Annotated in this window: 46 protein-coding genes and 3 pseudogenes (2 of these 49 only partly in view); 22 read left to right on the top strand and 27 right to left on the bottom strand. The window is 72.5% G+C overall.

Annotated elements, in window-relative coordinates:
* Window positions 1-418: the 3' portion of an nSTAND1 domain-containing NTPase gene (locus QWJ13_RS28120; protein ID WP_316527945.1), read on the top strand. The gene continues 3470 nt to the left of window position 1, outside the view; the window shows 418 of its 3888 coding nt (coding positions 3471-3888); its start codon lies off the left edge, out of view; its stop codon occupies window positions 416-418.
* 61 nt (window positions 419-479) lie between these two features.
* Here the strand turns inward: QWJ13_RS28120 and QWJ13_RS34410 are convergent.
* Window positions 480-725 (bottom strand): annotated as a pseudogene (locus QWJ13_RS34410) (integrase core domain-containing protein); the annotation flags it as partial.
* Window positions 726-969: 244 nt separating this feature from the next.
* Between QWJ13_RS34410 and QWJ13_RS28110 the strand changes: the two are divergent.
* Window positions 970-1509 carry an MFS transporter gene (locus QWJ13_RS28110; protein ID WP_316527944.1) on the top strand — a complete coding sequence of 180 codons (540 nt, stop codon included), beginning with the start codon at window positions 970-972 and terminating at the stop codon, window positions 1507-1509.
* On the opposite strand, the gene QWJ13_RS28105 is transcribed toward QWJ13_RS28110, so the two are convergent.
* Window positions 1439-2134: a restriction endonuclease gene (locus QWJ13_RS28105; RefSeq protein ID WP_316527943.1), complete on the bottom strand. Its 696-nt coding sequence runs from the start codon at window positions 2132-2134 to the stop codon at window positions 1439-1441. The genes QWJ13_RS28110 and QWJ13_RS28105 overlap by 71 nt on opposite strands.
* A gap of 37 nt (window positions 2135-2171) precedes the next feature.
* Complete coding sequence (locus tag QWJ13_RS28100) at window positions 2172-2747, bottom strand: restriction endonuclease (RefSeq protein WP_316527942.1); 576 nt, start codon at window positions 2745-2747, stop codon at window positions 2172-2174.
* A gap of 525 nt (window positions 2748-3272) precedes the next feature.
* Between QWJ13_RS28100 and QWJ13_RS34405 the strand changes: the two genes are divergently transcribed.
* Window positions 3273-3917, top strand: a complete 645-nt coding sequence (locus tag QWJ13_RS34405) for a restriction endonuclease (protein WP_432277617.1) — start codon at window positions 3273-3275, stop codon at window positions 3915-3917.
* 473 nt (window positions 3918-4390) lie between these two features.
* Window positions 4391-5293 carry a ribosome-inactivating family protein gene (locus QWJ13_RS28095; RefSeq protein WP_316527941.1) on the top strand — a complete coding sequence of 301 codons (903 nt, stop codon included), beginning with the start codon at window positions 4391-4393 and terminating at the stop codon, window positions 5291-5293.
* Here the strand turns inward: QWJ13_RS28095 and QWJ13_RS28090 are convergent.
* Window positions 5260-5622: pseudogene (locus QWJ13_RS28090) on the bottom strand (ATP-binding protein); the annotation flags it as partial. The gene QWJ13_RS28095 and the pseudogene QWJ13_RS28090 sit on opposite strands and share 34 nt — an antisense overlap.
* Window positions 5623-5770: 148 nt before the next feature.
* Here QWJ13_RS28090 and QWJ13_RS28085 point away from each other — a divergent pair.
* On the top strand, window positions 5771-6133 hold the full coding sequence (locus tag QWJ13_RS28085; protein WP_316527940.1) for a hypothetical protein: 363 nt from the start codon (window positions 5771-5773) through the stop codon (window positions 6131-6133).
* Between the two features lie 610 nt (window positions 6134-6743).
* Here QWJ13_RS28085 and QWJ13_RS28080 read toward each other — a convergent pair.
* The 8 genes from QWJ13_RS28080 to QWJ13_RS28045 form a co-directional block, all read right to left on the bottom strand.
* A complete protein-coding gene (locus QWJ13_RS28080) occupies window positions 6744-8000 on the bottom strand; it encodes an MFS transporter (protein ID WP_316527939.1) in 1257 nt (418 codons plus the stop codon).
* Window positions 8001-8258: 258 nt separating this feature from the next.
* The gene (locus QWJ13_RS28075; protein WP_316527938.1) at window positions 8259-9020 is read right to left on the bottom strand and encodes an SDR family NAD(P)-dependent oxidoreductase; all 762 of its coding nucleotides are present in this window, start codon (window positions 9018-9020) and stop codon (window positions 8259-8261) included.
* Between the two features lie 12 nt (window positions 9021-9032).
* The gene (locus QWJ13_RS28070) at window positions 9033-9275 is read right to left on the bottom strand and encodes an acyl carrier protein (protein ID WP_316527937.1); all 243 of its coding nucleotides are present in this window, start codon (window positions 9273-9275) and stop codon (window positions 9033-9035) included.
* 91 nt (window positions 9276-9366) lie between these two features.
* The gene (locus QWJ13_RS28065; RefSeq protein ID WP_316527936.1) at window positions 9367-10614 is read right to left on the bottom strand and encodes an aminotransferase class I/II-fold pyridoxal phosphate-dependent enzyme; all 1248 of its coding nucleotides are present in this window, start codon (window positions 10612-10614) and stop codon (window positions 9367-9369) included.
* Window positions 10611-12548, bottom strand: coding sequence for a condensation domain-containing protein (locus QWJ13_RS28060; RefSeq protein ID WP_316527935.1), 1938 nt, complete (start codon window positions 12546-12548; stop codon window positions 10611-10613). Before QWJ13_RS28060 ends, QWJ13_RS28065 begins: the two co-directional genes overlap by 4 nt.
* A 10-nt stretch (window positions 12549-12558) precedes the next feature.
* The gene (gene fabF / locus QWJ13_RS28055; RefSeq protein ID WP_316527934.1) at window positions 12559-13836 is read right to left on the bottom strand and encodes a beta-ketoacyl-ACP synthase II; all 1278 of its coding nucleotides are present in this window, start codon (window positions 13834-13836) and stop codon (window positions 12559-12561) included.
* Window positions 13833-15539 carry a thiamine pyrophosphate-binding protein gene (locus QWJ13_RS28050; RefSeq protein WP_316527933.1) on the bottom strand — a complete coding sequence of 569 codons (1707 nt, stop codon included), beginning with the start codon at window positions 15537-15539 and terminating at the stop codon, window positions 13833-13835. The genes fabF and QWJ13_RS28050 overlap by 4 nt, the downstream gene beginning before the upstream one ends.
* Window positions 15540-15544: 5 nt before the next feature.
* On the bottom strand, window positions 15545-18202 hold the full coding sequence (locus QWJ13_RS28045; protein ID WP_316527931.1) for an aldehyde dehydrogenase family protein: 2658 nt from the start codon (window positions 18200-18202) through the stop codon (window positions 15545-15547).
* 477 nt (window positions 18203-18679) lie between these two features.
* Between QWJ13_RS28045 and QWJ13_RS28040 the strand changes: the two genes are divergently transcribed.
* Window positions 18680-20452 (top strand): RICIN domain-containing protein, encoded by a 1773-nt coding sequence (locus QWJ13_RS28040; RefSeq protein ID WP_316527930.1) that lies wholly within the window; start codon window positions 18680-18682, stop codon window positions 20450-20452.
* 206 nt (window positions 20453-20658) lie between these two features.
* On the opposite strand, the gene QWJ13_RS28035 is transcribed toward QWJ13_RS28040, so the two are convergent.
* Window positions 20659-21516: an alpha/beta fold hydrolase gene (locus tag QWJ13_RS28035; RefSeq protein ID WP_316527928.1), complete on the bottom strand. Its 858-nt coding sequence runs from the start codon at window positions 21514-21516 to the stop codon at window positions 20659-20661.
* Here QWJ13_RS28035 and QWJ13_RS28030 point away from each other — a divergent pair.
* From QWJ13_RS28030 to QWJ13_RS28015, 4 genes and pseudogenes are all read left to right on the top strand, one after another.
* Window positions 21486-21880 (top strand): annotated as a pseudogene (locus QWJ13_RS28030) (CGNR zinc finger domain-containing protein); the annotation flags it as partial. The gene QWJ13_RS28035 and the pseudogene QWJ13_RS28030 sit on opposite strands and share 31 nt — an antisense overlap.
* Window positions 21881-22080: 200 nt before the next feature.
* Window positions 22081-23091, top strand: coding sequence for an aldo/keto reductase (locus QWJ13_RS28025; protein ID WP_316527926.1), 1011 nt, complete (start codon window positions 22081-22083; stop codon window positions 23089-23091).
* Between the two features lie 395 nt (window positions 23092-23486).
* Window positions 23487-23834: a tetratricopeptide repeat protein gene (locus QWJ13_RS28020; RefSeq protein WP_316527925.1), complete on the top strand. Its 348-nt coding sequence runs from the start codon at window positions 23487-23489 to the stop codon at window positions 23832-23834.
* 71 nt (window positions 23835-23905) lie between these two features.
* A complete protein-coding gene (locus tag QWJ13_RS28015; RefSeq protein WP_432277616.1) occupies window positions 23906-24160 on the top strand; it encodes a transposase in 255 nt (84 codons plus the stop codon).
* A gap of 804 nt (window positions 24161-24964) precedes the next feature.
* Here QWJ13_RS28015 and QWJ13_RS28005 read toward each other — a convergent pair.
* Entirely contained in the window at window positions 24965-25774 is an 810-nt protein-coding gene (locus tag QWJ13_RS28005) for an exodeoxyribonuclease III (protein WP_316527924.1), read from the bottom strand.
* 303 nt (window positions 25775-26077) lie between these two features.
* On the opposite strand from QWJ13_RS28005, the gene QWJ13_RS28000 reads away from it, so the two are divergent.
* Window positions 26078-26851: a GntR family transcriptional regulator gene (locus tag QWJ13_RS28000; RefSeq protein WP_316527923.1), complete on the top strand. Its 774-nt coding sequence runs from the start codon at window positions 26078-26080 to the stop codon at window positions 26849-26851.
* 83 nt (window positions 26852-26934) lie between these two features.
* On the opposite strand, the gene QWJ13_RS27995 is transcribed toward QWJ13_RS28000, so the two are convergent.
* Both QWJ13_RS27995 and QWJ13_RS27990 read right to left on the bottom strand, forming a co-directional pair.
* Window positions 26935-28098, bottom strand: a complete 1164-nt coding sequence (locus QWJ13_RS27995) for an ROK family protein (RefSeq protein WP_316527922.1) — start codon at window positions 28096-28098, stop codon at window positions 26935-26937.
* Between the two features lie 374 nt (window positions 28099-28472).
* Window positions 28473-30020, bottom strand: coding sequence for a hypothetical protein (locus tag QWJ13_RS27990; protein WP_316527921.1), 1548 nt, complete (start codon window positions 30018-30020; stop codon window positions 28473-28475).
* A gap of 302 nt (window positions 30021-30322) precedes the next feature.
* Between QWJ13_RS27990 and paaK the strand changes: the two genes are divergently transcribed.
* The 3 genes from paaK to QWJ13_RS27975 all read left to right on the top strand — a co-directional run bounded on the left by paaK (window position 30323) and on the right by QWJ13_RS27975 (window position 32958).
* Complete coding sequence (paaK, locus tag QWJ13_RS27985) at window positions 30323-31660, top strand: phenylacetate--CoA ligase PaaK (RefSeq protein ID WP_316527919.1); 1338 nt, start codon at window positions 30323-30325, stop codon at window positions 31658-31660.
* Window positions 31661-31749: 89 nt separating this feature from the next.
* Window positions 31750-32421: a class I SAM-dependent methyltransferase gene (locus QWJ13_RS27980; protein ID WP_316527918.1), complete on the top strand. Its 672-nt coding sequence runs from the start codon at window positions 31750-31752 to the stop codon at window positions 32419-32421.
* An 81-nt stretch (window positions 32422-32502) separates the two neighbouring features.
* The gene (locus tag QWJ13_RS27975; RefSeq protein ID WP_316527917.1) at window positions 32503-32958 is read left to right on the top strand and encodes a GNAT family N-acetyltransferase; all 456 of its coding nucleotides are present in this window, start codon (window positions 32503-32505) and stop codon (window positions 32956-32958) included.
* Between the two features lie 71 nt (window positions 32959-33029).
* Here QWJ13_RS27975 and QWJ13_RS27970 read toward each other — a convergent pair whose 3' ends face one another.
* A complete protein-coding gene (locus QWJ13_RS27970; protein WP_316527915.1) occupies window positions 33030-34532 on the bottom strand; it encodes an aminopeptidase P family protein in 1503 nt (500 codons plus the stop codon).
* A gap of 235 nt (window positions 34533-34767) precedes the next feature.
* Between QWJ13_RS27970 and QWJ13_RS27965 the strand changes: the two genes are divergently transcribed.
* Window positions 34768-35166, top strand: a complete 399-nt coding sequence (locus tag QWJ13_RS27965; RefSeq protein ID WP_316527912.1) for a hypothetical protein — start codon at window positions 34768-34770, stop codon at window positions 35164-35166.
* Window positions 35167-35187: 21 nt separating this feature from the next.
* Here QWJ13_RS27965 and QWJ13_RS27960 read toward each other — a convergent pair whose 3' ends face one another.
* From QWJ13_RS27960 to bioB, 4 genes are read right to left on the bottom strand one after another with little or no spacing between them, the layout of a single operon-like run.
* Window positions 35188-35634, bottom strand: a complete 447-nt coding sequence (locus QWJ13_RS27960; protein ID WP_316527910.1) for a hypothetical protein — start codon at window positions 35632-35634, stop codon at window positions 35188-35190.
* 53 nt (window positions 35635-35687) lie between these two features.
* Window positions 35688-36446 (bottom strand): dethiobiotin synthase, encoded by a 759-nt coding sequence (bioD, locus tag QWJ13_RS27955; protein ID WP_316527909.1) that lies wholly within the window; start codon window positions 36444-36446, stop codon window positions 35688-35690.
* The gene (locus QWJ13_RS27950) at window positions 36443-37747 is read right to left on the bottom strand and encodes an adenosylmethionine--8-amino-7-oxononanoate transaminase (protein ID WP_316527908.1); all 1305 of its coding nucleotides are present in this window, start codon (window positions 37745-37747) and stop codon (window positions 36443-36445) included. Before QWJ13_RS27950 ends, bioD begins: the two co-directional genes overlap by 4 nt.
* 27 nt (window positions 37748-37774) lie before the next feature.
* A complete protein-coding gene (gene bioB, locus QWJ13_RS27945; RefSeq protein WP_316527907.1) occupies window positions 37775-39028 on the bottom strand; it encodes a biotin synthase BioB in 1254 nt (417 codons plus the stop codon).
* Window positions 39029-39278: 250 nt separating this feature from the next.
* Between bioB and QWJ13_RS27940 the strand changes: the two genes are divergently transcribed.
* The gene (locus QWJ13_RS27940; RefSeq protein WP_316527905.1) at window positions 39279-40124 is read left to right on the top strand and encodes a hypothetical protein; all 846 of its coding nucleotides are present in this window, start codon (window positions 39279-39281) and stop codon (window positions 40122-40124) included.
* A gap of 78 nt (window positions 40125-40202) precedes the next feature.
* Here QWJ13_RS27940 and QWJ13_RS27935 read toward each other — a convergent pair whose 3' ends face one another.
* On the bottom strand, window positions 40203-42695 hold the full coding sequence (locus QWJ13_RS27935; RefSeq protein WP_432277624.1) for a DEAD/DEAH box helicase: 2493 nt from the start codon (window positions 42693-42695) through the stop codon (window positions 40203-40205).
* Between the two features lie 251 nt (window positions 42696-42946).
* Here QWJ13_RS27935 and QWJ13_RS27930 point away from each other — a divergent pair, with 251 nt between their 5' ends.
* The 3 genes from QWJ13_RS27930 to QWJ13_RS27920 all read left to right on the top strand — a co-directional run bounded on the left by QWJ13_RS27930 (window position 42947) and on the right by QWJ13_RS27920 (window position 46835).
* The gene (locus tag QWJ13_RS27930) at window positions 42947-44881 is read left to right on the top strand and encodes a DUF8189 domain-containing protein (protein ID WP_316527902.1); all 1935 of its coding nucleotides are present in this window, start codon (window positions 42947-42949) and stop codon (window positions 44879-44881) included.
* A gap of 320 nt (window positions 44882-45201) precedes the next feature.
* On the top strand, window positions 45202-46317 hold the full coding sequence (locus tag QWJ13_RS27925; RefSeq protein WP_316528065.1) for an 8-amino-7-oxononanoate synthase: 1116 nt from the start codon (window positions 45202-45204) through the stop codon (window positions 46315-46317).
* On the top strand, window positions 46314-46835 hold the full coding sequence (locus QWJ13_RS27920) for a hypothetical protein (RefSeq protein ID WP_316527901.1): 522 nt from the start codon (window positions 46314-46316) through the stop codon (window positions 46833-46835). Before QWJ13_RS27925 ends, QWJ13_RS27920 begins: the two co-directional genes overlap by 4 nt.
* Here QWJ13_RS27920 and ligD read toward each other — a convergent pair whose 3' ends face one another.
* On the bottom strand, window positions 46836-47843 hold the full coding sequence (gene ligD, locus QWJ13_RS27915; protein WP_316527900.1) for a non-homologous end-joining DNA ligase: 1008 nt from the start codon (window positions 47841-47843) through the stop codon (window positions 46836-46838).
* Between the two features lie 67 nt (window positions 47844-47910).
* On the opposite strand from ligD, the gene QWJ13_RS27910 reads away from it, so the two are divergent.
* The gene (locus tag QWJ13_RS27910) at window positions 47911-48972 is read left to right on the top strand and encodes an ATP-dependent DNA ligase (protein ID WP_316527899.1); all 1062 of its coding nucleotides are present in this window, start codon (window positions 47911-47913) and stop codon (window positions 48970-48972) included.
* Window positions 48973-49025: 53 nt separating this feature from the next.
* Here QWJ13_RS27910 and QWJ13_RS27905 read toward each other — a convergent pair whose 3' ends face one another.
* Window positions 49026-50498 carry a serine hydrolase domain-containing protein gene (locus tag QWJ13_RS27905; protein WP_316527898.1) on the bottom strand — a complete coding sequence of 491 codons (1473 nt, stop codon included), beginning with the start codon at window positions 50496-50498 and terminating at the stop codon, window positions 49026-49028.
* Between the two features lie 488 nt (window positions 50499-50986).
* On the opposite strand from QWJ13_RS27905, the gene tdh reads away from it, so the two are divergent.
* Both tdh and QWJ13_RS27895 read left to right on the top strand, forming a co-directional pair.
* Entirely contained in the window at window positions 50987-52015 is a 1029-nt protein-coding gene (gene tdh / locus QWJ13_RS27900) for an L-threonine 3-dehydrogenase (RefSeq protein ID WP_316527896.1), read from the top strand.
* A gap of 33 nt (window positions 52016-52048) precedes the next feature.
* Window positions 52049-53242 carry a glycine C-acetyltransferase gene (locus tag QWJ13_RS27895; protein ID WP_316527895.1) on the top strand — a complete coding sequence of 398 codons (1194 nt, stop codon included), beginning with the start codon at window positions 52049-52051 and terminating at the stop codon, window positions 53240-53242.
* A gap of 128 nt (window positions 53243-53370) precedes the next feature.
* Here the strand turns inward: QWJ13_RS27895 and QWJ13_RS27890 are convergent, their stop codons facing one another.
* From QWJ13_RS27890 to QWJ13_RS27880, 3 genes are all read right to left on the bottom strand, one after another.
* Window positions 53371-54882: a TolB-like translocation protein gene (locus tag QWJ13_RS27890; protein WP_316527893.1), complete on the bottom strand. Its 1512-nt coding sequence runs from the start codon at window positions 54880-54882 to the stop codon at window positions 53371-53373.
* A gap of 152 nt (window positions 54883-55034) precedes the next feature.
* Window positions 55035-56447, bottom strand: a complete 1413-nt coding sequence (locus tag QWJ13_RS27885) for a TolB-like translocation protein (protein ID WP_316527891.1) — start codon at window positions 56445-56447, stop codon at window positions 55035-55037.
* Between the two features lie 150 nt (window positions 56448-56597).
* On the bottom strand, window positions 56598-57541 hold the 3' portion of the coding sequence (locus tag QWJ13_RS27880) for a TolB family protein (protein ID WP_316527890.1). 490 nt of this gene lie beyond the right edge of the window; only the last 944 of its 1434 coding nucleotides appear in the window; its start codon lies off the right edge, out of view; it ends in the stop codon at window positions 56598-56600.

The following is a 57541-nucleotide window of genomic DNA, read 5'->3' as shown; positions in this document are numbered from 1 at the left end:
CGAAGCCGGCCGCGTCACCCTCTGGGACGGCAATGCAGAACGGAACCTGGGTGTCCTGCCCGGCACCTTCCGTCCCAACACCACAGGGACGTTCCACCCGATCTCCGCGCTCGCCTTCTCACATGACGGCCGCACTCTGGCCGCCGCGGGCACCGACGGCACGCTGCGGATGTGGGACCTCTTATCCCACCAACCACTCGGCCCCGCCCTCCCCGTGCCAGGAGGTGCCACCCTCTCCCTGGCCTTCAGCCCCGACGACCGTACCCTGCGCGCAGCGACCGAGCACGTGCCGGCACACGAAGTCGTGGTGGCGCCGAACCAAGAAGCCGCCAACATCTGCGAACGAGCCGGGGGCGGCCTGCCGCCAACCGACTGGGACACATACCTCCCCGAGGTGCCCTACCGGAAGGTTTGCTGACCCCAATGGGTGCGATTCCCTGCGGTGTCCTTGCCGGAAACGTCATCCGCTCTGGTCGGTCAGCATGTTGGTACTCATGGAGGAGGCCGCCGACGCGGTCGCGTCGTCGTATGTCGAGGCGGGCGATTTGCCCTCGATCGGTGATCGGTTGGGGGAGTGGATGGAGTGGGCGGGCGTTGGCGATGCCCTGGTGTGGCCGGTGCCCGTTGTAGAACGTCTCGAACTCGCGCAGGGAGTGCAGGAGATGGCGCTGGTCCCAGATCCATGTCCGGTCCAGTAGTTCTCGCCTGCAGGTTTGTACCCAGCGCCCGGTCGCTCGCTTCGAACCGGACCCGCTGCCCGCCCAGCTGCCGTTCCAGCACCGCGATCTGATGGCGCAGGGCCAGGATCTCCACGTCCTTGTCGCGGTCGCTCATCGGCAGCAGACGCAGCATCGCGAACGCGTTGGTCACGCCCAGGTACGCCAGTCTCAGCAGCACGATCCATCAGCCTGGCACGCTCATGTGGGCACCCGTGGCCGTTCGTGAGAATGCGCAGGTCACAGGCTCCGGATGAGGTTTTCGGCAGGAGCAACGTTCGTCCTCGGCGTCCTGGCCGCGCCGCTGGCCGCGCGCTTCGGCTCCAAGCGCGTCCTGATCGGCGGCAGCGTGGTCACCGTCGCACCGTTCCTCCTGCTCGCCGCCGGCCACGACCACGCCTGGCAGATCTACACGGCCTCCGCCCTGGTCGGCGCCGGCCTCGGCCTTGCCTTCTCCGCCATGTCCGCCATCGCCGTCGAGGCCGTCCCGCCGACCCAGACCGCAGCGGCCGGCGGCATGAACGCCAACATCCGCACCCTCGGCGGCGCGATCGGCAGCGCCGTGGCAGCCAGCATCCTGTCCTCCGGAATCACGGCAACCCACCCGGTCGATCGCGGCGGGGTGATAGTCCCGCGGCTCCTGGCGGACCGGGGCCGGGCCGACTTCACCATCGGCACCGGGCGCGCGATCAGAGTGGTGGCACTGCCGTGCGGGATGGTGCTCAGGCGGCGGCGCGGTCCGCGTCCTCGTCGATGGCGTCGTAGAGGTGGGTGCCGTGGGCCCAGCTGGTGAGGATGCTCCGGTTGACCAGGATGAGGTTCTGGCGGGTGCCGAACGCGGCAGCGTCCCGGGTGAACCCGTTGAGCCCGATCATGACGGGTACGTCGGAGTCGTGCTCAGGCCGGGCGGTGCCGTTGAACGTCTGGACGTCCCGGGAGCCGACCGGCTTGTTGTAGTGCTTGCACTGCACGACGACCTTGCGGCCGAGGTGGTCCCAGACGATGACGTCGGCGCCGAGGTCGCCGGAGCGGCCGGAGTGCCGTACCGAGGTGAAGCCGTCCCGGACGAGCAGCGCGGCGCAGGCCTTCTCGAAGTCGGTCGGGTGCATCACGGCGAGGTGGTGGATCGGGTAGGTCAGGGCGGCCGGTTCTTCGTCCTCGAAGACCTCGTCCGTGTAGTGCCCGTACCCGCGCGGAGCGAAGAGCCAGGCCGCCACCAGGACAGGGGTCAGGACGATCGGGCTGGCGATGAGGGCCGACCACCAGGGACGGTCGGTGATCCAGCCCCACATGTCCACGCTCAGCCAGTGCCAGAACGAGGTGGTCAGCCACTGCCAGAAGACCTTGGCGGCGGCCACGGCCAGCACCGCTCCGGCGATGAACTTCAGCAGCGGATCGAACGTGCCGTCATCGCGCACTCCTGCACTCCATTCGGGTGGCTGGGTTCGGATCGGGTCAGGCTTCCGGGCGGCCGAGTCGGCGCCTGGTGGGCCGGGCGGGCAGGCGCAGCAGGTCGTGCAGGGCGATACCGTGTTCGGCCCACTGGCGGAGCCGGTCGCGGTCGATCCAGTGGATGCCGTGTCTGTCGCCCCAGGCCCTGGCGTCGCGGGTGAGGGAGCCGTTGGTGACGACGACGGCGGTGTCGGCGTTGTGCACGGGGCCGGCGGTTCCCTTCACCTGGTACATCACCTGGGAATCGACTTTGGCGCCGACCTTGGTGTATTTGGCCTGGAGCACGATCCGTCCGAGGCCTGGGTGCTGGCCGATCACGTCGGCTGCTTGGTCGCCCTGTTGCCCGACCTTGCGGGCGGTCCAGCCGTCGCGGACCAGCAGGTCGCGCAGCGCGTACTCGAAGTCCTGGTCGCCCAGGGCGTCGATGCCGGACAGGCTGAGCCGCAGGGTTACGAGGCGCCGCGTCCACCACACCGCCGCACCGACAGCGGCCGCGCTCGTGAGGCTGGCGAGAACGGGCCAGTGCTGTGCGGCGGCTCGGGCACCGGCCTCGGCTGCCTGGACGAGGAGGACGAGCATTGCGAGGGCGACGGTGCCGGCCGCAACGAACTCGGTGGTGCCGCGTGGCCGACGCAGCCTGGCCCTGGCCTCGCGGGATCGGGCAGTTCCGCAACGCGATGCGCGTCAGGGGTGGCGGCCCACGTCGACAGCCCTCGGGGAGGAGACGGCATCCCAACTGGACGGACGCCCTTTCGCAGCGGTGTAGAGCTCCTGGTCACGGATATGGCGAAAAGCGGCGGCGCACGCCGGTGGTACACAAGCGGGGGCGCTGGCACCGGCGCAGTCGGTACCCGACGGCTCCTCCAACAGCAGCCTGGTAGGCCGCGCAGTACCGACCGCCGCCGGATTTCCCCAAACCACCATCCTCTGCGGACGACTGGACATGACCTCTCGTCAGGCAGTGAGAGAGGGAGTGGGAATGTCGCCCGGTGACGGGAGTCCGCAGCACGGCGGTCCGACGGCAGAGACCCCACGTGACGACGGCGGTGGCCTCGCGCTGCTCGGCGGATTGATCGCCCTCGGCACCGTCGTACAGACCACGGCATGGCTATGGGGACACCCCTTGGCCGCAGCAGCCGCCCTGACAGGCGCCGCCGTTGCACTCGTCGGCCTGCGCCTGGCACTTCGGCACACCAGCCTCGGCCCACCACTGCGCCGATTCTCCAACCGCTGTGGACCCTCATCCGCGCCGGCATCTCCGCACGCCTCACCCTCGCCCACACCACGCTCACCGCAGCCGTTACCGACTGCATCGAACAGTGGGCCCACCAGCCGCTGCGCCAATCGGCGCCGGCCGAGCCCACCGCGTCCTATGTGCGGCGCCCTCTCGGCTACACGCTTGAGGCGTTCCAGGCCGCCACACCCCCCAGGTTCGAGGAGATGTGCCACGAACTGCTGGAACGCGACGGCTTCACCAACACGGAACGGGTCGGCAGGGCTGGGGACCTCGGCGCGAATCCGTCATCCCCACGGGATTCTTCGCCGTTGAACCGCCATCCACGTACTGGCAGGGCCGGAACCGCGTGCGGCCGGTGGGCCCGCCGGTCACCTGTCGGCAGCCTGCCGGCGGTGGAGGAGGACGGCCGTGAGTTCGACCGGGGCGGGGCCGGCCTGTTGTCGTGCCGATCTGGGGCCGCCCCTCTGCGTCGCCGGGTTGGAGGCGCCGGATCATGCCTGCCGCGGGCATGAACAGGTTTGTCGCGTCAAGTAATCATTTCTGTCAAAATCTGCACACTTACCCCTAAGAAATAGTGATGAGTGGTCGTTGTTTCGTTCTGATGTCACCCAATCGGGGCGCCGTCCCGGTCGAGCGCGGTCGCGCCGCTGGCAGCGCTCGCCGTGACGCGGGCCCTGCACCTGTGGCGCCGCAACGCACTGCTCAGCATCGTCTCGGCACCGCGGTGAACGTCCTGCTGGCCGGCACGTTCTTCGCGCGCTGACCGCCGGAGGCCGGTCCCGCCCCGGGCCCGGGAGCGTCCGCGAACGGCAACAGTCCCGCATCAGCCCCGGGGCCTGGCCGGAGCCCCCGGTCATGTCGGCGCCGGCCCCCGGGACCGGTGTGCGCCCGTCGGGGCGGGTGTGTGCGTTGGGGGGCAAGTCGGCAGTCCTGTCCGCTGGAAGAGTCGAGCACATCATCGTTCAACCCTCGCAGGAGTCAACTCGTGCACATCCACACCGCAGTGGGCCGACGGCTTGTTGGTCTGCTCCTGGCACTCGGTCTGGCGCTCGGCCTGGTGCAGACCGCCTCGGCGCCGGCCGCGCACGCCGATCCGAGCGGACAGATCACCAAGTTCGACTGGGACACCGGCGACCTCGAATGGGGCGGCCAGGCGGCGCACGACAACTACTGGTACGCCATCGACCAGCTCCACCGGATCAGCGGCCACGACATCCCCAACCACCCCGAGGTCTCCGCTCAGCTCGACGAGACGACGCTGCTGCCGACCCGTCTCATCGAGGCCCGCATCCTCACTTACGGGCAGTACCGCGGATCGCTCTACTGGTGGGCGGACAACCTCTACTTCGCCGGCTTCTACCAGCCGGCGTACGACAACCACCCGGGCACCCACTACGTCTTCCCGGACGTCTGGCCCACCGAGTTCCAGCAGGTCACCCACAGCAACAACGTGGTGCGTCTGCCCTGGGACGGAAACTACTCCCGGCTGCCGGGCGGTGGCACGGGCGAGCGTGCCGGGCGGGCCATCAGCTACGGCAACCTCACCAACGCCCTCACCAGCATCGCGACCGCGGCCACCCGCATCGAGCGCGACTCGAACGGCTTCGCCCGTGAGATGGTGACGATCATCCAGGCGACCTCCGAGGCCGCCCGCTTCGGCCGGGTCTTCGACAACATCCGGGGCAACATCCGGGACTACACGTCGAACACCATGGGCGGCCAGAACGTCGACCTCCAGCAGAACTGGGACGGTGCCTCGACCTTCGTCTACCGCCAGCTGAGCGGCCAGTCGGGTACGTTCACCATCAGTGGTCAGACCTTCCGCACCCTGGCGGCCTTCCTCGCCTACGTCGGCTACATGGAGCTCCACGCCAAGGTGCCCCGCTGACCCCGGTGCCGTAGGCACTCCGTCGGACGCGGGCGGGGCAGTCGCCCCCGTACGACGCGGGCCCCCGACCGGATTCCTCCGGTCGGGGGCCCGCGGCCGTCAGCGGATGATCGACACGATCCGGCACGGTGTCGCAGGCGCCGCGCGGGCTGAACCCTCCTTCGGGGCGAGGCCGTGGGGCAGGACGAGGGTGAACACCGCTCCGCCGGAAGGGGAGTTGGCGGCCTCGATGAGCCCGCCGTGCAGCCGGGCGTTCTCCTGGGCGATGGCGAGGCCGAGGCCGCTGCCCTCGGAGCGGGCGGGGCCTTGTCGGCCTTGTAGAACCGACGGGCTGGGTCCACTCCGAATGAGCGGCGCCGTAGGCGGCCAGGACACGCCAGTCGCGGAAGCCGCCGGTGCCGGACAACTCGCCTGCCAAACGGTCGAGTTCGCGACGTCCTGCTCGACGAGCTCACGGACCATCCGAATCCGAAGCGAGTGCCCGTCTTCGAACGCGCTCTGCAACGCCTCGGGTTCGAGGCCCAGCTCCCGGAACGCGCCACCGGCAACGGACCGGACGTCCTGTGGGTGATCGGTGAGTTGAAGTACCTGGTCCTGGCAGCCAAGTCGGGGGCCACCTCCGACAAGATCTGGCGTAGTGACGTCGCGCAGCCGGCACACTCCATGAGCTGGTTCCAGCAGACGTACGACCAGACCTGTACCGCCACCCCAGTGCTTCTGCGGGTCATGACGTCCTGTCTTCGGTCCTTCCGGCACACCGCCGGGCCGCACGGCATTCTGATGTGTCGGAAGGTGCCGGTGTTCCCGGGAGGATCCGGTGAGCCAACCAGCGCATCCTGAGCGTGTTGCGTCCGTGGACAGCCCGGACGTACGTCGGTCGACCTGAGGACGATCCCGGCCTCGCCGGGGACGGCACTCGACGGACCGCTGGCGACCGCGGCGCACCAGTGCGGCGCCGGTGATGGGCCGGCCGGGCTCGGACGGGGGAAGTAGAGAGCCAGGGGTTCGGGTTGTGTGTTGCCCGGCCCGGGGCCGCGGCCGGGCGGCGAAGTCGGTCAGGAGCCGGCCCAGGAGGTCAGGCAGGCGGATGGGCACGCGGTCCAGGAGAAGGTCGGGCTTGTCGTTCCGTGCGGTCACGGCGTCGGTGGGCAGAGCCGCGATCCGGATGACCTCCTGGCCGTAGAGGTAGAGGTAGGGGACGGCGACGCGGACGTCGGCCGGCAGTTCAGTGTCGGTGAGGCACTGGTGGAGGATCTTCCAGCGGGAGTCGTCGTCCAGGGCGGCGGGGTCGGGCCGGGGCCGGACGGGAACGTCAAGGCCGGTGCTGTGGCCGCGGTGGCTGACCCAGAAGCGGAAGCCGCGGACCTCGTAGTGCTGCGGGCCCGACGGCACTTCTGAGTTCGACGAGTCGGAGCGCGAGGGTGTCATCCACTTCCTGTGTTCGATGCGGTCAACGCAGGGAGCGGATCGTCGGGCTCGTGACGAGCAGGCCGGCGCAGCCCAGGACGGCGGCGCCGCAGAGCAGGAACAGCGTCGTCGTGCCGTACGGGAGCAGGACGCCGGCCACCAGATAGGAGAACGGGTCGAACGCCACTGTGGCCAGCACGACGAGGCTGAGTACGCGGCCCAGGAGTTGCTCGGGTACGCGCTCCTGCAGGGTGGCCACGACGACCACTCCGAGGAAGCCGGATCCCAGCCCGATGAGTGCGGCGACCGCCGTCGCGGCGGCGACGTGGGTGGCGGCGGCGAGCCCGGCCATGCCCGCGCCGATCGCCGCGACGCCGCCGACGACGGTCAGGCCGCGTCGGGCGGGTGGGCGCCACCCGGCCGTCAGGGAGCCGACCAGTGACCCGGCGCCGAAGCCGGAGAGCACGATGCCGAGGGCGCCCGCGCCGCCGAGGTGCCGGTCGGCGAGTACGGCGCCGCCCACGAGCACCGGGCCCACGACCGCGAGGTTGAGCAGGGCGATGGCCGCCAGCATCCCTCGCACGAGTGGTTCCTGCGAGGCGTACCGGAGGCCCGCGCGCAGGGCCCGCGCGCTGCCGGCCAGTTCACCGTCGACGCCGTCCGGCCCGGCGCGGTCCGCGGTGCCCGCGCGGCGTCGTGCCGTGCGGGCCGGCGTGCCGAGGGCGAGGGCGGCCAGCGCGGCCACCGCCACGATCCCCCCGAGCGTCGCCCGGAAGCCGACCGCGGCGATGCATCCGGCGGCCACCGCCGGGCCGATCAGGTCGCCCCCCGATTCGGCGCCCTGGACCAGCCCGTTGGCCCGGGAGAGCTTCTCGGCGGGCACGACGACGGGGAGCAGCGCGAGAGCCGCCGGGAAGTACGCGGCGTCGGCGGCGCCGAGCAGCGCGGCGAGGACCGCGACCGTCGTCACCGACGGCGAGGTGAGGGTGACCAGGGCGCCGAGGGAGAGTAGGACGGTGACCCGGAGCCAGGCGGCACCGGCCACGACACGGGCAGGGCCGAGGCGGTCGACGAGGACTCCCGCGGGAGGCAGGAGCAGCACGCGTGGCAGCGCGGCGGCCACGAGGACGAACCCCGTGGTGGACCCGGGTTCCGACAGTTCGAGGACGAAGAGTGTGAGCCACACGATGAACAGCGCGTCGACCACGGCGGCCAGCGCCTGGCCCGCGATCAGACGGCGCAGGTGCGAACGGCCGAGCGGTTCGCGGGGAAGGGGACGGGTCGTCGGTTCCGTCGTCATCGAAGGCCGGGCCTCCCGGGTTCGCTCGCCGCGCCGAGGGCCCGCCACCCGCGGTGCCACCGTGGGTGTGGTCGCGCCCGGGGCGTCGAGGGGGGTGTGGTCGGGTCGGGCAGTGGTCGACAACATGAACACATCGGCTCGTGGATCTCCGGTGGGACGCGCTGCCCTTCCGGAGGGACCGTGGCCGGGGATACGGGGCGTCGGTTGCCGTCCGGCGCCGTACGGTCGGCGAGGCCGGCGCTTCGGTGAAGGAGATGACTAGGCGATGTGGGTGCCCCCGTCTACCGTGAGGGTGGTGCCGGTGATGTAGGAGGCCGCGTCGGAGACGAGGAAGACCAGTGCCGCGGCGAGCTCCTCGGGCCGCCCGATCCGGCCCGACAGGACCCGCGGCATCACCGCCTCCAGGTAGCCCTCCGGGTAGCCGTCGGTCATCGGGGAGGCGAAGAGGCCGGGTGCGAGGGCGTTCACCCGGATACCCCTGTCGGGGGTCCACTGCTGGGCGAGGTCGCGGGTGAGCCCGAGCAGTCCGGCCTTCGACGCCGAGTAGGCGGCCTGCGGCAGCCCGCCGGTGACCAGTGCGAGGACACTGGAGACGTTGACGATGACACTGCCGGGCAGCATCACCGCTCCCGCGGCCTGGGCCATCCAGTAGGAGCCGTTGAGGTTGATGTCGAGGACCTCGCGGAACTGGTCCGGAGTCTCCTCCGTCGCGGGCCGTTCGCTGCTGACGCCGGCGTTGTTGACGAGGATGTCCACCCGCCCGAACGTGCGCATGGCCGTGTCGATCAACGCGCGGCAGTCCTGGGGCTCGGCGACGTCGGTCCGTACGGCGACGGCCCGGCGGCCGAGTTCCTCGACGGCCGTGCGGACGGCTTCGAGCAGTTCGGCACGTCGGGCCCCGAGCACGACGTCGGCGCCGGCCTCGGCCACCGCGGTGGCGAAGGCCGCACCCAGCCCGGACGAGGCGCCGGTGACCACGGCGACGCGACCGTCGAGCCGGAACCTGTCGAGGACGCTCATGGCGGCGGGTGGTCAGGACCGGCGGTCGGCGACGTAGGTCACCGCGTCTCCGATCGTCCTCAACTCCCTGACCCGGTCGTCGGGGATCCTCACCTCGAACCTGTCCTCGACCGCCACGGCGATCTCCATCATGGCCAGGGAGTCGATGTCGAGGTCGTCGGTGAACGACGTCGCGGCGCTCACCTCGGCCGGGTCGACGCCGAGGACCTCTTCGACGATCGCGGTGATGGCGTTGAGGATGTCGGTGGTGTCCACAGGGGTTCCTCCCTCTTGGGACGGGGCCGGCGTGCGTCGGCCACCGCGGGTGTTCCGTGTTCGGGTGGTGTGCTTCGTGGTGCGGCGGGCCTCAGAGGCCCAGGCGCCGTCGGTAGGTGAGGAGGGTGCGCAGGAAGCCGTCCATCTGCTCCCCGGTGTGCCCCGCGTGCGGGAACAGCCGCAGGAGCGCCTGGTTGCGGGTGACGGCGGGGTAGGAGAACACGGGGACGAGGTAGCCGTCCTCGACGAACCACTCCCGCATCTGCAGGGCGGCGGCGTCGTCTCCGACGGGTACCGAGAGCATGTACGACTCGGTCGGCGTCGTCGCCGTGCCGGCCTCGTGCATCTGGTGGCGAAGCCGGGCGGCATGGGCCAGGTAGTCGTCGACGATCCGGGGGTCGTCGGCGAGGGCGGCGATCGTGCGCTCGGCGGCGTAGGCGGTCGGCGGCTGGATGGCGGCGGTGAACATCGAGGTGCCGGAGAGCAGTTCGAAGGCGTCGATGGCCGCCGCCGGTCCGGCGATCGCGCCGCCCTCCAGCCCGACGGCCTTGGACAGGGAGACCATGACGAAGTCGGCCCGCTCCCGGATCGCGGCCGCCTCCCGGGCGTAGGGGCGGTGCTCGGGCCCGTAGACCATGAAACCGTTCGCGTCGTCGATCATGCTGACGGCGCCGTGGCGGTCGCACTCGTCGAGGATCTCCACGATCGGCCCCATGGTGCCGTCGGCCGAGTAGATGCTCTCGGCGATCACCACGGTCTTGCGGGTGCCGACGTGGTCCAGGATGCGGGCGAGGTCGGAGACGTCGTTGTGCCGGAACGCGTGGACGGTGCGGCCGTAGTCGAATCCCTGGAGGCCCTTCCAGATGCTCCAGTGGACGTCGCGGTCGACGACGAAGACGGTGTCGTGGTTGCGTACCTCGATGCCGGTGTCGAAGTGCGCGGTACTGCTCATGGCGTGGATGAACCCGATGTTGGCCAGGAGCCCCGTGGCGAAGCTGATGGCTCGCTCCTTGCCGGTGTGGCGGGCGATCGTCTCCTCCAGCACCTGGTGGGGGCGGCAGATCCCCTGGGTCATCCTGGATCCGCTGGTGCTCAGCCCGTGGGCGAGCGCGCCGTCCGCGAAGTGGCGTTGGAGCGGGACGTGGCGCGCGAGGTCGAGGAAGCTGATGCTGGCGAAGTTCACCAGTTCGCGGCCGTTGCGGGTGATGGTCGGCCCGACCGGGCCGTCCACCACCGGCGGGCGGTACGCCGTGTCGTGGGTGTTCGCCTCGATGAAGGCGGCGAAGGCCCAGGGGGCCAGGCGGTCCCCGGACGGCGCGGCGGCGCGGGATGCGGTCATGGCGAGGTCTCTCCTCCACGGCGGGTGCGGGGTGGCAGGGGTTCCAGCGCTTCGGCGAGGTGGCCGAGCGAGGCCGGTCCGGCCAGCTCGTCCGAGGCGATCCCGGTGAAGCCGGACCGGCGGAGCAGCGACAGGAGACTGGGGACGGCGACCAGGGTGACCCCGTGGTCGGCGAGGCAGCGGTTCATGTCCACGGCGTCCGGGCCGCCGAGGGGGCCGACGGCGGCCACAGCGGCTGCCAGTGCCCGTTCGGGGCCGGTCCCGGGCGGGCGCGCCGGGAGCCGCGGCGTTGTCGCGCCGGTGGTGGCGGGGCCGGACGGGTCGGACGTCCGACCGGGGTCGGGGCCGTCCGGGGAGAGGAGGTAGCGGCCCGGGGCCACGAGGCCGGGTGCGTCACCGAGGTGGTCCAGGACGCGGCGGTGCAGGTCGTACGCGGTGACACCGGGAGCCGTTCGGGCGTAGGCGACCAGGTGCGGCTCGTCACCCCCGCCGTCGGGCGTCACCGTCACGTCGAGCACGCCGGGATGGCCGCGCAGCACCTCCTCGACCCTGGCCGGGCACGCCCATCCCTGCGGGGCGCGCCACCACCCGGCGGCGGCCGGGGCGAGCGGGCGCGCCGGAACCGGGCTCGCGGCGCCGTCGGCGACCGCGCGCAGGAGGCCGCACAGCCGGACGGGCAGCGCTGCGGCTTGCCCGGCGTCGAGGAGGTGGTCCCCGACGGTGACGTCGATGGTGACGGCCCCCTCGTCGAGGGCGAGGTCGACGTAGAGCGTGTCGCAGGGCTCGTCGGGCGCGCTGCTGATCCAGCCGGCGGTCCCGTCCGCGGGAGCGCCCCGCCCGGGGACCAGGTAGTCGCGCGGCCACGAGTAGCAGTTGTACTCGATGGTGGGCACGGTCAGGACACCGCGGCGGCGGTCCATCCGTGCCTGGGCGGCGACCAGTTCCGCGGGGCGCCACCGGCCGTGCCGGTAGGCCGTGGCCGAGGCGGCGGCGACCGAGGCGACCACCTCGCCGAACGCCGCGCCCGGGCGGAGGCCGATCTGCACCGGGACCGTCAGGGCCTGCACCCCGGCACTGCTCCGCAGCGATGCCCGGGCTCGGTTGGAGACCACCACGGACGCGAGGAACCGGTGCTCGCCGGTGCGGGTGGCGACCTCGTGGGCCAGTGCCGCGAGGACGACGAGTTCCGGGCTGGCCCGGTGACGCCGGGCGACGCGGTGGACGTCGTCGTAAGCGCCCACCGAGCGGTGCTGGAGCCGGTGGCGCCCGGCGCCTCCGGCGGTCCCGCCGAACGGCGCCAGCACGCCGGTCGGGTTGCCCGCGAGACGGGTGAGCCACTCGTGCTCGGCCGTGCGGGCGCGCTCCTCGGACTGGGCGGTGAGCGTGTCGAGCGGGTGCACGGACGCCTGCTCCGGCGCGCCGGCGCCGCACAGCCGGTCGTGCAGCTGACCGAGCAGCACGGCCAGCCCCCAGCCGTCGATCAGGACGTGGTGGGCGGCGATCAGCAAGGCGAACGGCACCCCGCCGTGGAGCAGTAGCCTTGCGCGCCAAGGTGGTTGGCGCTCGGGGTCGATCGGCAGGGCGGCCAGCGCCGAGGTTTCGGCCGCCAGGGTGGCGGCGTCGACGGCGGGCACGTCGAGGTGGTCGACGGGCAGCGGGGCCCAGCCCGCGCGGTGGACGTGCTGGACCGGGCGGAGCGGGTCGACGGTGCTGCGCAGCACCTCGTGACGGGCGGTGAGGGAGGCGAGCGCCGCGTGGACGTCGGCGACCGTCGCCGGGGGCGGGACGTGGCAGTGGTCGGCGAGCGGCGTCGGGTTCACCCGCCGCGACGAGGGAACGGTGCGCTCGAACCAGTGCCACTCCTGGACCCAGGTCAGCGGCCCGCTGCGGATGACAGTGGCGGGGATCGGGGCTCGCCCCGGGCGGTGGTTCACGGCCGGCACCTCACACCGCCCGGACCACGAGAGCGGCATTGTGGCCGCCGAAGCCGAACGAGTTGCTGAGAGCGGTCCGCAGAAGCTCGTGGTGCTGTGCCCGGTGCGGCACGAAGTTGATGTCCGGGTCGATCGGCTCGTCGCAGTTGACGGTCGGCGGGACGTCGCCGGTGCGCAGGACCTGGATCGCGACCACGAGCTCGACGGCTCCGGCGGCGCCGATCATGTGTCCGGTCATCGACTTGGTGGAGCTGACCGGGATCCGGGTGACGCGCTCGCCCAGCACCCTGCGCAGGACAGCCGTCTCCGTGGCGTCGTTCAGCAGGGTCCCGGTGCCGTGCGCGTTGACGTAGTCCACGTCCGCCCCCGTCAGCCCCGCGTCGCGCAGCGCCGCCTCGACGGCGAGGCACGCACCCCGCCCCTGCGGATGGGGGGCGGTCCAGTGATGGGCGTCGGAACTCGCCCCGTAGCCCACGAGTTCGGCCAGCGCGCTCGCCCCCCGCCGCTCGGCCACCTCGGCGGCCTCCAGCACCAGCACGGCGGCTCCCTCGCTCATCACGAACCCGTCGCGACGGGCGTCGAACGGCCGGCACGCCGCGGTCGGATCGTCGTTGCGCCGGGACAGCGCGCGGGCGTTGCCGCTGCCCGCGAGGTCGACGGCGGTGACGCAGGCATCGGCGCCGCCGACGAGGACGACGTCGGCCTCCCCGTGGCTGATCATCCGCATCCCCGCGCCGACCGCGTCCGCGCCGCTGGCGCACGCCGTGCTCTGGGCCCGGCTGGGCCCCTGAGTGCCCAGCCGCATGCTGATCTCGCACGCGGCGCTGTCCATGGCGGTGGTGACCTGGGTGAAGGGGCTGATGGCCCGGGCCCCCCGGTCGCGCAGCGTGTCCGCGGCCCGGTAGATCGACCCGACCGGGCCGTAGCCGCTGCCGACGACCACCGCGACCCGCGGCGCCAGCTCGTCGTCGACGACGAGCCCGGCGTGCTCGCACGCTTCCAGCGCGGCGGCCAGCGCGTACTGCGCGAACCGGTCGGCGCGCCGGCTGACCGACGGCGGCATGTAGCGACCGGGCACGAAGCCGCGGACCTGACCGCCGATCCGGACTCCGAGACCGGTCACGTCGATCGCGTCCACCGCGGCGATGCCGCTGCGCCCGGCCAGCAGGGCCGTCCACGTCTCGTCGACGCTGTGGCCGAGCGGTGTCACCGCCCCGTACCCGGTGACCATCACCCGGCGCGTGGCCCGTCCGTTCGCGGTGCCGTCCCGCCCTCCCACGCCGGTCACTGGGGGACCACCGAGGCGTCCCGGACGGCCGGGAGGACGTCGTCGGGGGAGACCGGCACCATCAGGACGGCCGTGCCGCCCCGGGAGCAGAACCGCCGTGCGGCATGGAGCTCGTCGGTCAGCGCGGCCTTGTCGCGCAGCACCCGGCAGTGGATGTCCGGCCCGTCCACCGCGGGCGGCGGTGTGCCTGGGCGCGTGAAGGCGTGGCGCTCGGCATCGAGGCCGAGGCGGGCGCGCTGGACGTCCAGCCAGCCGTAGCCGCCGTTGCACAGCACCACGTACAGCACGCCGCCGTGGGCCGGGGCGGTGACGGCGATGTCCGCGCGGGCCGCGAGGAAGGCCCCGTCCCCGATGAACGCGACGACCTCGTGGTCCGGTGCGGCCCGCTTGACCCCGATGGCTGCGGCCGCGCCGAAGCCCAGGGGCGTCTGCTCCGACGGCACGACGGACCCGCCGCCGACCCGGAAGGGGAAGCCGTAGGACCACATGTCCTGCAGCCCGTTCTCCTGGACCAGGACGCGGGGCCCGCCGGCGGTGGCGTCGAGCGCGGCGAGCAGCTCGGCGATGCGGATCCCCGGGAGCGCCGCCGCACGGGCCAGTTCGGCCTCGGCGTCCCGGGCCATGGCCGCGCGGGCGGCGGCGATGTCGTCCGCCCACGTCGTGCCGGCTTCCGCGCGCCCGGCCCCGCCGTCCTCGTCCAGCGCCCGCGACCAGCCGAGCACGGCGTACCGGGCGTCACCGAGCACCCGCGGGCCCGCGAACTCGGCCGACAGCCCGCCCGGATCCACGTTGACCTGCACCACCGGGACCGGGGGCCACGGTGCTCCGCCCTCGACGACCGTCTCCTCCAGCCGCCCGGCGAGCGACACGACCAGGTCACAGCGCGACCACAGATCGCGGGCGGGAGCCGAGGCGTAGAGGCCCGCCACCCCGCAGAACAGCGGGTGGAGTTCGTCGACGGCGCCGCGGCCGGACGCGGTGGTGAAGAGCGCCGCGCCGAGGCGTTCGGCGAAGCGCTCGGCCGCGCCGCCGCCGTTGCGGTGCCGCATGCCGCCGCCCACCAGCACGACCGGGCGCCGGCTCGCGCGGATCGCCGCCAGGGCCGGTCCCGGCGTCGCCGGAACGGGTTCGAGGAACAGGGGTTCGGGCAGGGTCGGCCGCGGCCCGGTGACGAGGACCTCCGCTGTCCGGATGTCGTCGGGCACCTCCAGGTACACCGGTCCGGGCGGCGGCCCGACGGCTCTGGTCAGCGCCGTCACTGTCGCGGGGACGACCCGGTCCGGATGTCCCACCCGGTGCGCCCACCGCACGAGCGGCGCCGTCGTGGCGACCTGGTCGAGTTCCTGGAAACCGCCGCTGCCCCGGCGGTGTTCGGGTACGCCGGCCGCGAGCACGAGGACGGGTGCGCTCGACTCCCGTGCCTCCAGTAGTCCCGTGGCCGCGTGGGTGACCGCCGGGCCCTTGCCCAGGGCACACACGGCGAGCCGACCGGACTGCAGCGCGTAGCCCGTGGCCATGTACATCGCGTTGCGCTGGTCACGGCACGGAACGAGGTCCAGGCCGGCGGCGTCGAGGGCGCGGAGCAGCTCCAGGTCGTCGCCGGGCAGCCCGAAGCAGGTGTCCACCCCGTTCGCTACCAGCAGGTCGACGACGGCGGACCACACGTCGGGGTACCGCTTCCTCTCCTCGGTCACCTTGCTCACCTCGGTCACTCCCCTCTCACCGTGACGGGTTCGTCCGTCGCGAGGTTCCGTGCCACGGCCTGCGAGACGAGCAGAGGTTCGGCGTGCCGCTCGCCGCCGTAGGAGACGTAGTTCGCCCGCATCCCGAATCCGCCGAACGGGCGGTTGCCGTCCTCGGCGTCGAGCAGCGTGTGGTTGACGCAGGTCCGGTGGCGCCGGGCCAGGACGTCGACCGTCTCGGGGTCGGTCCCGTAGACCATCGCTCCCAGCGCGCGCTCGCTGAAGTAGGCGTTCGACAACCGCTCGCGCAGCAGTCTGGCGCTGGGGTAAGCCACGACGTTGAACACCGGGGCGAACATTTCGTCCAGGGGCATCTTGTCGTCGAAGCCCCACAGCAGCACGGTCGGCTCGACCCTGCGGGACGGCAGGTCGATGCGGCCGCCGTGCCGGATGCGGCGCGCGTGGCGCACCAGGTAGTCCGAGCAGTTCACCAGCGCCGAGTCGTAGAAGATCGGACCGTAGTCGGCGACGGGGTCGCCGTTCTGACCGAACCTCAGCGACGTCAGCTCGGCGGACAGCAGGTCGACGAATTCTCCGGTGCGGCGCTTGGGCGTGAACACGACGTCGGGACCGAAGCAGTCCTGGCCCGAATTGTAGAGCCGGATCCTCGTGAGATCACGCACGGCGTGCGTGAGGTCGGCGTCGGGCGCGATCACGAAGGGGTTGATGCCGTGCCCGAAGAAGACGAAGAGCTGGTCCTCCGCCAGTCCTTCCCGGACGGTCTCGGCATTCGCGTAGTCGCCGGTGAAGACGACGAGGTCGGAATCGCGCACCGGACCGGTCAGGAATTTCCGCTGACTGAGTCCGGAAAGGCTGATGGGCAGGCCGTGGACCGGCGCCAGGAGTTCGTGCAGCCGCTGCATCTGGCCCTTTGTCTCGGAGGACGGCCGGAAGACGATTCTCTCGCTGTAGAGGGACGTCACGAGCGTGTAGAGCGCGTAGGAATAGAGCGGAATGTTGGACGGCATGAAAACGGCGGCCCGGGGTACGGGGCAGGGCCGGACGCGGCGGATCTCCTCCTCGGCCCCGTCGAGGGTGGCGAGGAACGAACGGACCTCCGCCCCGGCGGTGCGGTGGGGCGAGGTCTCGGTGAGGATGCCCATCACCGCGTCCTCGTGGCCGGCGACGTACTGGCGCACCGCGCGCAGCGCGTCGATCCGGTCGGCGAAGGGGACGCGGTAGTCGGCCGCGTCGGGGGCCGAGGCGGACACGGTGGGCCGGCCGGCCGGCCGGTGCGATGCGGAGAGCGAGGTCATGGCGATCTTCTCCAGGGCGGCCCGGTCGGGCTTCCCCGTGTTCGTGAGGGGCAGCGAGGGAAGCACCACGATGTGGTCGGGCTGCTCGTAGTCGGCGAGCTCCGGGCGCAGCAGCCGCTTCCAGTGCTCCGGTCCGTGATCGTCCGGGTCCGCGACCACGAACACCAGACGGCAGCCGAGCCGGGCGTCGGGGACGGCGACGACCTCCGTCCGCGCGCCGACCGACCCGGCCCGTTCGGCGAGGTGGTCGGGGTAGAGCGTGTGACCGTCGCGGTGCACGGCGAGCTTGCGCCCGATCGGGAAGACCCGGCCGGCGTCGTCGAGCAGGCCGATGTCACCGGTGCGGTGGACCGGCCCGGACACCGGCAGGATCTCGCCGTCGTCGCCGAGCCGTCCGGTCATCAGGCCGTCGCTGCGGACGACGAGTTCGCCGAGCCGCCCGCTGGGGAGCGGCCTGCCGTGGTCGTCGTGGACTTCGACGACCACGCCGGGCAGGGGCGTGCCGCACCCGATCGGATCGTTCGGGGGAGCCAGCGCGATGTTTCCCACCTCGGTCGCGCCGTAGCCGTCGAGCAGGTGCAGGCCGGTGCGGGCGTGGAACCGGGCGGCCAGGTCGCGCCCCAGCGGCGCGCCGCCCACGCACCAGGCGCGTACCGTCCCCAGTGCGTCCGCGAGGGCGGGGCGGCGGTCGAGCAGGTTGAGCAGGCTGTAGTAGGTCGACGGGGCCCCGTCGACGACGGAGAGGCCGTGCTCCAGGCCGACGGTGAGTGCGTGGTCCAGGCGTGTGGCGGACCCGTAGACCACGAGCGTGCCTCCGCCCAGCCACCAGCAGAGGACCAGGGACAGGCCGTACTGGTGGGAGTACGGCAGGACGGGCAGGAAGACGTCGTCGGGCCGGTACCCCATGCGCTCCGCGCTGAGCGCGAGGTTGTCCAGGATCGAACGACCGGAGCGGACGATGCCCTTGGGGCTGCCCGTCGTACCCGATGACCACGAGATCACCGCGTCCTGGCGCAGGGCCCAGCTCGTGACGCCGGGCACGGCCGCCGACTTCGAGGCGGAGCGCGGCGTCGCGGCGTCGCCCGCGCCGTCGCCGATGTCGAGCACCACGCGCGCCCGGGAGCGGATCTGCGACCGCTGTGACGGGGTGGCTCGATGATCGGCCAGGACCACCGACGCGTCGAGGTGGATGAGTGCGAGCAGGGAGACGACCCATTCCGGGGAATTGGGGCCGCTCATCATTGCTCTCGAACCGGGGCCGATGCCGCGGTGTGTCAGGAATTCGATGGCTCCGAATGTCCGGGCCGCGATTTCTTCGGTATTCCAGATGCGCCCTTCGGGCGAGATCAATCTCCTGGAAACGGGCACTTGTGCTCCTCAAGACCAGGTGGTTCGAGGTGACTATCGCACGCTCGTCGAGTGGCGTCCAGGGCTGTCGCGAATATCGCGGCGTGCGCGCGGGAATAGGGGGCGCGCGGCGGGTGAAATGAGTATTCGAGGAGTGGCTTTCCCAGGCGCGTGCGTTCACGGATCGGCGCGAGAGGTGGTTCACGCTCTCGGTCATGGGCGACAATGGTCCGGTCGCGCGCCAGCGACTGCCAAGTCCCCCGTCCGCACTGCTGTCGACGCCGACTGCTCCCAAGTCCTTTGATCGGCGCGCCAGTTGACGGCCGCTACCCGGGTGGCACGCTGCCCCCGCCACCAGGTGAGGGGCGCCCGGGCCGGCTCGATGGCGCCATGCCCGTCGTATGAAGGACCGTGTACGCAGGTGTACTGCGCAGCCGGTCCGGAGACCCTGTGCCGTGTCGGGCCGCGACGGAGCGGCCCGGCCGAACGGAGGTCACGATGCGGTCACTCATTGGTCGGAGCCGTCCCGGGAGGGAGGGCGGTGCGGCGAGGCTGCTGCAACTCCTCGCGGGCGCCCTGGCGATGGCCCTCGCCGTCGCCGGGCTGATGTTCGCGGCGGCCGGGCCCGCGGCGGCGCAGCCCCCGCCGCCGAACAATCTGGAGGACGTCCAGGCCGTCACCTACAACCTCCAGGGCGCGGGCAGTGGCGACGACGCCGACAAGTGGGTGAAGGACCTGCCGCAGCTCATCGACCTGAACTACAACATGATCGCGATCCAGGAGGCCGGCCCCGCGCAGGCGGTGCCGGGGTCGTTCCTCGGGCTGCTCCCGACCGCGCCCGGCCAGCAGCCGGTGCAGGTCTTCCAGTGGAACGTGGCCACCCAGAGCCGTCAGGAGGTCTTCTACATCTACTACCTGCGGACCGACTTCGGCGGGAACCGGGTCAACCTGGCCATCGTCACCCCGTGGTACACCAACCAGGTCCTGTACGCCCCCAACAACGGGTCGCGTCCCGCCTTCGGGATCCGGATCAACAACGCGTCGTACTGGACGGCGCACGCGGACTCCAACGGCGGCCAGGCGAACAACGCGGAGTCCACCCTGGGCGCCATCGCGGCCGCCTCGCCCAACGCCAACTGGCTCGCCATGGGGGACTGGAACCGCGACCCCGACGAGCTGCCGGTCACGGCGCCCGCCGGAGCCGTGCAGTACCGCAGCGCCCGGTACACCGTGGGCTTCTACACCGGCAACCTGGCCGAGGCGGACTACTTCTTCACCGGCCGCCCGCTGGCCGCGGGCGCGCTGTACGAGGGGGAGCGGCTGAACGCCATGAGCAGCGACCACACCCCCGTCGGCCTGCTGCCGCTCGCGCTGCGCGGCGGCGCGGAGGCGGTCGAGCTGCGCAGCCGCGGTGACGACGGGAACCGCCTGACCGTTCCGGACGGCGACACCGCCGACGGGACGACCGTGATCACCTATCCCCCCACCAGTCGTACCGGCGGGCAGGCCGCGGTCCCCGACGCGGGCCCCGAACAGACCTGGCGCCCGCAGCCCTTCCTGGGCCTGCCGGCCTTCATCCTGGTCAACCAGCGGACCGGCAAGTGCATGGACGTCCGCAACGGCACCGCCAACCAGCGGGACCTGGTCGTCCAGAACACCTGCTCGGGCCAGACCACCCAGGCCTGGTACTTCCACCCCGGCCCCGACGACTCGGCCACCGGCGTGCTGGTGAACGGCTACCACACCAACAGCTGCCTCGACGTCCTCGGCGCCCACGGCAACGCCGGGTCGGCCGCCATCTCGCCCTGCGGCCCCCAGGACTCCCAGCAGTGGGAGCTCGCCACCCGGGAGTCCTCCGCCATCGCCAGCGTCAGCAACGGCGACCGCCTGCTCGACGTCGAGGGCGCCGCCCTGGACAACACCGCCCACGTGGTCACCCAGAGCCTCAACGGCGGAGCCGACCAGTACTGGCACCTCGACTCCAGCGGCCCGGGCACCTTCACCATCGTCAACGAGAAGTCGGGCAAGTGCCTGGACGTCCACGACGGGCTCCACGCGCGCGCCGGCGACTGGACCGACCAGTACGACTGCGCGGGCCAGCCCACCCAGAACTGGACCTTCACCACCGGCCCCAACGGCAGCGTGCACCTGGTGAACACCTACTACGGCTGGGACCTGGACGTGCTGCGCAACCTGACCGGCGACGACCGCTGGGTCGGCGTCTTCCCGGACACCGGTGGCACCAACCAGCTCTGGACGTTCCAGAGCTGACCACGCTCCCAGCCTGACCAGGCCCCGGGAACAGCACTCGGGAACAGCACTCGCGCACGGCTGGAGCCCCAGGTCGTCCTCGACCTGCTCTTCCGCCGCTTCCCGGCGCTGCGCCTGGCCGTACCGGAGGACGAACTGCGGTGGCAGGAGAGCCGGCTGACCGGCGGACCGCTCGCCCTGCCCGTCACCTGGTAGGGGCGCTGCGCTCAGCCCAGCACCCGCCCGAGGAAGCCGCGCAGGTAACCGGCGACGACGTCCAGGTGGCTCTCCAACAGGAAGTGCCCGCCGTCGATCAGGTGCACCTCGGCGTCCTCGGCGTCGCGGGCGAAGGCCTGCGCGCCGGCCGGGCCGAAGATCTCGTCGTTGCGGCCCCACACGGCGAGCACCGGGACCCCGCTGGTGCGCAGGAACTCGTGCAGCAGCGGGTAGAGCGGGCGGTTGTTGCGGTAGTCGCGGAACAGCGCCAGCTGGACCTCGTCGTTCCCCACGCGGGAGACGAGGGCCGCGTCGTGCTCCCAGGTGTCCGGGCTGACCAGGCTCGGGTCGGGCACGCCGTGCAGGTACTGCCAGCGGATGGCGTCGATGCCCAGCGCGGCGCGGACGGCGGGTACGGTGGCGGGCCCGGGGTCCTCCGCGTAGGCCCAGAGGCCGCTCCAGAACGACTCGACGAAGCCGTCCTCGTAGCCGTTGCCGTTCTGGGTGACGAGGGTGGAGATCCGCTCCGGGTGCCGGAGCGCGAGGCGCCATCCGATGGGGGCGCCGTAGTCCTGGACGTAGAGGGCGTAGCGGTCCAGGCCCAGGTGGTCGAGCAGTCCGGAGGCGAGTTCGGCGAGCGCGTCGAAGGTGTAGCCGAACTCGGTGGCGAGGGGAGCGGCGGAGTGGCCGAAGCCGAGGTGGTCCGGCGCGATGACGTGGTAGTCGTCGGCCAGCAGCGGGATGAGTTCGCGGAACATGAACGAGCTGGTCGGGAAGCCGTGCAGCAGGACGATCGCGGGGGCGTCGGCGGGGCCGGCCTCGCGGTAGAAGATCTCGTGGCCGCCGATGGTGGCGGTCCGGTGGTGCACCGAGCCCGCCGAACTGGCACTGCTGCGCGAGGCTCGGGAAACCCTGTGGAACACCGTCCGCGGCCAGACCCCGCCCACCGCACTGGCCCCGCTGCTCCAAGGGGTCCACCAGCTCCCCGAACTCACCGCGGACGGCCTCCGGTGGACGCTCAGGACCCCGCCGCACGCCCGGCTGGCCGTCGAGATGATCCTTGCCTGGGCCGCCACCGAAGAACAGCTCCCTGGCCGACTGCGCCCCTGCGCCAACGACCAGTGCCGCCTGTTCCTCCTCGACCGCAGCCGCGCCAACCGCGCCCGCTGGTGCTCCATGGCCACCTGCGGCAACCGCGAAAAGGCCCGCCGCCACTACGAACGCACCCGCTGATCCTGGCCGGCACGCACCACGAAGACTGCTCCCGGCACCTGCGGGGGGCAGCCCTGCTCGCGCCGCGTCTCCTTCGTCCGGTCCTCAGGGATCCCACGGGTAGCGGTCGAGACCTGACAGGGCGCACATGCCCCACGCCTCCGGATTCCGGACCGAGACATATTGCGTTAGAGCGCACTCCAACTCCTAGGTTCGGAAGCATGCGATACGTCAAACTCGGAACGACCGGACTGGAAGTCTCCGCCATCACCCTCGGCTGCATGAGCTTCGGCGAGCCGGACCGGGGTGGCGAGCCCTGGTCGCTGGGCGCGGACGCGAGCCGGGACATCATCAAGCAAGCCCTCGAAGGCGGCGTCAACTTCCTCGACACGGCCAATGGGTACAGCGCCGGAAGCAGTGAGGAGATCGTCGGCCAAGCGGTCAAGGACTTCACCCGGCGCGAGGAGGTCGTTCTCGCCACCAAGGTCTGGATGCGGATGCGCCCCGGCCCGAACGGTGCCGGGCTGTCCCGCAAGGCGATCTTCGCTGAACTCGACGCCTCCCTGAAGCGATTGGGGACCGACTACATCGACCTGTACCAGATCCACCGCTGGGACTACGACACCCCGATCGAGGAAACCCTCGAGGCACTGCACGACGCGGTCAAGTCCGGGAAGGTCCGCTACATCGGAGCCTCCTCCATGCACGCCTGGCAGTTCACCAAGGCCCTGTACCTGGCTGACCTGAACGGCTGGACCCGGTTCGTGTCGATGCAGGACCACTACAACCTCATCCACCGGGAAGCAGAGCGGGAGATGCTCCCGCTCTGCGCCGACCAGGGCATCGGTGTCATCCCGTGGAGCCCGCTGGCGCGGGGCAGGCTGACGCGGGCCCGGGACACCGCCACGGCGCGTGCCGAGACCGACGCGGGCGGCAAGATCCTCTACCGCGACGAGGACCAGGCGGTGGCCGAGCGCGTCCATGAGATCGCGGGCAAGCGAGGTCTGTCCCCGGCCCAGGTCGCCCTGGCCTGGGTCATGCGCAACCCGGTGGTGACCTCGCCCATCGTCGGGGTCACCAAGCCGGCCCAGCTGGCCGACGCGGTCGCCGCTGTGGACGTCGAACTCGACGAAGACGAGGCCGCCTACCTGGAGGAGCCCTACCAGCCGCACGAGGCCGCCTACCTGGAGGAGTCCTTCTACAAGCCGCACCCTGCGGTGGGCTCCCGGTAGTCCGGGCTGCCGCCGCCTTCGACGAGTCCTTGGCCTCGGCCTTCGCAGCCCTGTGGTCGGCCCGGCGGTGTCGCGCGCCACCGTCCCCAGGTCGGCGAGCACCCGCAGCGGCAGCACCACGTTCTTCGCGACGGCCAGAAGCGGACCTGCCGCATCTGTTGATCGGTGGTGTGTCATGGGTGGTGGGGGGGGGCGCCCGGGCCCCCCGCCCCCCACGTTCGGTCAGGCCCGCTCGGCCCGAAGGATCTCGACCCCCCCCGCGCCGCGATCCGAAGAGGGCCGGGACGAGGGTGAGGACCACCATCACGAGGACCGCGCCGAGGAGCGTGGCCGCCAGCCACGACGCCGACGGATAGCTCACCGAACCGCTAGCGCTGTACCGCGAAGGCGCCTCGGTGCCGGTACAGGCCGGTCTCGCGCTGACGCTGAACAACCTATCGAACCGGTGGGCTGGGGCGGGCCGGGATGAGGAGGCGCTGGCCGCGATCGAGGAGGCGGTGGATCTGCACGGCGCCGCGATCGATGCCAGTCTCGATGACGTCGCCTCATGCCTCAGCAACCTCGCCGTTCGCCTGGGCAGCCTGCACCGATGGAACGTCGCCGAAACAGCCCTGGCCGAGAGCACCAAGATCCGGTTGAAACTCAACCTGACGAACCCCGGGGTGAACGAGGCGGATCTCGCACAGTCGCGCGCGATCGCAGCCTGGTTGGAGGACAGAAGGGCAGCCAGGGGGACTTACTGATCGTTTCAAAATGAGTCGAGCTGCGCTCTTGTGCTCAATGATCTTGGTTGGCAGGGTGTCCGGGTGTCCGGGTGCGCGTTGATCTTGTGCCGGATGACCTGTGGGAGCGGGTGGCTCCGCTGCTGCCGCCCGCTCCCGAACGACGCCGTCGCCATCCCGGGCGGCTGCGCGTCCCCGACCGGGCGGCCCTGGCCGGCAACATCTATGTGCTGCGGACCGGTGTCGCATGGCCGATGTCCCCGCGCAGACCGTGGGCTGCTCCGGAATCACGGCCTGGCGCCGACTGCGGGACTGGACCGAGGTCGGCGTCTGGCCCCGCCTGCTGACCGAACTGCGCCGCGCGGACCTGCTGGACCTGGACGGGAGTCGGGCCGTTAGGGCGGACGACGATGCTGTACGCCGCCCCGCTCAGGCGGGTGGAACTACAACCGCCTGAGCGGCAGCGGGAGTTCCAGCAGTGCCATGGTCTCGCGGAGGGCGAACCTGATGCCCCCAGGCAGGCGCGGGCACCGAGGCAGAACGGGAAGTAGGTGCCCAAGCACCCGACCGCACCACCTACATCCCCTTCGGCGCCAGCCCCGGCAAGTGCGTAGGCGACCGCCTCGCACTCGCCGAAGCAACCGTCGCCCTCGCCACCATCACCCGCACTGCACGCGTGATCCCCGTCAACCGCAATCCCCTGCGCGCTCGACCGGTCATGCTCCTTCATCCCCGTTGAGTGATCATGAAAGCAGCCGCCCGGTCGGAGGGAGGCACGGCAGAACGGTGATTTGCCCGATGGCCGAGCCGAGTTCCGGGCGCTGCCTTGGTGGCAGCTCCGGCACGACCAGTAGGACACTTCACCCGTGTACCCAGATCGACTTCCCGGTCCGGGACTCGTGGAGGAAACGGCAGAACAGCACCAGGTTCAACGCATAGGTCTCGATACCATTCGTCGCCCGCGCCGCCGCCAGGCGGCTTCGGATTCTACAAACCGAGTCGTTTCCAGAAGATCAACTGACTTTCACTCAGGGTGTGGTGATCGTCGTGTAGTCCATGTGCAGGGCAACGGCAAGCTGCGATCGTCACCCTGTGCAGGTTGTGCGACGGCCGCAGCGGCCCGAAGCTGATGGCTCGAACCTCCCGAAGCACTACAGGAGTTGGTCGATATCGAAGACGGCGGTTACCGGCGCGTGGTCGCTCCAGCGCTCGGCATGGGAGGCCGGTCGCTCGACGTAGGCCTCGACGGCGGTGTCCGCAAGTTTCCGACTGGCCGTCAGAAGGTCGATCCTCCAGCCGGAGTCGTTGTCGAAGGCGCGGCCGCGGTAGGACCACCAGGAGTAGGGGCCGGTGCGGTCGGGGTGGAGGGCGCGGACGACGTCGGTGTAGCCGGCCTCGTCGTAGACGCGGGAGAGCCAGGCGCGTTCTTCGGGGAGGAAGCCGGCGGACTTCTGGTTGGCCTTCCAGTTCTTGAGGTCCTCCGGGCGGTGGGCGATGTTCCAGTCGCCGCAGACGACGACCTCGCGGCCGTCGGCGGCGGCGCGGGCGCGCAGGGCGATGAGGTGGACGAGGAATTCCGCCATGAAGCGTTCCTTCTCGTCCTGGCGCTCGGTGCCCACTTCGCCGGAGGGGAGGTAGAGGCTGGCGATGGTCAGGCCGGGGAGGTCGATTTCGACATACCTGCCCGAATTGTCGAATTCCTCGGAGCCGAATCCGATCGCCGTGCGCTGGGGCTTCTCGCGGGAGAGGATGGCGACGCCGGCCCGGCCCTTGGTGGCCGCGGGGGCCCACACGGCGTGCCAGCCGTCCAGGTCGCGCAGTTCGACGGGCAGCTGCTCGGGTTCGGAGCGCACCTCTTGCAGGCAGACGACGTCCGCCTCGGTGCCGGCCAGCCATTCGACGAAGCCCTTCTTGGCCGCCGCCCGGATTCCGTTCACGTTCACACTCGTCACCACGATCACCCGGGCAGCCTACCGACTGGCCGCACCCGACCCGAATCGTGACGCGCGGCGGGTGGCGGCTCGAAGGTGGCAGTGGCTGACAGAAGCTGTCGTGAACGCGGCATGAAATGTGCGCCGCCCCCGTGGAGCCGCGTCATTGGTCTTGACCATCTCCGGACGGAGCCCCTAGGGTCACTTACTGCAAGGACCTTTAATAAAGAAGGACGGATAAAGGCCCGCTCTCCACCTGCCGCGACAGCGGATCGTGGACCCGGGATCCGCCCTCCTTGTCGCAGGGCGGACATCAGCAGGGTGGAGGACGCGGTGGGAACGACTGGACAGCTTTCTGCGGTGCCGGAGCCGAAGTACTGGCACCTGCGCACCGTGCTGCTGCGGGCCATCGACTCGGAGTTCTCGACCGGTCAGGTGCTGCCCAACGAGCGTGAGCTCTCGGCCCGCTTCGGCGTGGCGCGGGCGACGCTGCGGCAGGCGCTCGACCAGCTGGAGCTGGAGGGCCGCCTGGTGCGCCGCCGGGGGATCGGCACCCTGATCGCCGCTCCGCGGGTCGGTGTGCCGGTCAACCGACAGGAGGAGGGCTGGCCGGGCGCCGCGCGCAGCCAGGCCTGGCGGACGGTCGACTGCACCACCGCCCCCGCCTCCGCGCAGCTGGCGAAGGGCCTGGGCATCGCCGAGGGCGCCACCGTGCACACCGTGCGCCGGGTCCGTCTGCTGGAGGGCCGCGCGGTGGCCACCGAGTCGCTGCACGTCCCGGCCGCCACCCTGCCGCACCTGCCGGGCTTCCGCGCCGAGAGCGACCGCGCCCGTTCGGTGCTGCGCCAGCTGGAGCGGGTGGAGGTCGACGGCGAGTCCCGCTCGGTCGAGCTGGGGGTCGCCGAGGCCGAGCAGGCCGCCCTGCTGGAGCGCCCGCCCGGCGCGCCGGTCCTGGTGATGACCACCCAGTACGCCTCGGCCGGGCGGCTGGTGGCGCTGGCCGTCGCCACCTACCGGGCGGACACCTGCAAGCTGACCTTCGGCGAGACCGGACTGGTCGAGGTCACTCCGGTCGGCGCGACGGCCGAGGTCCGTACCGCCTCCTGAACCATCTTCCGGAAACCCTCAGGCACTGGCCCGGACGCCAACTGGCGTCCGGGCCAGTGCCGTTGAGAGGGGGCCGCCCGGCCTCAGGCCCGCGGCGGGTCCACCGCGAAGAGCTGCTCCTCGACGTGGTCGAGGGCCACCCGCAGGGCCCCCATCGCCACCACCTCCGAGCCGAGCGCCGCCAGGGCGACCTCCGGGGCGCGCAGGGTGAGCTGGGCGAGGCGTTCGCGCAGCGGGTCCAGGACGCCGTCGAGGCCGGCCGCCCAGCCGCCGATCACCACCAGCTGCGGGTCGATGGCCAGGACGAGCGCGGCGACGCCCTGGACGAGGCGGGCCAGGAAGCGGTCCTTGGCGACCTTGGCGACCTCGTCGCCCTCCCGGGCCAGCCGCAGTACCCGGGCCACGGCGGCCTCGTCCAGCGGGTTGAGCGGCTTGCCGGTGGTGGACAGCAGGCGCTCGGGGGTGACCTCCTGGCCGAGCAGGTGCAGCGCGCCGATCTCGCCGGCCGCGCCGCCGAAGCCGCGGTGCAGCTTGCCGCCGATGAGCGAGCCGGCGCCCGGACTGAGGCCGGCCATCACGAAGACGACGTCGTCGGCACCGACCGCCGACCCCTGCCAGTGCTCGGCGATGGCGGCCAGGTTGGCGTCGTTCTCGATCAGGACCGGGCAGCGGAAGGAGCGCCGCAGCCGGGCGCCGAGGTCCAGGCCGGTCCAGCCGGGCATCGCGGTGCCGAGCCGGATGGTGCCCTCGCGGTCCACGATGCCGGGGGTGCCGACGCCGACCGCCCACAGGTTGTCGCGGGAGATGCCGGCCTTGCGCAGCACCTCGGCGACGGCGGTGCGTACGGCGGAGAGCCGCTCCTCGGCCTCCAGGGTCTCGTCCACCGGCTTGAAGTGGCTGCCCACCACCTCGCCGGTGAGGTCGGCCAGGATGACCCGGATGTCGTGCACGCCGATCTCGATGCCGAGGATGTGCCCGGCCTCGGCGCGGAAGCGGAACCAGCGGGCCGGGCGGCCGCGGCGGCCGGTGCCCGGCTGGCCGTCCTCCCTCGGCTGCTCGACCTCGGCGACCAGCCCGGTCTCGACCAGGCCCTCGATCACGCCCTCGACGGTCGGGCGGGAGAGCCCGGTCTCGCCGACGAGCTGAGTGAGGGTCACGGAGTGGCCGTTCCGCAGCGCCCGGAGCGTGACCGCCGCGTTGATCCGCCGCAGCAGCGAGGAGTCTCCTCCGGTGAGCCGATCCGACAATGCGATGCCCTTCGCCGTTCGCGCGACTGCCCTGGCGCGCGGTGTCGAGTGCGCGGTGCCCACCGAATGGCCCGCGGGGGGTGCGCCCCCGGAGAACGCGGCACGGCGGCAGGGGGCCGCCTGCGCGAGGGCCGGAGGACAAGCCGGAGCCTACCCGGGGACCGGCCCGAGCGGCGAGGATCCTCGCAGCTCATCACGGCTTCGGTATCGAAATGGTACGGATCGGGTGGCGGTGCGTGATCCGGATTTCACCACTCGGCCACGGACGGCGGTCAGCGAGCAGCAGGGGAGCGGTCAGGGGACGGTCAGGGAGCGGCCAGGAGGCGCTCAGGGCGCGGCCAGGGCGGGCTCGGAAAGCGGCCGCCGCCGATCCGTCAGTCCACCCGGGCCGCGAACAGCCGCTGCCCCAGCAGCCCCATCGGGTGGCCGTCCTCCGGCAGCGTCAGCACCGTCGGACAGCCCGCGGCGGTGAGCGCCGCCCGCCAGTGCTCCGCGGGGTGGGCGGTGAGGCGCTGGGCGTCGTCGCCGGTGATCAGCAGGTCGAGCTGTTCGGCGGTGGGCGCGAGCAGCAGCAGTCGGCCGCCGGGGGAGAGCAGCCGGACCAGCGCCGGGACCTCCTCGGCCGTCCGTCCGCGCGCGGCGGCCACCACGACGTCGTAGCGGCCGCCGTCGGGGGCGAGATGGTGTTCGGCGTGCTGCCGGGGCCGGCCGGTGAGGGCGCGGGCGACGGCTCCTTCGCCGCCCTCGGGGTCGAGTTCGAGGACGCGCAGCGGTATCGGCGCGGTGTGGGCTTCGGCGGCGGCGCGCACCAGTGCGCCGAGGGCGGCGCCGAGGTAGCCGCGGGCGGCGGCCCAGCGGACCGGGGCGGCGGCCGGGCGGGGCGCCTCCTCGCCGGTGATCAGCCGGGGCAGCCGTAGCGCGCCGCGCCGGACCCGGTCCAGGGCGGCGGCCGGGCCGAGCCCGTCGGCCCAGGCTTCGACGGCCGGGCGCCAGGCGTCCCGGACGGCGGCGGCGGCTGGGCCGGGGCCGCCGCGGAAGACCGGGCCCTGGGCTCCGCCGTCCTGGCGGGTGATCAGGCCGTGCCGGGCGAGCGCGTCCAGCCAGCGGGCGACCCGGGGGCGCTGGGCGGGGGTGACCAGGGCGGTGGCCAGCACCTCGGCCTCGGGGTAGCCGCGCGCCGGGTCGGTGAGCACGCCGGACTGCTGGAGGGTGTGCAGCAGGGCGGTGAGCACGGCCCGGTCGAGATGGGCGCCGAACTCGCGGACCTGGGGGGCGGTGACGCCGATGCTGTGCTTCCAGGCGGCGGCGGAGGCGCTCTCGGCGTCGGCGCGCAGCCGTCGGTCGGCGGCCTCGGCGTTGCTGTCCGGGGCCCGGACGTGGGCGAGGACGGCGCCGAGCGCGTCGACGGCGGCGTACACGTCCTCCTGCCGGGGCTCGGGGCCGACGTGCAGGACCAGGCGCAGCGTGCCGAGGTCGTGGGCGTCGAGGCCGGGCTGCCGGCTGAGCCGCCAGAGCAGGGCGGAGGGCAGGCTGAGGTGGGTGGCCCGGCTGGCGGCGACGGTGGCGAGCTGCTGTTCGGGCCGCTGCTCGGGGTCGCCGCAGTGGACGGTGCCGCCGGCCAGCAGGGTGGCGAGGGCGAGGTCGACGGCGAGGTCGGTGACCGGGTGCAGCACGGTGTGCCGGATCGGCGGGGTGCCGAGGACGCCGGCCCAGTAGCGCAGCCGCTGCTCGGCGGCGCGGGCGGCGGAGGGCGGCAGCGCGGCGTGCTCGGCGACGCGCTGGGCGAGGGCCCGGGGCAGGCCGCCCGGCGGGGAGACGCCGAGCAGCAGGCCGATGCCGCTGATCGTGCGCCCGTCGGCGACGACGGCGGGCCGTTCGCCGAGTTCGCGCAGGGCGCTGACCAGGGCGGGAGTCGTGGGCACGGTGGACACTCCGGGGTGCGGGGGGAAACCGCACTACTGAATCACGTGGTCAGGGCGGGGGAGGCCCTCGGGAAGTCAAACTTCCGTAATGATTTTCATATCGGATATCCAAGCTGTCGAGACGCAGCCACCGCGAAGCGGTCGGAACTTCACATTCCGGCAGGTCTGTGCGATCCCTTGACAGGTGGTTCGGGTACTGGATCAATGGACCGAAACGTACCTGACCGAACGATCGGTAGGTCGTTCGGAGCGGACCCGGAGCGCGCAGTACGGCGAACGGGCCGAGCAGCGAAGGAGCGACGATGACCGGCAGTGCACCCGTCCCGCGCCGACACCTCGGGGAGCCGATCCCGCCCGGGCTCCTGGACGCCGGCGAGCGGATGGGTCCGGAGGAACTGCGCGCCCACCAGCTCACCCGGCTGCGGGCCACCCTGCGGCACGCGTACGACAACGTCGAGATCTACCGCAGGAAGTTCGACGCCGCCGGAGTCCGCCCCGAGGACTGCCGCACCCTCGCCGACCTCGCCCGCTTCCCCTTCACCACCAAGGCCGACCTGCGCGAGGGCTACCCCTTCGGGATGTTCGCCGTCCCCATGGAGCAGGTCCGCCGGATCCACGCCTCCAGCGGCACCACCGGGCTGCCGACCGTGGTCGGCTACACCGACAACGACCTCTCCATGTGGGCCGACGTGGTCGCCCGCTCGATCCGCGCGGCCGGCGGCCGACCCGGCCACAAGGTGCACATCGCCTACGGCTACGGGCTGTTCACCGGCGGCCTGGGCGCCCACTACGGCGCCGAACGGGCCGGCTGCACCGTCATCCCGGCCTCCGGCGGCATGACGGCCCGCCAGGTGCGGCTGATCCTGGACTTCGAGCCCGAGATCATCATGGTCACCCCGTCCTACCTGCTGACCCTCCTGGACGAGTTCGAGAAGCAGGGCGTCGACCCGCGCAGCACCTCGCTGCGGGTGGGCATCTTCGGCGCCGAGCCCTGGACGGAGGAGATGCGGCGCGAGATCGAGGAGCGGCTCGACCTGCACGCCGTCGACATCTACGGCCTCTCCGAGGTGGTCGGCCCGGGCATCGCGCAGGAGTGCGTGGAGACCAAGGACGGGCTGCACATCTGGGAGGACCACTTCTACCCGGAGATCGTCGACCCGTTCTCGGATGAGGCACTGCCCGACGGGGAGGGCGGCGAACTGGTCTTCACCTCCCTCACCAAGGAGGCGCTGCCGATCATCCGCTACCGCACCCGCGACCTCAGCCGGCTGCTGCCCGGCACCGCGCGGCCGGCCTTCCGGCGGATGGAAAAGGTCACCGGGCGCAGCGACGACATGATCATCCTGCGCGGGGTGAACGTCTTCCCGACCCAGATCGAGGAGATCCTGCTGCGCACCCCGGGCGTCGCGCCGCACTTCCAGCTGCGGCTCGGCCGGCAGGGGCGGCTGGACACGATGGCCGTCCGGGTCGAGGCCCGGCCGGAGGCCTCGGCCGAGCAGCGGGAGGCGGCGCGGGGCGCGATCGTCGCCGCGGTGAAGGACGGGGTGGGGATCACGGTCGCGGCCGAGGTGGTGGACCCGTACACCCTGGAGCGTTCGGTCGGGAAGATCCGGCGGGTGGTGGACGAGCGGGGACAATAGCCGCGAGGGTGGGGACAATAGGCGCACAGGGGTCACATGCCGTGCGGGGGTGGGCATGCGCGCCCCCGCACGGGCTCTATGCTGCGGGCATGCCGAGCGAGTTGCGCACCCTTCAGCCCGCCGAGGACCTCGCCTTCATCCGGCGGGAGACCGAGCTGAAGCCCGTCCCCTTCGTGCCCGAGATCCGCCTGCACATGGCCGAGGACGCCATCGCCCTGTGGGAGACCACCGAACGGGCGCGCGGGCAGGCCGGGCTGCCGCCGCCGTTCTGGGCCTTCGCCTGGGCGGGCGGCGTGGCGGTCGCCCGCTACGTCCTGGACCACCCCCAACTGGTCGCCGGCCGTACCGTGTTGGACGTCGCGGCCGGCTCGGGGCTGGTCGGGGTGGCCGCCGCGCTGCGCGGGGCGACGGACGTACGGGCCGCCGAGATCGACGCCTACGCGGTGGCCGCGATCGGACTGAACGCCGAGGCCAACGGGGTCGGGGTGGCCGGCGCCCTGGTGGACCTGGTGGACGGGGACGGCGGCCCGGCCGAGGTGGTGCTCGCCGGCGACGTCTTCTACGAACGGGCCATGGCCGCCCGCTTCCTGCCCTTCCTGGAGCGGGCCGCCGCCCGCGGCGCGACCGTCATCGTCGGCGACCCGGGCCGGGCCTACCTGCCCCGGGAACGGTTCACCGCGGTGGCGGCGTACCAGGTGCCGGTGGTCGCGGACCTGGAGGACACCGCGGTCAAGACCACCACGGTGTGGCGACTCGGCTGACGCCGGCTCACTCCATGGAGTGGCCGTCCGAGCCGCGAAATTCCCGGCGGGGCGGCGGAGGCGGCTGCTGGACAGGCGGGCATGAACGACCCGAACAGCCAGGACGCCCCCGCCATCGCGCTGCGCGCCGCCACCGCCGAGGAGATCCCCGCGCTGCTCGCCCTCTGGGGCCGGGCCGCCAAGGGCGCCGGCATCACGGACGACGAGGCGGGGGTGGCCGCGCTGCTCGCCCGGGACCCGCACTGCCTGATCGTCGCCACCCCGGCCGACGATCCGGCGACCCTCCTGGGCACGGTGATCGCGGGCTGGGACGGTTGGCGCTGTCATCTGTACCGCCTGGCCGTCGACCCCGAGCACCGTCGCCGGGGCATCGGCGCCGCCCTGCTGGCGGTGGCCGAGGAGCGCTTCGCCGCGCTCGGCGGGCGGCGCGCCGACGCGATGGTGCTGGACGACAACGCCCTCGGCCACCGCACCTGGCAGGCGGCCGGCTATCGGCCCGAGCCGCAGTGGAGCCGGTGGGTCAAGCCGCTGCCCTGACCCCGCCCCTGTTCCCGCCCGGTCGGGGCGGGAACAAGGAGCGGGGAGCGAGGAGCGGGGAGCCGGGTGGCTCAGCCGCGCAGGCGGGCCAGCCAGGCCTCGACCTCGTCGGAGGTGCGGGGGAGGTCGGCGGAGAGGTTCTCGTTGCCGTCCTCGGTGACCAGGATGTCGTCCTCGATCCGCACCCCGATGCCCCGGTACTCCTCCGGCACCGTCAGGTCGTTCTCCTGGAAGTAGATGCCCGGCTCGACGGTGAGCACCATGCCCGGCTTGAGCGGGCCGTCGAGGTGCTCCTCGGTGCGGGAGTGGGCGCAGTCGTGGACGTCGAGGCCCAGCATGTGGCCGGTGCCGGCCAGGGTGAAGCGGCGGTGCAGGCCCAGCTCGTACACCTTGTCCGCGCTCAGGTCGCCGAACAGGCCCCAGGAGGTGAGGTGTTCGGCGAGCTCGCGCTGGGCGGCGTGGTGGAAGTCACGGAACTGGCCGCCCGGCTTGACGGCCGCGATGCCGGCCTCCTGGGCCGCGAAGACGGCGTCGTAGACCTTGCGCTGGATGTCGGTGAAGCGGCCGCTGACCGGCAGGGTGCGGGTGATGTCGGCGGTGTAGAGGTGGTTGGTCTCCACGCCGGCGTCGAGCAGCAGCAGGTCGCCGGGCTTGGCGTGGCCGTTGTTGCGCACCCAGTGCAGGGTGGTGGCGTGCGGGCCGGCAGCGGCGATGATGCCGTAGCCCACGTCGTTGCCCTCGGTGCGGGCGCGCAGGAAGAAGGTGCCCTCGATCAGCCGCTCGGAGGTGTCGGAGTCGGTGCCGAGGACGCGCACCACGTCCTCGAAGCCGCGGGCGGTCGCCGCGCAGGCGAAGCGCATCTCCTCGATCTCCCACGCGTCCTTGACCAGGCGCAGGCCGGACAGGAAGACCTCGAACTCGTCGTCCCGCTCGGCGGACGCGCGGCCCGCGAGGGCCGCCTCCACGCCCGCGTCGTGCCGGCGCAGCACCCGGACGGGGCCGGTGGCGGCGCTCAGGTCGGCGTGGACGGTGCGCACGTCGCGGCAGGGCAGGCCGAACAGCCGCTCGCTCTCGGTCAGGCTGTTGCGGCGCCCGTCCCACAGCTCGCCGTGGCCGTCCAGCCAGAACTCCCCGTTGTCGACGCGGGAGCGGCCGCGCAGGTAGAGCACGGCCTCGTGGCCGCTGTCGCCGGTCGGGGTGAGCACCAGGACGGCGTCCTCGGACTGGTCGCCGGTCAGGTAGGCGTAGTCGGAGGACGGGCGGAACGGGTAGTCGGTGTCGTTGGCCCGCACCTTGGGGTTGCCGGCCGGGATCACCAGCTGCTCGCCCGGGAAGGCGGCGGACAGCGCCGCGCGGCGGCGGGCGGTGTACGGGGCCTGGGCGACCGGCTCCAGGGCGGTGCGCTCGGTGTCGGCCCAGCCCTGGGTCATGTTGGCGGCGAGCTCGTCCGTGACGCCTCGGGTCAGGCCGTTCTTGCGGTACTTGATGGTGTCGGCGGGCTCGGTCACGGCGGACTCTCCAGTCGAGGGCGTAGGGATGCGAGGTGCTTCGCTACGCGGACCTGCCAAGTGCATAACGAGCGTTATGCACCGTATATCGAACAGCGCTCGGAGAGAAGAGGCGGGGTGGGTCGGATGGGCCGTCAACCGGCGAACCCGCCGCTCAGCCCCGGGGCGCGAACGGTGCGGTAACGGCCCGTGAATTGTTCCCCGGGCCGGATGGACTCCCCGGCCGCCCCCGGCGCCCGGCGGGCATCATGGGCCGCGACCGGGACGTCGCGGGAGAGGGAGTCGACCGATGGGAAGGCCGATGGGAAAGCCGAAAGCGGAGTTCGGCTGCGCGAAGTGCTACGGCGAGGACGAGCGGGCGGCGTGGCGGTGGCAGCGGGAGGGATTCGAGTCCGAGACCGAGGTGGTGGACGGCTCGCACTTCTCCGTCGACCTCAAGCGCTGCCGGGACTGCTCGCAGCGGTTCGTCTGGATCTTCACCGAGGTCATCGACTGGATGGGCGGGGACGACGCCCAGTTCGTGGCGATCATGCCGGTCAGCGAGGCCGAGGCCGCCGACCTGGTGGCCGGCGCCCTGCGACCCCGTGAACTCGGCCGGCTCGGCCGCGGCCGCCGCCACCTGCACCACGACTGGCCCACCGGCGGCGCGGCCCACCTCCACTGGGACTCCGACCTGTTCACGGTCGAGGACTGGCGCTGAGTCCCGTGGTGTCCCGCTGATTCAGCCGTCGTTGAGGGCGTAGCTGCGGAAGGTGGCGAGCAGCGGCAGCACCTCGGTCTTGCCGGGGTCCTCGGTGACGGCCCGCATCGCGTCGATCACCGTGGCCGCGATGATCTTGGTGACGGAGAGGTCGTCCGCGGCGGCGAGGGTGCCCCAGGCCTTCAGGGTCTGGGTGAGCAGCGCGCTCATCCGGGCGCCGATGTTGGAGCTGACGGCGTCGGAGATCTCGGCGATCTCCTCGTCGCTCATGGTGGCGCGCAACCCGAAGGCCAGCGCCATCAGGGTATCCATCGCGTGTTCGCCGTACGCGGCGACCAGCGCCGGCAGCGGTCGTTCACCGGGGCCGCCCGCCGCCAGGGCGGACAGTGCCTCGTCGTCGTCCTTCCACGCCGCCTCCAGGGCGGCCAAGGCCCGCAGGGCCTCGTCCACGGTCAGCCCGTCTGTCATGGAAGGAACGGTATTGAGCCGCCCCCGGCTTGCGACAGGGGTGGCCGCCGGGATCACACCTTCGAGCGAAGCGGGGCCGATTCGGGCCGATGGACGCGCGCGAAGTGCTCCGCGTCCCAGCTGCCGCCCAGCTCGGGCGCCAGCGAGGCCCGGGCGAGGGCCGCGAAGTCCTCGGCGGTGCCCGCCCGTTCCGGCAGCGCGCCGAGCAGCGGGGCGCCGGCCGAGCGGGGGAGGTCGGCGAGGTTGCAGCGCTCGGCGAGGCCGGGCTCGGCGGGCCAGGAGCCGACCAGGACGCCCGCGAGGGGCAGTGCGCGGGCCGCCAGCGCCTCCGCCGTGAGCGAGACGATGTTCAGGGTGCCGAGCCCGGCGGAGGCGACCAGCAGGACCTCGGCCGGGAGCCCCGCGTCCAGCACCGCCCGAGCCTGGTCGGCCAGCGTGCGGCCCCGGTCGTCGTAGCGGACCAGCAGCCCGCCCGCGCCCTCCACCAGCACGAGGTCGTGGCCGGCGGCCAGTTCGGCGACCTCCGAGGCCACCGCGGCCGGATCCAGGTACGGCAGGCCGGCCCGCCGGGCGGCGGTGTCGGGGGCCAGCGGCTCGGGGTAGCGCACCAGCTCACGGAACGTCAGATCGCCCGCCAGGCGCCGGACTTCACCGGCGTCTCCGGGCTCGTCGGCGCTCACCCCGGTCTGTCCGGGCTTGAGCACGGCGACCTTCCGGCCGGCCCGCAGCGCCGCCGAGGCGACGGCCGCGGTGGCGACGGTCTTGCCGACGTCGGTGTTCGTCCCCGTCACGAACAGGATGCGCGCGCTCATCCGGCCACCGCCGCGGCGGTCACGGCGGCCGCGATCCCGGCCACGTCCTCGTCCTGCGTCACATACGGGGGCATGGTGTAGACCAGATCCCGGAACGGCCGCAGCCAGACGCCCTCCCGGGCCGCCGCCTCGGTCGCCGCCGCGACGTCCACCGGGTGGTCCAACTGCACGACACCGATGGCACCCCGGACGCGTACGTCCTTCACGCCCGGCAGGCCGGCGGCCGCCGAGAGGCCCTCGGCCAGCCCGGTCTCGATCCGCTTGACCTCCAGCGACCAGTCCTGCCCGAGCAGCAGCTCCAGCGAGGCGTTGGCCACCGCGCAGGCCAGCGGGTTGCCCATGAACGTCGGCCCGTGGGCGAGCACCGGCACCTCGCCGCGGCTGATCCCGTCCGCGACCTCGCTGGTGCACAGCGCGGCGGCCAGCGTCAGATAGCCGCCGGTCAGCGCCTTGCCCAGGCACATCACGTCCGGCGAGACGCCCGCGTGGTCGGCGGCGAACAGCGCGCCGCTGCGCCCGAAGCCGGTGGCGATCTCGTCGAAGACCAGCAGCACCCCGTAGCGGTCGCACAGTTCGCGCAGCATCCGCAGGTAGGCGGGGGAGTGGAAGCGCATCCCGCCCGCGCCCTGGACCACCGGCTCGACGATCACGGCGGCCAGCTCGTCGGCATGACGGGCCATCAACTCCTCGAACCCGGCGGCGTATGCGGGATCGAGCGGGGCGTCGAACCCGGCCGGCGGCTCCGGGGCGAAGAGCTGTCCGGGCAGCACCCCGCCCCACAGGTGGTGCATCCCGCCGTCCGGGTCGCACACCGACATCGGGTGGAAGGTGTCCCCGTGGTAGCCGCCGCGCCAGGTGAGCAGCCGGCGCTTGGCCGGCCGCCCGATCGACTGCCAGTACTGGAGGCACATCTTCATCGCGACCTCGACGGCCACCGAGCCCGAGTCGGCGAGGAAGACGTGCCGCAGCGGCTCCGGGGTGATCTCCACCAGGGTCGCGGCCAGCCGGACGGCGGGCTCGTGGGTGAGCCCGCCGAACATCACATGGCTCATCCGCCCCAGCTGGTCGCGCACGGCCTCGTCCAGCACCGGGTGCCGGTAGCCGTGGATCGCCGCCCACCAGGAGGACATCCCGTCCACCAGCTCGCGCCGCCCGCCGGCGACCGGCTCGGCCAGCCGCAGCCGCACCCCCGAGGCGGACTCGACCAGGTACGGCGTGGCCGTCCCCGGCATCGGCCCGTACGGGTGCCAGACGTGGGCGCGGTCGAGGGCGAGCAGGTCGGTGGTGGACGGCTGGAGCATGGTGCGTTCTCCGGTGGGTCGGAACTGTCAGGCGTTGGGCGCGAGTTCGGTGCCGGCGCCGCGGCGGCGGACCTTCACGAGATCGCTGCGGAGCTCGTCTCCGGCGTCCTCCTGGGCCTCCTGGACCTCTTGGGCGGCGGAGGCCTCGGAGGCGGAGGCGTCCGGGGCGTGGGCGTGCCCGCCGCACGGGCCGCAGCCCCCGCCGCTGCCGCAGGCCGAGGCCGCGGTGCCGCAGGAGCCGCCCGCGTGGGCGGCCGCGGCCGCCTCGGCGAGGTCGGCGCGGTGGCGGGGCAGGGTGGCCTCGCCGGCGCCCTCGACCTCGAAGCCGGCGTCCTTGATCATGTCGAGGTCGGCCTGCCCGGCCTGGCCCTCGCTGGTCAGGTAGTCGCCGAGGAAGATGGAGTTGGCGATGTGCAGGCCGAGCGGCTGCATCGAGCGCAGGTGCACCTCGCGCCCGCCCGCGATCCGCACCTCGGTGTCCGGGTTGACGAAGCGGACCATCGCCAGGATGCGCAGGCAGCGCTGCGGGGTGAGGTTCCACTCCTTGGCGAGCGGGGTGCCCTCGAACGGGATCAGGAAGTTGACCGGGACGGAGTCCGAGCCCAGCTCACGCAGCGCGAACACCACGTCGACCAGGTCCTCGTCGCTCTCGCCCATGCCGGCGATCAGGCCGGAGCAGGCGGACAGGCCCGCGCCGTGCGCCTTCTGCACGGTGTCCACCCGGTCCGCGTAGGTGTGGGTCTTGGTGATCTGCCCGTAGGTGTTCTCGGAGGTGTTCAGGTTGTGGTTGTACGCGTCGGCGCCGGCCGCCTTGAGCCGCTCCGCCTGGTTGTCGGAGAGCAGGCCCAGGCAGACGCAGATCTCGACCGCGGGGTCGGCCTCCTTGATGGCGGCCATGGTGTCGGTGACCCGGTCGATGTCACGGTCCGTCGGGCCGCGGCCGCTGGCGACCAGGCAGACCCGCTTGGCACCGCCCGCCACCCCGGCGCGGGCGGCGTCGGCGGCCTGGTCCGGCTTGAGCCAGGTGTACTTGAGGATCTCGGCCTTGGACCCGAGCCGCTGCGAGCAGTACGAGCAGTCCTCGGGACAGAGCCCGCTCTTCAGGTTCACCAGGTAGTTGAGCTTGACCCGGCGGCCGAACCAGCGCCGGCGCACCTTGCCGGCCGCGGCGACCACGTCGAGCAGCTCGTCGTCGGTGGTGGCGAGGACGGCCAGGGCCTCTTCGCGGGTCGGGACTTCGCCGCGCAGGCCCTTGGCGGTGAGGGTATCGAGCAGATCCATGGGGCGATCCTGCCTTCTGGGGCTCAAGCGGCGCCAGAGCAAACCCGCCAGAAGATCGGCGCGAGGATGTGCCGATTGCCACAGTACGGCGTCCGCAGTGGGGAATGTCACGGCTGCGCCGCTGGTCAGGAGCTTGACGAGGTGCCGGGCGGCCGGTTGCCGACGGGTGGCGGACGGCCGCGGCGGACGGTGGTCCGCAACCCCCGACCCCGTGATCCACGCCACCCGGCGGTTGCTTAGAATCTGCGCCATGACCACGCAGGGGGAGCGCACCCAGACTCCGGGAGAGGGCCGGGTGGACCGGGCAGAGCAGCGGGTCGGCGGGGGCGCCGACCCCGAAGGGGACAAGGGCCGCGGCCGACGGTTGACGGGACGTCGGGCGGCCGGCTGGATCGTCCTGGTCGGGGTGGTCGCGGCCGGCGGATGGATCATCACCCGCCCGATGCCCGGCGACTACATACCCGGGCTCGGCCCCTCCACCAAGGACTCCGCCCGGACACCGAAGGTGGTGGGCGCCCCGCCGCCGCCCACCGACCCCGGGGCCCTCAACGTCGACAACCTCTTCCCCGCCCAGCGGGTGGTCGAGGTCGGCGGCTACAAGGCCCGGCGCAACGGCGTCCGGCAGGGCGAGAACTGCGCCGAGGTGCTCCAGGACCGCGCCCAGGACCCGCTGAAGGACACCGGCTGCCAGTCCTACCTGACCGTCAGCTTCACCGGACAGGACCACCCGGTGCTCAGCAGCGTCACCATGCTGCGCTTCCCCGACCAGGCCACCGCCGCCAGGGCCGCCGACGCCCTGCGGGCCAAGCCCGGCGCGGTCGCCTTCATCCTGGCCGACACCACCACCGCCACCGCGCAGCCCGCGGGCGCCAAGCCCGGCGGCGAGCCGCGGGTCGAGACGGTCGGGCACTACGTGACGGTCACCAGCTCGCGGCCGGGCGACGCCCGTCCGGCGAGCACCACCACCGCACCCGCCCCGGGCCCGACCCCCGCCGCCCCGACGCCCACCGCCCCGGGCACCGGCGGCGAGCCCGACCTGGACGAGGCCACCCGGGCGCTGTCCTACGCGGCCGGCCAGCCCTTCGTCTGGATGTGACGAACGGCTGGGATGTGACGAACCGCGAAGGGCCCGGCGCACCCGCGCCGGGCCCTTCGCGATCCGGGTGAGCCGGGCTCAGCCGCCGAGCCGGTCCACCGCCGTCACCCGCAGCACCGCCCGGCCCTCCTCGTCGGAGCCGTACAGGTCGACCTCGGCGCTGATGCCCCAGTCGTGGTCGCCCTCCGGGTCGTCGAAGATCTGCCGGACCTTCCAGGAGGAGTCCTCCTCCTCGATGATCAGCATCTTCGGGCCGCGCGCGTTCGGGCCGGTGCCGAGGTCGTCGTACTCGTCCCAGTACCCGTCCATGGCGTCCGCCCAGCGGTCCGCGTCCCAGCCGTACTCGCCGTCCAGCTCGCCGAGCTCGTCCCAGTGCTCCAGCGCGCACAGCTCGACCCGGCGGAACATCTCGTTGCGCACCAGCACCCGGAACGCGCGGGCGTTGGCGGTGACCGGCGCCGGCTTGTCGTCCAGCCGCACCTCGGCGGTCTGCGCCTCGGTCGGGTTGGCCAGCTGCTCCCACTCGTCCAGCAGGCTGGAGTCGACCTGGCGGACCAGCTCGCCGAGCCAGGCGATGACGTCCTTGAGGTCGTCGGTCTTCACGTCCTCGGGGACGGTCTGCTCCAGCGCCTTGAACGCGCCCGCCAGGTAGCGCAGCACGATGCCCTCGGTGCGGGCCAGCTCGTAGAAGCCGACGTAGTCCGAGAAGGTCATCGCCCGCTCGTACAGGTCGCGGACCACGGACTTCGGCTGGAGCTGGTGGTCGCCGATCCACGGGTGCGCCCGGCGGTACACCTCGTAGGCGTGGGTGAGCAGCTCCTCCAGCGGCTTCGGGTAGGTGATCTCCTGGAGCCGCTCCATCCGCTCCTCGTACTCGATGCCGTCGCGCTTCATCTCGCCGACGGCCTCGCCGCGCGCCTTGTTCTGCTGGGCGGCGAGGATCTGGCGCGGGTCGTCCAGGGTCGCCTCGACCACCGAGATGACGTCCATCGCGTACGAGGGGGAGGTCGGGTCGAGCAGCTCGAAGGAGGCCAGCGCGAAGGTGGACAGCGGCTGGTTGAGCGCGAAGTTCTCCTGGAGGTCCAGGGTGAGGCGCACGATCCGGCCCTCGGCGTCCGGCTCCGGCAGCCGCTCCACCACGCCGCCCTCCAGCAGCGAGCGGTAGATGGCGATCGCGGTGCGGATGTGGCGGCGCTGCGCGGCCTTGTCCTCGTGGTTGTCGGTGAGCAGCTTGCGCATCGCCTCGAAGGCGTTGCCCGGGCGGCCGATCACCGACAGCAGCATCGCGTGGCTCACCTTGAACCGGGAGACCAGCGGCTCCGGGTCGGCGGCGATCAGCTTCTCGAAGGTCTCCTCGCTCCAGCCGACGAAGCCCTCCGGCGCCTTCTTGCGCACCACCTTGCGCTTCTTCTTCGGGTCGTCCCCGGCCTTGGCGATCGCCTTGTCGTTCTCGATCACGTGCTCCGGCGCCTGCGCCACCACCTGGCCGACGGTGTCGAAGCCGGCCCGGCCGGCCCGGCCGGCGATCTGGTGGAACTCGCGGGCGCGCAGGATCCGCACCCGCTGACCGTCGTACTTGGACAGGGCGGTGAACAACACCGTGCGGATCGGCACGTTGACGCCGACGCCGAGCGTGTCGGTGCCGCAGATCACCTTCAACAGGCCCGCCTGGGCGAGGCGTTCGACCAGGCGGCGGTACTTCGGCAGCATGCCCGCGTGGTGCACGCCGATGCCGTGGCGCACGAAACGGGACAGGTTGCGGCCGAACTTGGTGGTGAAGCGGAAGTTGCCGATCAGGTCGGCGATGGCCTCCTTCTCCGCCTTCGAGCACATGTTGATGCTCATCAGCGACTGGGCCCGCTCCACCGCCTCCTTCTGCGTGAAGTGCACGACGTAGACCGGCGCCTGGCCGGTCTGGAGCAGCTCCTCCAGGGTGTCGTGCATCGAGGTGCGGCGGTACTCGTAGAACAGCGGCACCGGGCGGGTCGCGTTGCGCACCACCGTGGTCGGACGGCCCGTGCGGCGGGTCAGGTCCTCCTCGAAGCGACGGACGTCGCCGAGCGTCGCCGACATCAGCAGGAACTGCGCCTGCGGCAGCTCCAGCAGCGGGATCTGCCACGCCCAGCCGCGGTCCGGCTCGGCGTAGAAGTGGAACTCGTCCATGACCACCTGGCCGATGTCCGCCCGGGTGCCGTCGCGCAGCGCGATCTGGGCGAGCACCTCGGCGGTGCAGCAGATGATCGGCGCGGTCGGGTTCACGCTCGCGTCGCCGGTCATCATGCCGACCTGCTCGGTGCCGAACATCTTCACCAGGTCGAAGAACTTCTCCGACACCAGCGCCTTGATCGGGGCGGTGTAGAAGGTCCGCTGCCCCTCCGCCAGCGCCGCGAAGTGCGCGCCCGCCGCCACCAGGCTCTTGCCCGAGCCGGTCGGCGTCGCGAGGATCACGTTGTTCCCCGACACCAGCTCGATCAGGGCCTCCTCCTGCGCCGGGTACAGCGTGATCCCCCGCTCCTCCGCCCAGGCTGCGAACGTCTCGTACAGCGCGTCGGGGGTGGCGGGCTTCGGCATCAGATCAAGGAGGGTCACCCGACTATCTTGCCTGCTCGCCGCCACCCCGGGCAAAGCCCGGCGCCGCGACGGCCGGGCCGCGCGAATGTCGATCACGGGGGGCGGGTCGGCGGGGGATCGCGGAAAGCCATCTGATTTCACGTCAATTGTCTCTACTCCAATGGCGCATTCGCGGTTGGTGATCCCCGGAGGCGGCTGGGCTAGCCTCCACCTGGCGTGTCACATGTCGATCCCGAACCGGGAGGTACCACATGGCTATCGGACGACGGCAACTGCTCACCTCCGTCGCGCTCACCGCCCTCGCCGCGCCCGTCCTGGCCAAGGGGACCGCGACCCGCGCGGCCGCGGCCACGGGTGCCGCCGCGGCCCTCGGTTCCGGGCCACTGGTCATGCAGGTCGTCGCGCACGAGGACGACGACATCCTGTTCATGAACCCGGACCTGTCCAAGGCGATCGCCGACGGCATTCCGTCCGTCACGGTGTTCGTCACCGCGGGGAACGGGACGGGCGACCCGTGTGCCGGCGTCTGCTGGGACCCGGCCGGTGAGCCGCTGCGCACCTGGAACCGGCAGATGGGCGCCGTCAACGCCTACTCCCGGATGGCCGGCGTCGGCGACAGCGACCCGAACACCGACGAGATCGGGCACTGGGCGGTCGAGGCGTGGACGGTCGCGGGCAAGGAGGTCGAACGGTACGTCCTCAAGGACCGGCCGGTGCACCTGGTCTTCCTCAACCTGCACGACGCCAAGCTCGCCGGCGTCCTGGGCGGCAACACCGACACCAGCATCGTCCCGGTCGGCAGCCCGCTCTCCGGGCCGTCCACCTACACGGCCGCGGACGTCGTCGAGGTGCTGCGGCAGCTGATGGTGACGTACCGGCCGACCGTCCTGCGGGCCCAGGACGACCTCCCGGACAGCCGCTACTGGGGCGACCACGCGGACCACATCGCCGCCGCGAGGTTCGCCGGGCTGGCGGCCCTCCAGTACGGCGGCACGCTGATCCAGGTGAACTACCGGGACTACAACATCGGGGACGCCCCGGTGAACCTCGACCGGGCGACGGCCGCCACCAAGGGCCTGTCCTACTCCGAGTACGCCAGCCACGACCACTCCACCGGGAACTACTCCGACTCCTGGTTCTCCCGGATGTACTACCGCTGGCCCCGGGGCACCTCTTGGGCCACGGTGAACCAGGACGGCCGGCCGCAGGTCTTCGTCGTCCGCAGCGGCGCCCTCCACACCTACTGGCGCGAGGCGGACGGCAGCTGGGGCGGCCCGGTGCGGATGGCCGACCCGGGCGGGTGGCTGGTGCCGGGCATCATGGTCGCCACCAACGCCGACGGCCGGCTGGAGGTCTTCGCCCGCCGCCTCATCGACAACCACATCGTCTCCCTGCCGCAGGGCACGCCCAACGGCTCGTGGTGGAACGGCTGGGCCGACCACGGCAACCCCAACGCCGGGCTCGGCAACGAGGACCAGGTCGGCGTGCCCGTGGTGGCCGCCGCCCAGGACGGCCACCTGGAGCTGTTCGTCAAGAACGGCGGCGGCGGCCTCAGCGCCATCCGGCAGACCACCCCGGGCGGGGCGTGGGGCACCTGGACGGACCTGGGCGGCACCGACCTCCAGGACCCGGTCACCGCGATCCGCAACGGCGTCGGGGCGATCGAGGTGTTCGCGAGCACCCGCAGCTCGATCCTCGGCTGGTGGCAGACCGCCCCGAACGGCGGCTTCAGCGGCCCGGCCTCGATCCCGGGCGCCCGTCCGGCCAGCCCGCCCAAGGCCGTGCTCGACCAGGGCGGCCGGATCGAGCTCGGCTACCGCGAGGTCGGCACCGGCGCGATGCAGGTCAGCCGGCAGACCAGGGCCGGCGGCTCGTGGAGCCAGTCCCCGGCCGCCCTCGGCGGCCACGGCGGAGTCGGCGAACCGGCCACGGTCCTCGTCGGCGGCCGGGTCGTCCTGTTCGAACGCAACGGCGGCGGCGGCGTCAGCACCACCGCCCAGACCGCCCCGAACTCCGGCTACGGCCCCTGGCAGGACCTCGGCGGCACCGTCCTCGACTACCCGGCCGCGACCGTCGACGGCAACGGCGTCCTGTACGTCTTCGCCGTCGGCATCGACGGCCGCGTCCACTACCGCACGGCCACCACGGCCGGCGCCTTCAGCCCCTGGCAGAGCCTGCCGTTCTGACAGGCCCCAAGCGGCCGCCCGGGAACGCTCCCGGGCGGCCGCCGTGCAGTCCTGGGCGCGGACGAACTCCTTCGCGGCGCGCGGCGCGGCGTCGACGCGGACGTACCGCGGGGCCTTGCGGTCGGGCTCGCCGCGGCGGGGACCGGGAAGCCGCGGCGGACGTGCCGAGCCGCACATTGCCCGGCGCGCGGCGGCGTGCCAGAGTGCCGGGCATGAACCATCCGCTCGCGGCCGAGCCGCACCCCTTGGCCTCCGTCTCCGATGCCCCCGGCGCCCCCGCTCCGGCCCATGTCTTCGACTGGCTAGACGAGACGGCCGCGATGCGGGCCGAGGCTGGGCTGACCAGGACGCTGCGCAGCCGGGCGGCGGAGGACGCGGTGCTGGACCTCGCCGGGAACGACTACCTGGGGCTGACCAGGCATCCGGTGGTCACCCGGGCCGCGGCGGACGCGGCGCTGCGGTGGGGCGGCGGGTCGACGGGGTCGCGGCTGGTGACCGGGACGACCGCGCTGCACACCGAACTGGAGGAGGAGCTGGCCGAGTTCTGCGGAGCGGAGGCCGCGCTGGTGTTCTCCTCCGGGTACGCGGCCAACCTGGCGGCGCTGACCGCGCTCACCGACCCGGACACCCTGATCGTCTCCGACGCCTACAACCACGCCTCGCTGATCGACGGCTGCCGGCTCTCCCGCGCCGACGTCCACCGGGCCCCGCACGCCGATCCGGCGGCGGTGGCCGAGGTGCTCGCCGGGCGGACGCAGCGGCGGGCGCTGGTGGTCACCGACTCGGTGTTCTCGGTGGACGGCGACGCCGCGCCGCTGCCCGCCCTGTCGGAGGCCGCCCGCGCGCACGGCGCCGCGCTGCTGGTGGACGACGCGCACGGACTGGGCGTGCTCGGCCACGGCGGCACCGGGGCACTCGCGGCGGCCGGGCTCGCCGGGCGGCCGGACACCGTCGCCACCGTGACCCTCTCCAAGTCGCTCGGCTCGCAGGGCGGCGCCGTGATCGGCCCGCGCCGGGTGATCCGCCACCTGACCGAGACCGCCCGCACCTTCATCTTCGACACCGGTCTCGCCCCGGCCGCCGCCGGTGCCGCCCTTGCCGCGCTGCGCCTGCTGCGCGCCGAGCCCGCCCGCGCCGAGCGCGCCCGCGAGGTCGCCCGCACCCTGGCCCGGCAGCTCACCGCCGCCGGACTGGTGGCCTGCGAGCCGGAGGCCGCCGTGGTCTCCGTCCGCGCCCCGGGCCCGGAGGCCGCCGTCGCCTGGGCCACCGACTGCCTGCGCGCCGGCCTCGCCGTCGGCTGCTTCCGCCCGCCGTCCGTCCCGGACGGCATCTCCCGGCTGCGCCTGACCGCCCGTGGGGATCTGACGGACGGTCAGATCGCCGAGGCCGTCCGCATCGTCGCCGAGCTGGCCCCGGTGGGCGCGCGGCGCGGATGACCGCCGACCGCGCAGGGCGGGACGCCGGGGAGTCCCACCTGCTCTGGGACGACCACGTCGCCTGGCTGCTCGACCCGACCGGCGGCGACTGCCTGCCCGACGTGTTCATCGAGGGCGCCACGGCGGCCGACTGGCAGGCCGTGCTCGACCTGGTCGTGGAGCGGGGCTGGGCCTTCGAGTACACCGCGGGCTGCTCCGTGCTGCCGCTCCCACGGGCCGGGACGGTGCTGTCCCGGCCGGCCGGCGCGGAGTGCCCGAGCCTGCGGGTGTGGCCGGCCCCGGAGGTCTGCGCGATCTTCCGGTTCCTCGGGGAGGAACGGATCGACTTCGACCTCGACCTCCGCGAGCTCCAGGGGCAGGAGCGGCTGGACGTCCTCTGCGGATTCCTGGCCGCGATCGGACGGCGGCTGGGCACGTCGGTGCCGGTGTACTTCGAAGGCGACGACCGAACGCCGTTCCTCGGCTACGACGCGGCGGCCGACCGGGTCCGGGTGCTGTGGGCGCCGCCGGACGGCTGACTACTTCTTCTTCGCCCGGCTCGGTTGCACCCGGGGCGGCTCGCCCTGGGCCTTCGGGTGGTCGGGCGGGTAGGGGAGTTCGCCGAGGCCCTCGTCGCGCAGCTGCTTCTCGTACAGCTCCAGCAGGCCCTCCAGGCGGAAGGCCTGGCCGTCCATCTCGGCGTTCAGGTCGCCGAGTTCGGCGAACCGGGCGGGGACGGTGCGCAGGTCGAAGTCCTCGGGGGCGGCGTCGTCCAGCTCCGTCCAGCGCAGCGGGGTGGAGGCGGTGGCGCGCGGGCGGGCGCGCAGCGAGTAGGCGGAGGCGATGGTGCGGTCGCGGGCCATCTGGTTGTAGTCGACGAAGATCCGCTCGCCGCGCTCCTCCTTCCACCAGGCGGTGGTCACCTTCCCGGGCATCCGCTGCTCCAGCACCCGGCCGAGCGCGATCACCGCGTGGCGCCCGTCGGTGAAGGTCCACTCGGGGGCCAGCGGCACGTACACGTGCAGCCCGCGCCCTCCGGAGGACTTGGGCCAGCCGCGCAGCCCGTGCTCCTCCAGCAGGGCGCGCAGTTCGTGGGCGGCGCGGACGGCGTCGTGGAAGTCGGTGCCGGGCTGGGGGTCGAGGTCGATCCGCAGCTCGTCCACGTGGTCGGTGTCGGAACGCCGCACCGGCCAGGGGTGGAAGGTGAGGCAGCCCAGGTTGGCCGCCCACAGCACGGCGGCGGGCTCGGTCGGACAGATCTCGTCGGCGGAGCGGCCGCTGGGGAACTCGATCCGGGCGGTGGGCAGCCACTCCGGCAGGCCCTTGGGCGCGCGTTTCTGGTAGAAGAACTCGCCGTCCACCCCGTCCGGGAAGCGTTGCAGCGTGGTCGGGCGGTCGCGCAGCCCGCGCAGCACCCCGTCGGCCACGGCCAGGTAGTACTGCGCGACGTCCAGCTTGGTGAAGCCGCGCTCGGGGTAGTACACCTTGTCCGGGTTCGACAGCCGAACGGTGCGCCCGGCGACATCCAGTTCCACGGCTGAGCCCATGGGCCCCACGCTAAGCGCGGTGCGCCCGGCGCGCGCCCCGAGGGGAACCGGGCGGAGGATGGGACGCATGGACCTGCCCGTGATGCCGCCGGTGGCGCCGATGCTCGCCAAGTCGGTGGCCAAGATCCCGCCGGGGATGCAGTACGAGGCCAAGTGGGACGGATTCCGCTCCATCGTGTTCCGCGACGGCGACGACATCGAGCTCGGCAGCCGCACCGGCAAGCCGCTGACCAGGTACTTTCCCGAGCTGGTGGAGGCGTTCGGGCGGGAGCTGCCGCAGCGCTGCGTGCTGGACGGCGAGGTGGTGATCGCCCGGGAGGGGCGGCTGCGCTTCGAGGAGCTGCTGGAGCGCATCCACCCCGCCGCGAGCCGGGTCCGGCTGCTCGCCGAGCGGACCCCGGCCTCCTTCGTCGCCTTCGACCTGCTCGCCCTCGGCGAGGACAGCCTGCTGGACGAGCCGCTGTCGGTGCGCCGCGCGGCGCTGGAGGCCGCGCTGGCCGACGCCGCCGACCCGGTGTTCACCGCCCCCGCCTCCACCGACCTCGACCTGGCGCACACCTGGTTCGCCGAGTACGAGGGCGCCGGGCTGGACGGGGTGGTCGCCAAGCCGCTGGACCAGCCGTACCGGCCGGGGGAGCGGGCCATGTACAAGATCAAGCACGAGCGCACCGCCGACTGCGTGGTGGCCGGCTACCGCGAGCACAAGAGCGGCCCGGTGGTCGGCTCGCTGCTGCTCGGCATCTTCGACGACACCGGCCGGCTCCAGCACGTCGGCGTCTGCGCGGCCTTCCCGATGGCCCGCCGCCGCGAACTCGCCGAGGAGCTGGCCCCGTTGCGGATGGACGACGTCTCCGGGCACCCCTGGGGCGGCTGGGCGGACGAGGTCGCGCACGCCGAGGGCCGGCTGCCCGGCGCGGTCAGCCGCTGGACCGGCGGCAAGGACCTGTCCTGGATCGCGCTGCGCCCCGAGCGGGTGGTGGAGGTGGCGTACGACCACATGGAGGGCACCCGGTTCCGGCACACCGCGCAGTTCCGCCGCTGGCGGCCGGACCGTACGCCGGAGAGCTGCACCTACGCGCAGCTGGAGGAGCCGGTCTCGTACGACCTCGGTGCGGTGCTGGGTATCTGACGGAGGATCAGGAAGGGGCCTGGCCCGCGATCGGGCCAGGCCCCCCGCGCGGTTCAGGAGAGGTTCAGGGTGGGGGTCGCGGTCGGTTCGACCGTGGCCGTGGCGTAGGGCGAGGTCATCGGCGACGGGTACGGGGACGGCGACGGTGACGGCGAGGAGTACGGAGAAGGCGAGGGGGACGGCGACGGGCTGGGTGAGCCCGTGGCGGCGCCGGCCGGCAGCGTGTAGACGTTGTCCGGCGAGACGATCCGCGTGATCGCCGCCGCCAGCAGCGTGGAGGGCTCAGAACCCTGGTACGCCGCATCGGTGTTGAGGATGATCGCCAGCGAGGCCTGGGCCGCCGGCAGGTACACCACGACGGTCTGGTACCCGGGCAGCGAGCCGTTGTGCCCGATCCACCCGTGGGTGGTGAACACCCCGAAGCCGTAGCTGAGATCGGGGGTGCCGGTGTCCGGCCCCTTGAGCCGGTCCGCCTGGGTGGCGGGCTTGAGCAGCGGATCGCCGGTGGCCAGCACCTTCGACCAGGTCTGGAGGTCGGCGAGGTTGGAGATCGCCGCGCCGGCCGCCCAACCCCAGGACGGGTTCCAGGTGGTGGACTCGGTGGGCTGACCGCTGAGCGTCTGGTCGGTGTAGCCGTGGACGTGCGGGTCGGGGAAGGTCGCGTCGGTCGGGAAGACCGTCTTGGTGAGCCCGGCCGGGTCGAAGACCTGCGCCTTCAGGAAGTCGCCCAGCGGCTGCCCGCCGACCTTCTCGACCACCTGGCCGAGCAGGATGTAGTTGGTGTTGGAGTACTCGAACCTGCTGCCCGGCGAGAAGTCGGCCGGGTGCTTGAACGCGTACGCCGTCAACTGGTCCGGGGTGAAGGCGTGGTTGGGGTCGCTGAGGAAGAGGTGCTGGAAGTCCGGGTCGTCGCTGTAGTTGTACAGCCCGCTGCGCATCTGGCCGAGCTGGCGCAGGGTGATGCCGTCGCCGCCGGGCACATTGGAGACGTACTTGGAGACCGGGTCGTCCAGGCTGAGCTTGCCCTGGTCGGCCAGGCGTAGCACGGCCGTGGCGGTGAACGTCTTGGTGACGCTGCCGATCCGGGTGTACAGGTCGGCCGACATCGGCGTTCCGGCGTTCTTGTCGGCGACGCCGAAGTTGCGCTGGTAGCTGCCGCTGGGGGCGGTGTAGCCGACGATCACCCCGGGGATCGAGGCCTGGCTCATCACCTGCTTGATCGCGGTGTCCAGCCGGCTCTGGACGTCCGGGGTGAGCGCCACCACCCCGCCGGTCGGACTGGCGCCGCCGTACCCGGGGGACGGGCTGAGCCCGGCCGGCTCGGCGGTGACGGCCGGGTCCCGCCCCGCGGGCTTCGAGTCCCCGGAACAGGCGGAGACGGTGAGCAGGCCGGTCAGCGCGAGGGCGGCGGAGGCCACCCGGACGGCGCGGGGAACGCGGACGGCGCGGGGAACGGCCGCGGCGGGGGAACGGGGGACCCGCTCGGCGCGGGGAACGGCCGGGCTCGGCCGTCGGGTGTCGGTCATCGGTGCAGACGCCTCTCTGGGGCGGGTCGGCCCCTTGGCGAAGGGCCCCGGAGCGCTGCTCGGCGGGGCCGGAGCGCGGCTCCACGGGGCCGCGGGGGAGCGTCGCCACCGTAAGCACCGGCGCCGTCCGGCCGCGCGCGGGTCGCTGCCCGGCTGGACCGAACGGGAGCGCCGTCAGCCGAGTGCCCCGCCCGGCTGGCGGCCCGCCGCCCGCTGCCCCACCGGGCGGCCGGAGAGCGGTGGCCGCCCCCGCGCTCCGCCGGACGGGTGAGCACCGGCACGCCGCCCCGGCCCGTCGGCCGCTGCTCGGGCACGATCGTTCAGCCCAGCTGTGGCCGCCCTTAAGAATTCCTCGATGGACCGCACCCGCTCCGACCAGGCAGATTTCTGCCTGCCCGGAGCGCGCCGTCAGGAACGGCCGAACCGGGCCACCTCGGCCTGCCCGACCCCCGAAGGCCGTCCCACCCGCACGTCAGGAGCCGCTGCCCGTGAAGGCACTCGTCAAGCAGAAGGCCGAGCCCGGCCTCTGGATGATCGATGTCCCGAAGCCCGAGATCGGCCCCGGCGAGGTGCTGATCAAGGTGCTGCGGACCGGCATCTGCGGCACCGACCTGCACATCCGCAAGTGGGACGGCTGGGCCCAGCAGACCATCAAGACCCCGATGACGATCGGCCACGAGTTCGTCGGCGAGGTCGCCGAGCTCGGCGCCGGCGTCACGGACATCGCGGTCGGCGACCTGGTCAGCGGCGAGGGCCACCTGGTCTGCGGCAAGTGCCGCAACTGCCTGGCCGGCCGCCGCCACCTGTGCCGCAACACCGTCGGCCTGGGCGTCAACCGGGACGGCGCGTTCGCCGAGTACGTGGCCCTGCCCGCCTCCAACGTCTGGGTGCACCGGGTGCCGGTCGACCTGGACGTGGCCGCGATCTTCGACCCGTTCGGCAACGCCGTGCACACCGCGCTGTCCTTCCCGCTGGTCGGCGAGGACGTGCTGGTCACCGGCGCCGGCCCGATCGGCATCATGGCCGCCGCCGTCGCCAAGCACGCCGGCGCCCGCAACGTGATGATCACCGATGTCTCCCCGTACCGCCTCGACCTGGCCCGCAAGGTCGGCGTGACGCTGGCGCTCGACGTCTCCGAGCACACCATCGAGGAGGGCCAGCAGAAGCTGGGCCTGCGCGAGGGCTTCGACGTCGGCCTGGAGATGTCCGGCCGCCCCGAGGCGATGCAGTCGATGATCGCCAACATGACCCATGGCGGGAAGATCGCCATGCTCGGCCTGCCCGCCGAGCAGTTCCCGGTGGACTGGGCCTCGATCGTCACCTCGATGATCACCATCAAGGGCATCTACGGCCGCGAGATGTTCGAGACCTGGTACGCGATGTCCGTGCTGCTGGAGGGCGGCCTGGACCTCAGCCCGGTGATCACCGGCCGCTACGCCGCCGCCGACTTCGAAGCCGCCTTCGACGACGCCGCGAGCGGCAACTGCGGCAAGATCATCCTCGACTGGACCGCCTGAGCCAGCCTCGCCGACTAGACAAGGAGTCCGCTCGTGTTCGACAACGTGCGCGCCGACATCGCCACCACCCTCGACGAGATCCGCGAGGCCGGCCTGTTCAAGCCCGAGCGGGTGATCGGCAGCCCGCAGAGCGCCGCCGTCACCGTCACCGCCGGCGGCCGCCCCGGCGAGGTGCTGAACTTCTGCGCCAACAACTACCTGGGACTGGCCGACCACCCCGAGGTGCTCGCCGCCGCCAAGGACGCCCTGGACCGCTGGGGCTACGGCATGGCCTCGGTCCGCTTCATCTGCGGCACCCAGGACGTCCACAAGGAGCTGGAGGACCGCCTCTCGGCGTTCCTCGGCCAGGAGGACACGATCCTCTACTCCTCCTGCTTCGACGCCAACGGCGGTGTCTTCGAGACCCTGCTGGACGACCGGGACGCCGTCATCTCCGACGCGCTCAACCACGCCAGCATCATCGACGGCATCCGGCTCAGCAAGGCCCGCCGCCACCGCTACGCCAACCGCGACCTGGCCGACCTGGAGAAGCAGCTCCAGGACACCCAGGACGCCCGCCGCCGCCTGATCGTCACCGACGGCGTCTTCTCGATGGACGGCTACGTCGCCCCGCTGCGCGAGATCTGCGACCTGGCCGACCGCTACGACGCCATGGTCATGGTGGACGACTCGCACGCCGTCGGCTTCGTCGGCGCCGGCGGCCGCGGCACCCCCGAACTGCACGGCGTGATGGACCGGGTGGACATCATCACCGGCACCCTCGGCAAGGCCCTCGGCGGCGCCTCCGGCGGCTACGTCGCCGCCCGCCGGGAGATCGTCGCCCTGCTGCGCCAGCGCTCCCGCCCGTACCTGTTCTCCAACTCGCTGGCCCCGGTGATCGCGGCGGCCTCGCTCAAGGTGCTCGACCTGGTCGAGAAGTCCAACGAGCTGCGCGAGCGGCTGGCGGCCAACACCGCGCTGTTCCGCACGAAGATGACCGAGGCCGGGTTCGAGATCCTGCCCGGCGACCACCCGATCGCCCCGGTGATGATCGGCGACGCGGCCAAGGCCGGCCGGCTCGCCGAACTGCTGCTGGAGCGCGGCGTGTACGTGATCGGCTTCTCCTACCCGGTGGTGCCGCACGGCCAGGCCCGGATCCGGGTGCAGCTGTCCGCGGCGCACTCCACCGAGGACGTCGAGCGCGCCGTGGCGGCCTTCGTGGACGCCCGCGCCGCACTGGAGGCCTGACCTCCCAAGGCTGCCCGTGGGCCGGACCGCTCGGAACCGGACCGGCCCACGGGCTCAGGAACCACCTTTCCCCCCCTCACGCGACGGGGCGGGACGCCGGTGCTCATCGGCGTCCCGCCCCGCCGTCGTCAGCCGTCCTGGTTCTCGCCCTGGTCGTCGCCGTCGCCCTGGTGGCGGCCGGTGGGCTTGGCGAAGACCTGGGAGCTGTCGTCGGCCGGGGCGGCCGGACCGGGCAGCAGGTCGGTGCTGGTGGAGCCGAACACGACGGTGTCGCCGGAGGCGTCCACGAAGGCGTCGAGCGAGGTGCCGTTGCCCGGCGAGCCGTCCGGGGTGGTGGCGACCCGCTCGGTGCGGCCGGTGCGCAGGTCCTGGCGGTAGACGTCCGAGCCAGGGTGCTGCGGGCCGGGCACCAGGTTGTCGGCGGCGGAGGCGAAGTAGAGCCAGCGGTTGTCGGCGGTGATCGAGCCGTGGCCGGAGGAGCCGACCGAGCCGGTGCCGGGCAGGCCGCCGCTGACCTTGGTCACCGCGCCCGTCCTCAAGTCCCGGACGTGGAGCACCAGGTGGTAGCGGTGGCCGTTGGTCGAGCCGCCGGGCTCGGGCAGGGCGTAGATCGCGCGCCGCCCGTCGGGGCTGATCGTGGCGTCGAAGGCGGCGCCGGTGAGCTTGCCGTCGAGGTCGCGGCTGACGGCGGTGATCTTCCCGGTGGCCGTGTCGTAGGTGTAGTACTCCGCGAGCGCCGGGGACGCCGTCAGCGACTGACCGGCCGGCAGCGGGGCCGCGGCGCCCGGGGCGGGACCCACGTCGGCGGGTGCGGACCCCTGGGGCTCCTCGCCCGGCAGCAGGTCGGAGATCGAGGAGAAGCCGATGGTGCGGCCGTCCGCGCTGATCGTCGGGTGGAGCGACATGCTCTCGCCCGCCTGGCCGTTCAGGTCGTGGGAGACCAGGCGGGTCGTTCCGGTCCGGCGGTCGGTGAGGTAGACGTTGTACTTCCAGGTGTACGGCCTGGTGAGCGACGGTGCCGGGGTGGCGGTCTCCGGGACGAGGTCGGTCCGGGAGGAGACGAAGACGACGAAGCGGCCGTCCGCGCTGATCGAGGGCGCGTACGAGGAGTGGAACTTGTCGGCGTCGGGGGCGGCGCCGGCGAGCGCGCCGCTGATCAGCTCGGTGCGGCCGGTCCTGCGGTCGCGGACGTACACCTCGTCGCGGCCCTGGACCTGGGCGCCGGGCGCCACGTTCGAGGCGTAGGTCGAGAAGGCGACGTAGCGTCCGTCGCCGTTGATCGCGGGGTAGTCGACGGGATCGTCCAGGGTGCTGCCGTCGTCGGCCAGGCTGACCCGTTCGGTGCGGCCGGTGCGCAGGTCCCGGACGTAGGCGTCGTCCCGGTTCTTGGAGGGCTGCGGCACCAGGTTGGTGGCCGCGGACATGAACAGGGCGTAGTGGCCGTCGGCGCTGATGCCCCGGCTCCAGGACTGGCCGTCGGGCGCGGCGCCGTTCGGGCCGACGCTGATCTGGGTGGTGCCGCGCAGCACCGGGTCGGCCTGGGCCGGGGCGACGGCGACGGCGAGCACGGCCACGGCGGCGAGTACGCTGCCGCCGCCCGACAGCCACCGGTTGCGGGTGGTCCGGATGGTACGGGTCATGAGGTGTCCCCCCTGTGATCGCCCGGCCGGGCTCCCTCCCGGCGACGGGCTCTTCCGCAGAGCCAATCGCCGGGCGGGACGGGGGTCAACGGGCGGCGGCGAGCTTGGCGCAAAATACGTCAACGGTCGTACGCCGCAGGGGAGTCAGGGAATCACAGGTGGCGCAGGAAGACGTCGTACACCTTGTTGGTGTCACCCGGTACCAGGTCGCCGTCGCTGGCGCTGAAGAGCACCGTGTCCCCGGTCGCGTCCACGAACGGGTCGACGGACTCGGCGGTGCTCTGTCCGCCGTCCCGGGTGAGGCTGACCCGCTCGATCCGGCCGGTCCACAGGTCGCGGCGGAACACGTCGTAGGCGTTGTTGGTGTCGTCGGGGACGAGGGTGTCGGTGCCGGAGTCGAAGTAGACCCAGCGGCTGTCGGCCGTCATGACGGCGCCGGAGGAGGACCATATCGCGCTGGTGCCCGGCAGGTCGGTGTTGACCTTGGTGACCTTGCCGGTGGCCAGCTCGTGGACGTACACGTCCAGCCGGATGCCGTGGGGCGGGATGCCGCCGATGAAGACCGGGACGCTGTAGACGGCGTAGCGGCCGTCCGGGCTGATCCGGCCGTAGAGGCTGCCGTCGAGTGCCCCGGTTTCGTTCAGGCTGGCGCCGACGATCGTGCCGGTGGCCGCCTTCCAGACGTAGGTGGGGTAGCGGCGGGGGTGGCTCGTCAGCCCGGGTGCGTCGTCGGCGGGCGCTCCGTCGTCGGCTGCGGGGTCGGCGGTCGGCGCGGGGTCGGTGTCCGGGTCGGCCGGGAGCAGGTTCCGGGCCTTGGAAGTGAAGGCGACGGTGGAGCCGTCCGCACTGATCGACGGTTCGAGCGAGTCCAGGTCGGCGGCTTTGCCGTCCGCGCCGACGGTGACCAGCCGGCTGGTGTGGGTCCAGCGGTCGGTGACGTAGACGTTGTCCCTGCCGCGCTTCACGGGGCCGGTGGCGAGGTCGGTGCGGTTGGAGGTGTAGGCGACGTACCGGCCGTCCCGGCTGATGCTGGGGTTGAGGGCGTCGAAGGTGCTCTGGTCGTCGGTGCTGGGAACGGCGGCGGCGGTGACCAGTTCGGTGTGTCCGGTCCAGCGGTCGCGGACGAAGACGTCGCTCTCGTGGGCGACCTGGCCGGGCACCACGTTGGTGGCGGTGGTGCTGAAAGCGACGTACCGGCTGTCGCCGCTGATCGAGGCCGCGAAGGTGGGGGCGTTCAGCCGGGAGCCGTCGTCGGCGACGCTGACCCGCTCGACGTGCCCGTTGCGCAGGTTCCGTACGTAGACCTCGTCCGCGTTCGGGGTGCCGGCCTCGGGCAGCAGGTTGGTCGCGGTCGAGGTGAACAGTGCGGAGCGGCCGTCCTCGCTCAGTCCGAGCGCGTTCGAACTCCCGTTCAGCTGCTCGCCCTTGGTGGTCTCGCTGACCCGGGCGGTGTCGCCCTTGGGCGGCTTGGCCTCGGCCGTGGGCATCGCGGCGCCGGCCACGGCGGCGGCCACCAGGACGGCGGCCGTACGGGCGAGCCATCGGCGGGCGGGTGCGGTGGTCATGGGTCGTCCTCCCCTTGGTCACCCGGCCGGGCTCCCTCCCGGCGGCGGGCTCTCGCAGAGCCAACCGTCGGGAGGGCCGATGGTCAACAGCCGGGGGTGATCCCGTCGGGAAATACGTCAACAGGCGTATCCCGTACGGGAGTCAGTGGGTCACAGGCGGCGCCGGAAGACGTCCGTGGTGTTGCTGTCGACGACCGGGGCCAGGTTGCCGTCCTCGGCGCTGAACAGCAGTGTGGTGTCCTCGTCGTCGACCTGGGGGAAGAAGGCGGAGGTGGTGCTCTGCGAGCCGTCCTCGGTGAGGGTGACCCGCTCGGTGCGCCCGGTCCTCAGGTCGTGGCGGAAGATGTCGCTCTGCCCGTTGGTGTCGTCGGGGACGAGGTCGGTGACGTCGGAGGTGAAGTACACCCAGCGGTCGTTCAGCGGCATCACCGGGTCGTAGGAGGAGTCGAGGTTGGCGCCGCCGGACGGCGGGCCGCTGACCCTGGTGGTCTTGCCGGTGGCCAACTCCCGGACGTAGACGTCCTGGTGGCGCCCGTGCGAGCCGGGCCGGCCGCCCTCCTCGTAGACCGTGTAGATCGCGTAGCGGCCGGAGGGGCTGACCCGGCCGTCGTTGCCGACGCCGGTGAGCTCGCCGGCCGCGTCGTAGCTGACGCCGGTGATCTTCCCGGTGCGGGCCTCCCAGACGTAGTACGGGTAGGCGCGGATGGCGGCCAGTCGCGGGAGCGCGCCGGTGGGCACCGCGGCCTCGGCCCGGTCCGCGCCGTCGGCGGTGTCGGCGGTGGCAGCGCCGTCGGCGGGCGGGGTCTGGTCGGCCGGGAGCAGGTTGCCGGCCCGGGAGTTGAAGCCGATGACGGTGCCGTCCGCGTTGATCGTCGGGCGGTAGGAGCTGTTGTCGGCCGGGGTGCCGTCGGCGCCGGTGCTGACCACCCGGGTGGTGCGGGTCCAGCGGTCGGTGACGAAGATGTTGAACTTGCCCCGGTGCACGCCGGGGGCGAGGTCGGTGCGGTCGGAGGAGTAGACCACGTAGCGGCCGTCCCGGCTGATCGCGGTGTTGAAGGCGTTGCGGATGCTCTGGTCGTCGCCCGCGCCGGAGG

The organism is Kitasatospora brasiliensis (assembly GCF_032654805.1).
Classification (GTDB): Bacteria; Actinomycetota; Actinomycetes; order Streptomycetales; family Streptomycetaceae; genus Kitasatospora; species Kitasatospora brasiliensis.
The sequence above is the reverse complement of the archived record's forward strand: the minus strand, read 5'-3'. Positions and strand labels throughout refer to the sequence as shown.

Excerpts from the sequence above, each read along its gene's own strand:
- QWJ13_RS28110 (WP_316527944.1), top strand. The coding sequence starts at position 970 with ATGAGGTTTTCGGCAGGAGCAACGTTCGTCCTCGGCGTCCTGGCCGCG.
- QWJ13_RS28100 (WP_316527942.1), bottom strand. The coding sequence starts at position 2,747 with ATGCTCGTCCTCCTCGTCCAGGCAGCCGAGGCCGGTGCCCGAGCCGCC.
- QWJ13_RS34405 (WP_432277617.1), top strand. The coding sequence starts at position 3,273 with ATGGCTATGGGGACACCCCTTGGCCGCAGCAGCCGCCCTGACAGGCGC.
- QWJ13_RS28080 (WP_316527939.1), bottom strand. The coding sequence starts at position 8,000 with ATGACGACGGAACCGACGACCCGTCCCCTTCCCCGCGAACCGCTCGGC.
- QWJ13_RS28075 (WP_316527938.1), bottom strand. The coding sequence starts at position 9,020 with ATGAGCGTCCTCGACAGGTTCCGGCTCGACGGTCGCGTCGCCGTGGTC.
- QWJ13_RS28065 (WP_316527936.1), bottom strand. The coding sequence starts at position 10,614 with ATGACCGCATCCCGCGCCGCCGCGCCGTCCGGGGACCGCCTGGCCCCC.
- QWJ13_RS28040 (WP_316527930.1), top strand. The coding sequence starts at position 18,680 with ATGCGGTCACTCATTGGTCGGAGCCGTCCCGGGAGGGAGGGCGGTGCG.
- QWJ13_RS28025 (WP_316527926.1), top strand. The coding sequence starts at position 22,081 with ATGCGATACGTCAAACTCGGAACGACCGGACTGGAAGTCTCCGCCATC.
- paaK (WP_316527919.1), top strand. The coding sequence starts at position 30,323 with ATGACCGGCAGTGCACCCGTCCCGCGCCGACACCTCGGGGAGCCGATC.
- QWJ13_RS27980 (WP_316527918.1), top strand. The coding sequence starts at position 31,750 with ATGCCGAGCGAGTTGCGCACCCTTCAGCCCGCCGAGGACCTCGCCTTC.
- QWJ13_RS27975 (WP_316527917.1), top strand. The coding sequence starts at position 32,503 with ATGAACGACCCGAACAGCCAGGACGCCCCCGCCATCGCGCTGCGCGCC.
- QWJ13_RS27970 (WP_316527915.1), bottom strand. The coding sequence starts at position 34,532 with ATGCACTTGGCAGGTCCGCGTAGCGAAGCACCTCGCATCCCTACGCCC.
- QWJ13_RS27965 (WP_316527912.1), top strand. The coding sequence starts at position 34,768 with ATGGGAAAGCCGAAAGCGGAGTTCGGCTGCGCGAAGTGCTACGGCGAG.
- QWJ13_RS27960 (WP_316527910.1), bottom strand. The coding sequence starts at position 35,634 with ATGACAGACGGGCTGACCGTGGACGAGGCCCTGCGGGCCTTGGCCGCC.
- bioD (WP_316527909.1), bottom strand. The coding sequence starts at position 36,446 with ATGAGCGCGCGCATCCTGTTCGTGACGGGGACGAACACCGACGTCGGC.
- QWJ13_RS27950 (WP_316527908.1), bottom strand. The coding sequence starts at position 37,747 with ATGCTCCAGCCGTCCACCACCGACCTGCTCGCCCTCGACCGCGCCCAC.
- bioB (WP_316527907.1), bottom strand. The coding sequence starts at position 39,028 with ATGGATCTGCTCGATACCCTCACCGCCAAGGGCCTGCGCGGCGAAGTC.
- QWJ13_RS27940 (WP_316527905.1), top strand. The coding sequence starts at position 39,279 with ATGACCACGCAGGGGGAGCGCACCCAGACTCCGGGAGAGGGCCGGGTG.
- QWJ13_RS27935 (WP_432277624.1), bottom strand. The coding sequence starts at position 42,695 with ATGCCGAAGCCCGCCACCCCCGACGCGCTGTACGAGACGTTCGCAGCC.
- QWJ13_RS27930 (WP_316527902.1), top strand. The coding sequence starts at position 42,947 with ATGGCTATCGGACGACGGCAACTGCTCACCTCCGTCGCGCTCACCGCC.
- QWJ13_RS27925 (WP_316528065.1), top strand. The coding sequence starts at position 45,202 with ATGCGGGCCGAGGCTGGGCTGACCAGGACGCTGCGCAGCCGGGCGGCG.
- QWJ13_RS27920 (WP_316527901.1), top strand. The coding sequence starts at position 46,314 with ATGACCGCCGACCGCGCAGGGCGGGACGCCGGGGAGTCCCACCTGCTC.
- ligD (WP_316527900.1), bottom strand. The coding sequence starts at position 47,843 with ATGGGCTCAGCCGTGGAACTGGATGTCGCCGGGCGCACCGTTCGGCTG.
- QWJ13_RS27910 (WP_316527899.1), top strand. The coding sequence starts at position 47,911 with ATGGACCTGCCCGTGATGCCGCCGGTGGCGCCGATGCTCGCCAAGTCG.
- QWJ13_RS27905 (WP_316527898.1), bottom strand. The coding sequence starts at position 50,498 with ATGACCGACACCCGACGGCCGAGCCCGGCCGTTCCCCGCGCCGAGCGG.
- QWJ13_RS27890 (WP_316527893.1), bottom strand. The coding sequence starts at position 54,882 with ATGACCCGTACCATCCGGACCACCCGCAACCGGTGGCTGTCGGGCGGC.
- QWJ13_RS27885 (WP_316527891.1), bottom strand. The coding sequence starts at position 56,447 with ATGACCACCGCACCCGCCCGCCGATGGCTCGCCCGTACGGCCGCCGTC.